Source organism: Nocardiopsis codii (assembly GCF_036327455.1).
Classification (GTDB): domain Bacteria; phylum Actinomycetota; class Actinomycetes; order Streptosporangiales; family Streptosporangiaceae; genus Nocardiopsis; species Nocardiopsis codii.
On record NZ_JAUZMY010000037.1, the window covers coordinates 1 to 55,477 of the forward strand.

General features: G+C 69.5%; 54 protein-coding genes. 23 read left to right on the plus strand and 31 right to left on the minus strand.

Annotated elements, in window-relative coordinates; all coding sequences use genetic code 11:
• Together Q8791_RS27055 and mobF (Q8791_RS27060) are read right to left on the minus strand one after the other, a co-directional pair.
• The coding region (locus Q8791_RS27055) for a DUF3159 domain-containing protein (protein ID WP_330094646.1) at positions 1-716 on the minus strand (716 nt) is incomplete at its 3' end.
• A 281-nt stretch (positions 717-997) separates the two neighbouring features.
• Positions 998-4,591, minus strand: coding sequence for a MobF family relaxase (gene mobF / locus Q8791_RS27060; protein ID WP_330094647.1), 3,594 nt, complete (start codon positions 4,589-4,591; stop codon positions 998-1,000).
• Between the two features lie 589 nt (positions 4,592-5,180).
• Between mobF (Q8791_RS27060) and Q8791_RS27065 the strand changes: the two genes are divergently transcribed.
• From Q8791_RS27065 to Q8791_RS27080, 4 genes are all read left to right on the plus strand, one after another.
• A complete protein-coding gene (locus tag Q8791_RS27065; protein WP_330094648.1) occupies positions 5,181-5,594 on the plus strand; it encodes a DUF3052 domain-containing protein in 414 nt (137 codons plus the stop codon).
• Between the two features lie 338 nt (positions 5,595-5,932).
• Positions 5,933-6,274, plus strand: coding sequence for an ArsR/SmtB family transcription factor (locus tag Q8791_RS27070; protein WP_330094649.1), 342 nt, complete (start codon positions 5,933-5,935; stop codon positions 6,272-6,274).
• Between the two features lie 3 nt (positions 6,275-6,277).
• Positions 6,278-6,784, plus strand: coding sequence for an SRPBCC family protein (locus Q8791_RS27075; protein ID WP_330094650.1), 507 nt, complete (start codon positions 6,278-6,280; stop codon positions 6,782-6,784).
• Positions 6,784-7,404 (plus strand): dihydrofolate reductase family protein, encoded by a 621-nt coding sequence (locus Q8791_RS27080; protein ID WP_330094651.1) that lies wholly within the window; start codon positions 6,784-6,786, stop codon positions 7,402-7,404. The genes Q8791_RS27075 and Q8791_RS27080 overlap by 1 nt, the downstream gene beginning before the upstream one ends.
• A 158-nt stretch (positions 7,405-7,562) precedes the next feature.
• Here the strand turns inward: Q8791_RS27080 and Q8791_RS27085 are convergent, their stop codons facing one another.
• Positions 7,563-8,522, minus strand: coding sequence for a tyrosine-type recombinase/integrase (locus tag Q8791_RS27085; RefSeq protein WP_330094652.1), 960 nt, complete (start codon positions 8,520-8,522; stop codon positions 7,563-7,565).
• A 905-nt stretch (positions 8,523-9,427) separates the two neighbouring features.
• On the opposite strand from Q8791_RS27085, the gene Q8791_RS27090 reads away from it, so the two are divergent.
• Positions 9,428-11,263: an AAA family ATPase gene (locus tag Q8791_RS27090; protein ID WP_330094653.1), complete on the plus strand. Its 1,836-nt coding sequence runs from the start codon at positions 9,428-9,430 to the stop codon at positions 11,261-11,263.
• Positions 11,264-11,578: 315 nt separating this feature from the next.
• On the opposite strand, the gene Q8791_RS27095 is transcribed toward Q8791_RS27090, so the two are convergent.
• Positions 11,579-12,448 carry an SDR family NAD(P)-dependent oxidoreductase gene (locus tag Q8791_RS27095; protein ID WP_330094654.1) on the minus strand — a complete coding sequence of 290 codons (870 nt, stop codon included), beginning with the start codon at positions 12,446-12,448 and terminating at the stop codon, positions 11,579-11,581.
• Between the two features lie 131 nt (positions 12,449-12,579).
• Between Q8791_RS27095 and Q8791_RS27100 the strand changes: the two genes are divergently transcribed.
• A complete protein-coding gene (locus Q8791_RS27100) occupies positions 12,580-13,125 on the plus strand; it encodes a TetR/AcrR family transcriptional regulator (protein ID WP_330094655.1) in 546 nt (181 codons plus the stop codon).
• Between the two features lie 319 nt (positions 13,126-13,444).
• Here Q8791_RS27100 and Q8791_RS27105 read toward each other — a convergent pair whose 3' ends face one another.
• The 4 genes from Q8791_RS27105 to Q8791_RS27120 form a co-directional block, all read right to left on the minus strand.
• Positions 13,445-13,900: a hypothetical protein gene (locus tag Q8791_RS27105; protein ID WP_330094656.1), complete on the minus strand. Its 456-nt coding sequence runs from the start codon at positions 13,898-13,900 to the stop codon at positions 13,445-13,447.
• A 325-nt stretch (positions 13,901-14,225) separates the two neighbouring features.
• Positions 14,226-14,819: a hypothetical protein gene (locus Q8791_RS27110; protein WP_330094657.1), complete on the minus strand. Its 594-nt coding sequence runs from the start codon at positions 14,817-14,819 to the stop codon at positions 14,226-14,228.
• Between the two features lie 200 nt (positions 14,820-15,019).
• Positions 15,020-15,211 carry a hypothetical protein gene (locus tag Q8791_RS27115; RefSeq protein WP_330094658.1) on the minus strand — a complete coding sequence of 64 codons (192 nt, stop codon included), beginning with the start codon at positions 15,209-15,211 and terminating at the stop codon, positions 15,020-15,022.
• 123 nt (positions 15,212-15,334) lie between these two features.
• Complete coding sequence (locus tag Q8791_RS27120) at positions 15,335-16,042, minus strand: SMP-30/gluconolactonase/LRE family protein (protein ID WP_330094659.1); 708 nt, start codon at positions 16,040-16,042, stop codon at positions 15,335-15,337.
• 757 nt (positions 16,043-16,799) lie between these two features.
• Between Q8791_RS27120 and Q8791_RS27125 the strand changes: the two genes are divergently transcribed.
• On the plus strand, positions 16,800-18,170 hold the full coding sequence (locus Q8791_RS27125) for a hypothetical protein (protein WP_330094660.1): 1,371 nt from the start codon (positions 16,800-16,802) through the stop codon (positions 18,168-18,170).
• Between the two features lie 137 nt (positions 18,171-18,307).
• On the plus strand, positions 18,308-18,733 hold the full coding sequence (locus Q8791_RS27130; RefSeq protein WP_330094661.1) for a DUF3052 domain-containing protein: 426 nt from the start codon (positions 18,308-18,310) through the stop codon (positions 18,731-18,733).
• 125 nt (positions 18,734-18,858) lie between these two features.
• Here Q8791_RS27130 and Q8791_RS27135 read toward each other — a convergent pair whose 3' ends face one another.
• Positions 18,859-19,431, minus strand: a complete 573-nt coding sequence (locus Q8791_RS27135) for a hypothetical protein (RefSeq protein WP_330094662.1) — start codon at positions 19,429-19,431, stop codon at positions 18,859-18,861.
• Between the two features lie 800 nt (positions 19,432-20,231).
• Positions 20,232-20,438, minus strand: coding sequence for a hypothetical protein (locus Q8791_RS27140; RefSeq protein WP_330094663.1), 207 nt, complete (start codon positions 20,436-20,438; stop codon positions 20,232-20,234).
• Positions 20,439-20,646: 208 nt separating this feature from the next.
• Between Q8791_RS27140 and Q8791_RS27145 the strand changes: the two genes are divergently transcribed.
• The gene (locus Q8791_RS27145; protein WP_330094664.1) at positions 20,647-22,473 is read left to right on the plus strand and encodes an SEL1-like repeat protein; all 1,827 of its coding nucleotides are present in this window, start codon (positions 20,647-20,649) and stop codon (positions 22,471-22,473) included.
• Between the two features lie 158 nt (positions 22,474-22,631).
• Positions 22,632-22,820, plus strand: a complete 189-nt coding sequence (locus tag Q8791_RS27150; protein WP_330094665.1) for a hypothetical protein — start codon at positions 22,632-22,634, stop codon at positions 22,818-22,820.
• Positions 22,821-23,088: 268 nt separating this feature from the next.
• On the opposite strand, the gene Q8791_RS27155 is transcribed toward Q8791_RS27150, so the two are convergent.
• The 16 genes from Q8791_RS27155 to Q8791_RS27230 form a co-directional block, all read right to left on the minus strand.
• Entirely contained in the window at positions 23,089-23,478 is a 390-nt protein-coding gene (locus tag Q8791_RS27155; RefSeq protein ID WP_330094666.1) for a hypothetical protein, read from the minus strand.
• Positions 23,475-24,053 carry an NUDIX hydrolase gene (locus Q8791_RS27160; protein ID WP_330094667.1) on the minus strand — a complete coding sequence of 193 codons (579 nt, stop codon included), beginning with the start codon at positions 24,051-24,053 and terminating at the stop codon, positions 23,475-23,477. The genes Q8791_RS27155 and Q8791_RS27160 overlap by 4 nt, the downstream gene beginning before the upstream one ends.
• Positions 24,054-24,197: 144 nt before the next feature.
• Positions 24,198-24,584, minus strand: a complete 387-nt coding sequence (locus Q8791_RS27165) for a hypothetical protein (RefSeq protein WP_330094668.1) — start codon at positions 24,582-24,584, stop codon at positions 24,198-24,200.
• A gap of 79 nt (positions 24,585-24,663) precedes the next feature.
• Positions 24,664-24,876 carry a hypothetical protein gene (locus Q8791_RS27170; protein WP_330094669.1) on the minus strand — a complete coding sequence of 71 codons (213 nt, stop codon included), beginning with the start codon at positions 24,874-24,876 and terminating at the stop codon, positions 24,664-24,666.
• Positions 24,867-24,995, minus strand: coding sequence for a hypothetical protein (locus Q8791_RS27175; RefSeq protein WP_330094670.1), 129 nt, complete (start codon positions 24,993-24,995; stop codon positions 24,867-24,869). Before Q8791_RS27175 ends, Q8791_RS27170 begins: the two co-directional genes overlap by 10 nt.
• Before the next feature lie 379 nt (positions 24,996-25,374).
• Positions 25,375-27,447 (minus strand): FtsK/SpoIIIE domain-containing protein, encoded by a 2,073-nt coding sequence (locus Q8791_RS27180; protein WP_330094671.1) that lies wholly within the window; start codon positions 27,445-27,447, stop codon positions 25,375-25,377.
• Positions 27,448-27,538: 91 nt separating this feature from the next.
• A complete protein-coding gene (locus Q8791_RS27185; RefSeq protein WP_330094672.1) occupies positions 27,539-27,988 on the minus strand; it encodes a hypothetical protein in 450 nt (149 codons plus the stop codon).
• Between the two features lie 55 nt (positions 27,989-28,043).
• Positions 28,044-28,223, minus strand: a complete 180-nt coding sequence (locus Q8791_RS27190; RefSeq protein WP_330094673.1) for a hypothetical protein — start codon at positions 28,221-28,223, stop codon at positions 28,044-28,046.
• A 114-nt stretch (positions 28,224-28,337) separates the two neighbouring features.
• Positions 28,338-28,532: a hypothetical protein gene (locus Q8791_RS27195; protein WP_330094674.1), complete on the minus strand. Its 195-nt coding sequence runs from the start codon at positions 28,530-28,532 to the stop codon at positions 28,338-28,340.
• Positions 28,533-28,565: 33 nt separating this feature from the next.
• Positions 28,566-28,760, minus strand: coding sequence for a hypothetical protein (locus tag Q8791_RS27200; protein WP_330094675.1), 195 nt, complete (start codon positions 28,758-28,760; stop codon positions 28,566-28,568).
• Positions 28,757-29,041 carry a hypothetical protein gene (locus Q8791_RS27205; RefSeq protein WP_330094676.1) on the minus strand — a complete coding sequence of 95 codons (285 nt, stop codon included), beginning with the start codon at positions 29,039-29,041 and terminating at the stop codon, positions 28,757-28,759. Before Q8791_RS27205 ends, Q8791_RS27200 begins: the two co-directional genes overlap by 4 nt.
• A 237-nt stretch (positions 29,042-29,278) precedes the next feature.
• On the minus strand, positions 29,279-30,415 hold the full coding sequence (locus Q8791_RS27210; protein ID WP_330094677.1) for a hypothetical protein: 1,137 nt from the start codon (positions 30,413-30,415) through the stop codon (positions 29,279-29,281).
• 84 nt (positions 30,416-30,499) lie between these two features.
• Positions 30,500-30,697 carry a hypothetical protein gene (locus Q8791_RS27215; protein ID WP_330094678.1) on the minus strand — a complete coding sequence of 66 codons (198 nt, stop codon included), beginning with the start codon at positions 30,695-30,697 and terminating at the stop codon, positions 30,500-30,502.
• A gap of 182 nt (positions 30,698-30,879) precedes the next feature.
• Entirely contained in the window at positions 30,880-31,014 is a 135-nt protein-coding gene (locus tag Q8791_RS27220; protein WP_330094679.1) for a hypothetical protein, read from the minus strand.
• Positions 31,015-31,103: 89 nt separating this feature from the next.
• Positions 31,104-31,478, minus strand: coding sequence for a hypothetical protein (locus tag Q8791_RS27225; protein ID WP_330094680.1), 375 nt, complete (start codon positions 31,476-31,478; stop codon positions 31,104-31,106).
• A gap of 27 nt (positions 31,479-31,505) precedes the next feature.
• Positions 31,506-32,108 (minus strand): hypothetical protein, encoded by a 603-nt coding sequence (locus Q8791_RS27230; RefSeq protein WP_330094681.1) that lies wholly within the window; start codon positions 32,106-32,108, stop codon positions 31,506-31,508.
• A gap of 203 nt (positions 32,109-32,311) precedes the next feature.
• Between Q8791_RS27230 and Q8791_RS27235 the strand changes: the two genes are divergently transcribed.
• The 4 genes from Q8791_RS27235 (at position 32,312) to Q8791_RS27250 (ending at position 38,156) form a co-directional block, all read left to right on the plus strand.
• On the plus strand, positions 32,312-33,052 hold the full coding sequence (locus Q8791_RS27235) for a GntR family transcriptional regulator (RefSeq protein WP_330094682.1): 741 nt from the start codon (positions 32,312-32,314) through the stop codon (positions 33,050-33,052).
• A 275-nt stretch (positions 33,053-33,327) separates the two neighbouring features.
• Positions 33,328-34,938 (plus strand): hypothetical protein, encoded by a 1,611-nt coding sequence (locus Q8791_RS27240; protein ID WP_330094683.1) that lies wholly within the window; start codon positions 33,328-33,330, stop codon positions 34,936-34,938.
• A gap of 422 nt (positions 34,939-35,360) precedes the next feature.
• Entirely contained in the window at positions 35,361-36,626 is a 1,266-nt protein-coding gene (locus Q8791_RS27245) for a hypothetical protein (protein WP_330094684.1), read from the plus strand.
• 147 nt (positions 36,627-36,773) lie between these two features.
• A complete protein-coding gene (locus Q8791_RS27250) occupies positions 36,774-38,156 on the plus strand; it encodes a replicative DNA helicase (protein ID WP_330094685.1) in 1,383 nt (460 codons plus the stop codon).
• 526 nt (positions 38,157-38,682) lie between these two features.
• Here the strand turns inward: Q8791_RS27250 and Q8791_RS27255 are convergent.
• Positions 38,683-38,817, minus strand: coding sequence for a hypothetical protein (locus Q8791_RS27255; RefSeq protein WP_330094686.1), 135 nt, complete (start codon positions 38,815-38,817; stop codon positions 38,683-38,685).
• A 341-nt stretch (positions 38,818-39,158) separates the two neighbouring features.
• Positions 39,159-39,395, minus strand: a complete 237-nt coding sequence (locus Q8791_RS27260) for a hypothetical protein (protein ID WP_330094687.1) — start codon at positions 39,393-39,395, stop codon at positions 39,159-39,161.
• An 849-nt stretch (positions 39,396-40,244) separates the two neighbouring features.
• Here Q8791_RS27260 and Q8791_RS27265 point away from each other — a divergent pair.
• From Q8791_RS27265 to Q8791_RS27275, 3 genes are all read left to right on the plus strand, one after another.
• A complete protein-coding gene (locus tag Q8791_RS27265; RefSeq protein WP_330094688.1) occupies positions 40,245-40,709 on the plus strand; it encodes a hypothetical protein in 465 nt (154 codons plus the stop codon).
• Entirely contained in the window at positions 40,706-41,143 is a 438-nt protein-coding gene (locus tag Q8791_RS27270) for a hypothetical protein (protein WP_330094689.1), read from the plus strand. The genes Q8791_RS27265 and Q8791_RS27270 overlap by 4 nt, the downstream gene beginning before the upstream one ends.
• Positions 41,144-41,287: 144 nt before the next feature.
• Positions 41,288-42,502, plus strand: a complete 1,215-nt coding sequence (locus tag Q8791_RS27275; protein WP_330094690.1) for a hypothetical protein — start codon at positions 41,288-41,290, stop codon at positions 42,500-42,502.
• A 454-nt stretch (positions 42,503-42,956) separates the two neighbouring features.
• On the opposite strand, the gene Q8791_RS27280 is transcribed toward Q8791_RS27275, so the two are convergent.
• On the minus strand, positions 42,957-44,222 hold the full coding sequence (locus Q8791_RS27280) for a competence protein CoiA family protein (protein ID WP_330094691.1): 1,266 nt from the start codon (positions 44,220-44,222) through the stop codon (positions 42,957-42,959).
• 361 nt (positions 44,223-44,583) lie between these two features.
• On the opposite strand from Q8791_RS27280, the gene Q8791_RS27285 reads away from it, so the two are divergent.
• The 5 genes from Q8791_RS27285 to mobF (Q8791_RS27305) all read left to right on the plus strand — a co-directional run bounded on the left by Q8791_RS27285 (position 44,584) and on the right by mobF (Q8791_RS27305) (position 51,901).
• Complete coding sequence (locus Q8791_RS27285; RefSeq protein ID WP_330094692.1) at positions 44,584-45,045, plus strand: hypothetical protein; 462 nt, start codon at positions 44,584-44,586, stop codon at positions 45,043-45,045.
• Between the two features lie 354 nt (positions 45,046-45,399).
• Entirely contained in the window at positions 45,400-45,558 is a 159-nt protein-coding gene (locus tag Q8791_RS27290) for a hypothetical protein (protein ID WP_330094693.1), read from the plus strand.
• A 2,097-nt stretch (positions 45,559-47,655) separates the two neighbouring features.
• On the plus strand, positions 47,656-47,808 hold the full coding sequence (locus tag Q8791_RS27295) for a hypothetical protein (RefSeq protein ID WP_330094694.1): 153 nt from the start codon (positions 47,656-47,658) through the stop codon (positions 47,806-47,808).
• A 143-nt stretch (positions 47,809-47,951) separates the two neighbouring features.
• A complete protein-coding gene (locus Q8791_RS27300) occupies positions 47,952-48,449 on the plus strand; it encodes a hypothetical protein (protein WP_330094695.1) in 498 nt (165 codons plus the stop codon).
• 296 nt (positions 48,450-48,745) lie between these two features.
• Positions 48,746-51,901: a MobF family relaxase gene (mobF, locus tag Q8791_RS27305; protein ID WP_330094696.1), complete on the plus strand. Its 3,156-nt coding sequence runs from the start codon at positions 48,746-48,748 to the stop codon at positions 51,899-51,901.
• A gap of 149 nt (positions 51,902-52,050) precedes the next feature.
• Here mobF (Q8791_RS27305) and Q8791_RS27310 read toward each other — a convergent pair whose 3' ends face one another.
• Positions 52,051-53,373, minus strand: coding sequence for a relaxase/mobilization nuclease domain-containing protein (locus tag Q8791_RS27310; RefSeq protein ID WP_330094697.1), 1,323 nt, complete (start codon positions 53,371-53,373; stop codon positions 52,051-52,053).
• Positions 53,370-53,750, minus strand: a complete 381-nt coding sequence (locus tag Q8791_RS27315) for a hypothetical protein (RefSeq protein WP_330094698.1) — start codon at positions 53,748-53,750, stop codon at positions 53,370-53,372. Before Q8791_RS27315 ends, Q8791_RS27310 begins: the two co-directional genes overlap by 4 nt.
• Positions 53,751-53,904: 154 nt before the next feature.
• Here Q8791_RS27315 and Q8791_RS27320 point away from each other — a divergent pair, with 154 nt between their 5' ends.
• Positions 53,905-55,329 (plus strand): DUF2637 domain-containing protein, encoded by a 1,425-nt coding sequence (locus tag Q8791_RS27320; protein WP_330094699.1) that lies wholly within the window; start codon positions 53,905-53,907, stop codon positions 55,327-55,329.
• The last annotated feature ends 148 nt before the right edge of the window (positions 55,330-55,477 follow it).

Sequence of the window (55,477 nt, forward strand, 5' to 3'; positions counted from 1 at the left end):
TTGGTGGAGCGGCGGAAGGCCCAGATGACGACGACGGCGGCCAGGGCGGTCAGGGGGATGCCGGTGACGGTGTCGGCGATGGCCAGGCCGGTGGTGGAGTCGGCGAGGTAGAGCCACTGGCGGACGACGAACCGGCCGGCGAACAGCGCCATGACGGCGAGGGTGGCCAGGTCGTGGATGCGCAGGGTGGGCCGGTCCTGGCGCCAGGGGTGGGTGCCCCCGTGCACCGCGTTCCAGATCACCCCGGTCAGGGGGCGTCGCACCACGAGCGAGACGAGCGTGAGGACGGCCCCGGCGAAGGACGCCCAGATCCCGATCAGGAAGAAGTCGTTGGCCGACCCGGTCATCGCCGAGACGCCCCCGGCCACGGCGACGCCGAACACGCCTCCCAGCGCGGCCATGAGCTTCTCCCCGCGCCACATCCGGAACACCGCCAGCACCGCGGCGATGGCGATCGCGGCCCCGATCGCGGCGGCCAGGGAGACGAAGGGCACCACTGCTGCGAAGACCACGACCGGAAGGGTCGTGTAGACCATCCCGGACGTTCCGCCCAGCTGGTCCAGCACCGCCTGCTTGGTACTGACCGGCTCCTCGGCCTGGGCGGCATCGTCGTGGGTGCGGTGGTCGACGGTCACGGTCATGGCGCCCTCCCGGGTGAGGAGATCGGCGCTGGGTGTGTGGGTGCGAACGCGGTCGATCAGATCGGCGGGGGCCATCTCGTTCCCTTCGTTCGTGGTCGGCTGATATCCACACAACGCTGTGCCGCTACGGCACACTCAACCCTCCGTCGCGGTGACCTGAGTCACTCTCCATGCGTGGGTGCGGAGATCTCTGGCCCCTGGAAGCCTGCGCCACGGCCTTGGTCCAGGCGGGGTTCTGGCGCCTGCCACGAGGCGTTGCTCGCGTCGGATGGGCGCCAGGTTCGCGTCCGGCTACGGGGGTCCCGGGGGCTGGCCCCCGGGTACCACCAGGCACCCGCCACGCCTTGCTGGGGCCTCTACCGGCCGTAGCCGTACCCGCGTGTGGGCTTGGGGGTGTGGGTCGGGGGCCGGTGGGAGTGGGACGGGCTCCGCGGGGGCGTGCGCGGGATGCGGGCCGCCCGTTCGTTGGCGGCCTTCTGCGACGCCAGCCAGTCCGCGCGCGCGGCCTCGATCTCCAGGGCCGGCAGCTGGTCGGTGTCCAGGGCGGCCAGTTCCGCGCGGGTCATCCCCCGGGACAGCGCGGTCGGCTCCAGTTTCTCCAGGCGCCGGCGCCTCTGTTCGGCCTGGGCGGCCTCGCGCTCCTGGCGCTCGCGGCCCGCCTTGGCCTGCTCGGATAGCTCGCGGGCCTGGGCGCGCAGGGCGCTGACCTGGGCGGAGGTCTGGTGGATCCTCTCGCGCGCCTGGTGGGCGGCGGTGCGGGCCGTGGACGGTTTCGTCCTGTCCAGCAGCAGGCGTATCCGGCCGATCTCGGCGCGCTGTTCGGCCAGGCGGTACTCCTGGCGGCGCAGGGGCAGCACCTCGTCCCTCAGGTACTTCGCGGTCTCTCTCAGAGCGGCGGCCTGGGCGGCCTGGGTCTCGTGCTCGGGCACCTGGCCGTCGGCGGGGGGCTCGTGGTCGGCGGCCGGGTCGGGGCGGGCGGGGACGACCTCGCCCAGCGGCGGGGCGGCCTCTTCGAGTTCGGCCAGGACCAGGCCTGTCTCGTCGTCGGTGAGGGTGTCGGCGTAGGCGGCGATGACCCGCGCGCACTGCTCAGCCTCGCTGCGGGCCTCTCCCCGGCGCTGGCGGACCGTGTCCGGTTCCACCTCGAGAGCGGGCAGGTACAGGTCGGTGCGCTCCCGGGCGCGCGACATGGCCGCGTACAGCCCGTGGGCGTCGGCTCCCAGGCCGTAGACATGGGCGCGGTCGCAGGTCAGGCCCTGGGCGGAGGCGATCGTGGACGCGTACCCGTGGGAGAGGTCCCCGCGTGTGATGGCCTCGGGGGTGATCCAGGCCTGTTCGAGGGTGTCGGCGCGGCGCCACTCGAAGAGCGCCCCGCGTGTAGGGTCGACCTCGCGGATCAGGCCGCGGTAGCCGTTGAGCACGTCCGGGTCGGAGCTGCTGCGGGAGCGGTAGTCGTTGGCGCGCATGCGCGCCTGGTCCCCGGCGGCCAGGGCCAGGCGCTCACCCGAGCCCAGTGTCCACGTGGTGTCGGGGCCGGTGAGCAGGCCTTCCGCGCGGGCGAACGCCCGGCCGTGGGTGTTGAGCTGTTCCACGTCGGCGTTGGTGGCGGCCAGCATGAGCACCCGCTCGACGGCGTCGTGCGCATCGCGCAGGCGGGACCGGTCTTCCCACCAGCCCGCCGCCATCTGTCCCAGGGCCGCGTCGGCGTCGACGGCGGCGCGGACCATGCCGCGCTCACCCCACATGGCCAGCGCGGACCGGCGCGCACCGGTCCGCCACGCCTCCAGCGTCTGGCGGTCGATCTCGCTGCGTTGGCGGCGGTTCTCGTGCAGCTCCGCCCCGTCGACGGCCTGGTGCACGTGGGTGAAGGACCCGCCGGCGGCCACGGACTTGAGCTGGAGGGGGTCGCCGATCATGACGAGTTTGGTGCCGGTGCGCCCGGCCTCGTCCACCAGCGCGGCCAGGTCGCGGTCGCCGACCATGGCGGCTTCGTCCAGGACCAGGACGTCGACGCCCTCCAGGCCGGGGCCGGTGGCGATGCGGCGCTGCCAGGAGGCGACCGTGCGCGAGGCGATCCCGGCCTCGGCGCGCAGGCCAGCGGCCGCGACGGCGGCGACGGCCGCCCCCTCGACCCGGAGCCCGGAGGCCTCCCACGCCGTGCGCGCGGCGGACATGATGGTGGTCTTCCCGGCCCCGGCGACGCCGAGGACGGTGTCGATGCCGTGGCCGTGCCCGATCAGGCGCCCGATCACCTGCACCTGCTCCTCGGAGAGGGCGAAGCCCTTCGCCTTCTGCCAGGCCTTGAGGACTTCGAGTGAGGTCTGGCCCTGCGCGATCGCCTTCCCGGCCCCGAGGCGGTCGGCGGCCGCCGTCATGATCACCCGCTCAGCTGCGGGAATGTCAGCGGATGTGTACCTGGAGGCGTTGCTCATGTGGACCGTCCCGGCCTCGGGCAGCACCACGGCCCGCCCGTCGGCCAGGACGTGGTCGGTCAGCATCTCCAGCATGGCCGCGGAGGGCAGGCCCACCCCGAGCGCCCCGGCCACGTGCGCGAGGATCTTCGCCCGGGTCACCACCTTCGTGTGGGCGGTCACCCCGGTCTCCGGATGCCACACCGCGGCCGCCAGCTCGTCCGGGGACTGCGGGCCCGGCTGCGGCCCGCCCGGTCCACGACCGGTCGTGGGGCCCTCCGGCCCCTGACCGAGTGCGGCGGCCACGACCAGGGCGGGATCGTGCCCGGCCTCCTGGGCGCGCTCGTGCCAGGAAGCGCGCTCCGAGGCGGGAGTGGAGGCGACCTTGGCGCGGGCGCTCGCACGCCCGGCCGCACGCCCCTGCGCCGCCGTGGCGCCCTCCCCGGCCACCGCCCGGATCTGCTGCGCCCGGCGCGAGAAGACGCTCCGCAGAGACGGCGGGACGCCGACGACGTCCCACCGGTTCGTGCGCGGATCCTGCTCGAAGCGCACCCCCAGCTCCCGGCTGAGTTTGGCGCGTTCCAGGGCCCGGTACAGCTCCCCCACGGCCGGGACGTGCCGCATCAGGTCCCGGCCCCCGGCGGCGATCGTGCGCCACTTGCCGTCCTCGCCGCGCGCGAGGTTGGCCAGCATGACGTGGGTGTGCAGGTGCGGGTCCCCCGGCTGCCCGTCGACAGGTCGGGCGGTGCGGTGCACCGTCATGGTCCCGATCAGCCCGCTGGTGTCCAGGCGTCGCGCGGTCTGGCCGTCGCCGTGGTGGCCGGCCATCGCGTACCCGGCCCATCCCTGCAGCGCGGCGACCGATTCGCGGACGGCCTCCAGGTGGATGCGCTCCATGCGCGCCGCGATGTGCTCGGGCGCCAGGCCCTGGAGCACGCTGATGCCCTTGGGGCGGTCGAAGGTGATGTCGTAGCCCATCACCCCGACCTGGACGCGCTGGTCACGGTGGGTACGGGCGTACTTCAGCTCCTGGTCCTCGAACACGTCCTCAAGGCCGATCCCGGCGGCGGCCGCGACCCTCTCCAGGTCCGCGACCGGGGCGCGGTGGTGCTCTCCGTCGCGCAGCAGAGCGCGCTCCAGACGCCCGACCCGCGCGGTCGACCACGGGTCGCCGGCCACCAGCTGCTCGACGGAAAGACCGCGATCGGCGGCCGCCGATTCCAGCGCCGCGACGAACACCTTCGCGGGAAGCATCGCCTGCGGGTGCACGGCGACCTTGGGCTTGACGAGCTGGCGGGGCGAATGCGGGTCCCGGCCCGCCAACAGGCGGCGCACCTCCTCGACGTCGGAGGCATTCTCCAGGACGGTCCCGGCCTCGATGCCGAACTCGGACCACCCGTCGCCGACACGCTCGATCGGGCGGTCGGCCCCGTCGAGCCGGTAGGAGACGGCGACGTCGGCGGCGGTGATCTCGTCCGCCCCGCACTGTTGCGCGAGGCGGTAGTCGCCCTGGGCGGCGTTGCTGATCTTCGTCGCCATGGCCACCGGCCCCGCCCCCTCCCGCACCCGTCTTTCGGCCCCGCAGGGGCCTCGTATCTCGTCAGAGATACCTGCGTACTCTCCTGTATTTCTGAGCACCCTAGCGACCCCGCTCCCCCACCACCAGCTGTTGACGAGCACGGGGATGTCAGTGGATCGAGCACCGACTTGTCAGCGAGCAACGAGCGCGAACATGTCAGTGCCCCTTTCAACTGACGGTGCGTGACCGCAGGAGGGGCGGCGGCGGACTCGACCCCGCCAGGGCCTTCCGTCGGCGTTCGCGCAGGTCAGGAGGTAGACCAATCCGGGCATTCCACGTGGTCTACCCGCCCCGCGTGGTCTACCCGCCCCGCGTGGTTCGTGCCCGTTTCGATGGGTTCTGGCCGCTGATAACCACCGGATAGCGGCGGCGAGGGCTGTGCCAGAGGGCGCACGACCAGAGCCGACCCTGACCGTGGGTCACACGCCCGTTGTTCTCGCCCCCGCCCCGGTGGTCGGGCGCGGGATGCACAAACCACCCCACGACACTCTTCGTATCTGGTTCGCTACAGCCAGGGCGCGGAGGTCGTGTCCGGGAACGGAGGCAGTGATGACCACGGCAGAAGAGTCGGTCAACCCCGCGGTCCGGTTGGGTTTCCAAGCGGGTCAGGTCGTCCAGGAACTCGGCGGCGGCCAGGACGTGGACCAGGATCTGCGTGCCGGGATCGTCTCGATCACGGGCAAGGATCTGGTGGACGAGGACTCCGACGAGGTCGCCGACATCGTCCTCCTGTGGTTCCGCGAGGAGGACGGGGAGCTCAGCGAGGCCCTGAACCAGGCCATCATTGCGCTGGAGGAGGACGGCGAGCTCTGGCTGGTCACCCCGAAGGTCGGCCGGGCCGGATACATCCAGCCCAGTGACATCGGGGAGTCCGCGACCGTCTCGGGACTGACCCAGCGCGCCTCGGTGAACGCCGGCGCCGATTGGATCGGCACTCGCTTCGCCCCGCCGCCGCGCCGGTAGGGAGCCGGACCACCCCCGCAGCGGAGCGTTGCGGGGGTTCATGTTCGGGTACTACCCACTGGCATCTCCGTGCTCGCGCCCACTGTCATGTTCGTGCTCGTCAACAAGTGGATCGGCGACCAAGTTGTCCGTGGGCATCGGTTGTGAAGATGTCAGTGCCGTCGCCGGCCTCTGGAGCTCTTGCTGGGCAGTGCGCTTCGCGCATCCCGCTCTGTCGGTCTCGGGCGCCGCGGCATCGGCAGTGCGGTCCCGTGCCCGCGCGGCCGGGATCGTACCGGGCATGACCTGCCCGAACCCTTTCACCTTGACGCATACCGATATGGGAATATGATTGCCCCATGGCACGAGCAGCGACGACGTCGGACGTCTTCAACGCGATCGCCGAGCCGCAGCGCCGGGAGATCCTGGCGCTGCTGCGGGAGGGCGAGCGGTCGGTGACCGAGGTGGCCCAGGAGTTGGGGATGACCCAGCCGGGGGCGTCCAAACACCTGCGGGTGCTCCGGGAGGTCGGGCTGGTGCGGGACCGCAGGGCGGGCAAGCAGCGCCTGTACGGCCTCCACGCCGACGGGCTGCGGCCCGTCCACGAGTGGACCGGCGGATTCGAGCAGTTCTGGAACGAGAGCTTCGACCGGCTGGACGCCTACGTACAGGACCTGAAGCAGACAGGGAGAGCGGAGTAACTGATGGACGCGACAGAACAGGGGACCCCGGGGCGGTCCGCGACAGCCGACCGCGAGATCGTCGTCTCCCGGATCATCGACGCCCCACCCGAGCTGGTGTTCGAGGCGTTCACCGACGTCCGACACCTGTCGCGGTGGTGGGGGCCGGAAGGGTTCACCACCACCACGCGGGCGTTCGAGTTCCGCGTCGGCGGGGAGTGGGACTTCGTGATGCACGGACCGGACGGGACGGACTACCAGGAGTGGATCACCTGGACCGAGCTCGCCCCGCCGGAACGGATCGCGCTGCTGCACGGTGAGACCCGCGACGACCCGAACGCCTTCGAATCGATCCTGAGGTTCGAGCCCGAGGGGGCGGCGACCCGGATCGAGATGCGCACGGTGTTCCCCACCAAGGAGCAGCGTGACGAGGCGGCCGAGAAGTACCACGCGGTCGAGGGCGGCCGGCAGACCCTGAACAACCTGGCTACCTACGTCACCGGGATCGCCCGGAAGGGAGCGCAGGGCTGATGGCGGGGAAGGTGTTCTTCAACGTGTCGATGTCGCTGGACGGCTTCATCGCGCCCGATTCCCCCGGGGAACTGATGGGGCGGCAGTGGATGGAACTGCAGCAGTGGATCTTCCCGCAGCGGTTCTTCCGGGAGAACCTGAAACTCGGCGAGGGCGGCGAGGAGGGACGCGACAACGACATCGTGCGGGAGACGTTCGAGCGCACCGGCGCGAGCGTGATGGGCAGGCGCATGTTCGACGCCGGTGAGCGGATGTGGCCTGAGGAGGCGCCGTTCCACACACCGGTCTTCGTCGTGACGCACACCGGGCGTGAGCCCTGGGAGCGGCCGGGCGGGACCACGTTCCACTTCGTCGACGAGGGCATCGAGTCCGCCCTCGACCGGGCCCGCGAGGCCGCCGGTGATCGCGACGTCCGCATCGCGGGCGGCGCAGCGACGATCCTGGAGTACGTGAATGCCGGCCTGGTCGACGAGTTCTCGATCGCGCTATCCCCCGTGCTGTTCGGCTCCGGAATCCGTCTGTTCGAGGGTGTGGACGCCGGACGTGTGGCACTGGAGCAGGTCCACTCGGAGCCCTCCCCGAGGGTGACGCATGTGACCTACGCCGTCCGGGAGCGGTGACCGTCCCGGCCACCGCTGGATCGTGCTCCGCGCCCGCCGCTGGTCCGGGAACGCCCACCCCGGCCCCCGGCGAAGCCCTCACCGCCCGCTGGTGCTCCCCCGACCCGGGGGTTGAGGAACATCGGAACAGGAATCCGCGCTAAGGCTCCCCGGCCTGTTCACCGGTCGGTGGTGAGCGCGTTCAGGGCGCGGGTCTTGTCGGCGTCAGTGGGCAGGGTGTAGCGGCGGGTGGTGTTGAGGTCGGCGTGGCCCATCAGCTCGGCGACCAGGACCACGTCGACCGGTGCGGCGGCCACCTCGCCGCGGCCCCGGACGAGGTCGGTGCCGAAGGTGTGGCGCAACACGTGCGGGCCGAAGGATTCGCCGTCGTCTGAGGGGCCGATGCCCGCCGCGGCCCCCAGGGTGGTCACCACGGTGTTGGCGGCGCGGGTGGACAGGCCGGCGCCGTCGCGGTTGCGGATGAGCGGGCCCGCGGCGGGGCGGCCGAGTTCGTCGAGCAGCTCCTCCAGGGTGGAGCGCACCTGGGCGTGCAGGGGGACGGTGCGGTCCTTGCCGCCCGACCTGCCCTTGCCGCGTACCCGCACGCTGCCCTTCCTCGCGGAGAGGCGGAGGTCGGCCACGTCCAGGGCGATGATCTCGGCGACCCGGAGGCCGGCGTAGTAGGCCAGGTGGCAGATCGCCCGGTCCCGCGCCGAGGCGTCGCGGGCCACGGTCCGCAAAAACCGCAGCAGCGTGCGCTGGTCCAGGGCGCGGGGCGCGCTCGGGCGGGGCAGGTGTTCGCGCACCACCGCGGGCCGACCCGAGCCGCGCAGGGCGAAGAAGGCGTCGACGGCGGACAGGCGGTTGTTGATGGTGGCCGCGCCCAGGTGGGTGCCCCGCTTGGTGCGGGTGTTCTTCAAGGTGCGGCGCCAGTCGCGCACCGCCCAGTCCCTGGCGGCCGGGTCGGTGAGGGGGTCGCCGTCCAGGGCGCCGGCCTCGCGGGCGTCGGCCAGCCAGGTGAGGAAGGCGGCGGTGTTGCGCCGGTACTTGTCGCGAGTGGCCGCCCCCAGGTCGGTGGCTGAGGCGAGACGTTCGGTGAAGGCGGCGAGTTCGGCCGCGAGGCCGTCGGGAAGGTCCACGGGGCGGCGGGGTCGCCCGGTCCGTGTGTTTCCAGAAGTGGAAACCGAGGGCTGCTGACGGCCAGGGGTTGTGTTTCCAGAAGTCACCACCGCAGTCTACTTCCGGAAATGCTCGTTTCCAGAAGTACAACACCCGGGGTGGGAGCCAGTCGGACTGCCCGCGTGCCGCTTGTCCCCTCAGGGACCTTTTGGCAAAGCACTCTCATGATGATCAGCAGGATGTCATCATGGTGATGACAATGTCATCATGGTGATGACGAAACTGTCATCGCAGTGATGACAATGTCATCATGGTGATGACATGGGAGGCAACATGGACCACGCCCAGTACAAGCAGGCCCGTGATCTGCTGCACGGAGGGCGGCTGAGCACACTGCACCCTGGGGGAGGGGAGGCCCACGACGCCATGTCCCTGGCGCAAGTACTCGCTTGCTGCTCGACACGCAGCTCCGGAAACAGCGTCACTCCCACCCAGGAGGAGGCATTGGCCGCCTTGGCGTTGTTGGCCGGCTTGCGGGAGTGGCTGAACGAGTCCGAGCCGCGGCTTGTGGACGCCGCCCGCGAGGCTGGGGCGACCTGGGGGGCGGTGGCCGGCGTGCTTCCTGGGGTAGCGGACCGGCGTGCAGCCCAGATGCGCCGCCGCCGCCAGCGCAACCCCTACACCGGACCGCTCCCCGACCAATCTCCGGACGCAATCCCGTAGCGGTCCTCCATCGAAGCCCGGCGCCCCATGGAATCGCCAAAAGCTCCATCAAAGCCACGTTCACCCAAAACTGATCACGATTGATTTCGGCCACCCTAGCCTCGGATAATTAAGCTGACCTTATGTGTTAATCGTGAGGTTTTCCCCTCACAGGCCACATCTCAGTGCGAGCATTGAACGTGACACGCTGAGGAGTGAGACCATGCTGGGAATTCGAATCGTTTCACTGGAGATCCACGGCCCCGAAGGGGCTCGCACGATTGACCTCGATCACAGCTTCGTGGCAGTCCATGGCCCCACAAACAGTGGAAAGACGTCGCTGGCGGACGCTATTTCCTACTGTTTGGGCCAGAAGGTAGAATGGAGGCTAGCGTTCAGTAAATACGTGACGCTCTGCGTTCTGCAGATCCGCATAGGACGGAAAGAGTACATTCTCCGGCGTCCTCTGGGTAAAAGCGGAGGAGAAATTGAGGTCCTCAACATCGGTCATGAGATTATCGCTCGGATGCCTGTGAAGGTTGCCAAAGACAACCCTGGACCGACCTTCTCTGACTGGATTCTGAGTGAGCTCGAACTCAAGGACTTGGTCGACTCCGACGAGATCCGAGCGCTGAACAGCAGGAGTACCCGCCTCACCTTCAACGAGGTCTGGCCTTATCTTTATCGGATGCAGAGCGAGATTGACCGGCAGGTGATCCTGCACGCAGGAGGACGCGACGGAGCACGCCGGACACTGTTCGAGTTGCTTTTTGGGCTCAGTGACCCCAAAGTCCGCATCTTGGAAACTCAGCTAAAAGAGACCCGGCGCGCTGCCAAAGAGCAGGAGCGCAGGCTCGTCCATATCCAGGGTTTCTTCTCGGAAGCTGGAACCTCTCCCGAAAGGGCAGCCGCAGAACAGGAGGATGCCCAAAAGCAATTGGAACGCCTCACCACCGCGTTGAAGAAGTACAGGACAGAGATCACCGAATGGGAGAAGACCCGCAGCGCACTCCAGGAACGGCGAAAAAACGCACAACGGCTGTGGCGGCAGGCTTCCGCGGCTCGGGGACAGGAGGCCCCCTCCCCTCAGTCGGGCCAGGTACACCACAACTACTCTCCCCAACAAAGGTGGAACTCAGCGTGCTGCCCCGCGTGCGGACAAGATCTCTTCCCCGGGCGCGCTAGCGCAGGGGAGTGCGTACTGTGTCTTCAACGAACTCCAAAGACTTCTTCCCCCTCCGCTCCGGTTCATAGCGCACCGCACACGGTAGTCCCAGGGCAAGCAGACGAGGAACTCAAAAGGGCATCCGCTGAACTCGGTCGGGCGCTCGACGCATTGGAACAACATGAGGCGGATGATCCGGCCCCCGCGCGTCTGGCCTTGATAGAACTGACAAGCCAGCGGTCCGCGTGCCAAGAGCGCATCTCCCAGCTCGCCGAGGGCATCGCCGAATCAGCCAAATTGCAGGAGTTGCGCGCTGGCATCAACTCAGCTAAAGAGCAGACTGAACACCTTAAGCGCGAAATCCTGACTGTTGAGGATCAAGTCCAGCAGCGCGGACAGATTCTGATGGAAATCGAGAAGCGCCTTCACGAGGAAATTGAGAAAATTTCCCCACCCTGGTTCGAAGGCTCAGTCAAAATGGATCGTCAGCGCTACCTTCCCCTAGTCGATGGCCAGACTTTCAGCCAGCTCGGCGGCGGCGTAAAGGCTGCGGTCAACGTAGCCTACAGCCTGGCACTTCTACGACACAGCACAGCACCTGGCGATGTGTACCCTCCACGACTTCCCTTCTTCTTGATCGTGGATGCGATCCGAAAGAACATCGGATCCAACGAATCAGACAAGGATTTCTCGTCTCGACTGTACCGGCGCGCCTTCACTGCCACCGACGTTTTTTCCTCCCATGAGGTAGGGCAAGTCATCGTTCTCGACAATGACGAGCCCCCGAAAGGGTACGTGCCCGGAAAACAGTTCAAGGATGTGCGACTTTCCCATGAGGAACCGCTAATTCCGGGAGTTTCCCATAAGGACACGGGCGAGGATCCTCTGTCTTAATTAATGCCATTTTCACGACGAGCTCTCGTGCGAACCCGTGTCGCACGAGAGACAATGATTTATGGCCGTCGTTTTTATACAGGCCTCCGCGCGCCGATAAGTGAACCTTATCGGCGGTGTGTCATCCCTGATTGACGGATCCGGGCACGAGGCAGCCCCCGCGCGACGTCGCGTTGCGCGGGGGCTGTCGTGACCTCGCCGTGACCTCGGGCGGGGGTCTGCCGCCAGATCCTGTAGCGATCCTCCTCGACCCGGCTACCTTGCGGCTCGCCGGGCGTTCGGGAGCACCGGGCCAAGTACGTCGGAAACCGAGACTTAGAGTGGCAGCGAGACCTTCGCGAGTTGCTCGAGCTCACGCCATAGGTCATCGGCGGAAACGGCTGCTTTCGTCAGGCGGGGGGCGAGAACTCGTTCCGGCAGTCCGCGCCTGCCGTTGGCGGGTGAGAGAAGTTCGCCGCCACTCAGGTTGGGATCGACGAGAGCGCGCACAGCCGACCACGCGGCCGCATCCTTGCCTTGCGCCCACAGCGTGAAGGGATTGCGTCGGTACGGGGTGGTCGAATCGCGCACGCCGGCGCGTTCGGGGGTGTGGGCGTCAACGCCGACGCCGGGTCGCGTGACAATGGACGCGGCGGGCAGTCCTCGGGAGCGCAGGCGGCGGTCGAGCTCGAAGGCGAAGATCTCGGTGACCGCCTTCGCGTGCGTGTATGCGCCGATGCCGGTGCGGTGCGCGCGATGCGCGTCGTCGACGTCGGCGCGCAGCAGGTCGACGAAGCTCGTCGACGTGTGTGCGATGCGGAGGTCGCCGTGGGCGGACTCTCGAGTCGCGAGCGTGGGCAATAGCGCGGCGACGAGCGCCACGTTGGCCACGACGTGCGCTCCGAGTATGGACGGCAGGCCGTCAGCGGTGCGCGCCGCCTGGTCGAAAGTCATGGGGCCGCCGTTGAGCAGAACTCCGTCAAGGCGCGGCAGGGCGGCGAGCGTCGCTCCGGCATCGGCGACCGATGCAAGCGAGGCGAGGTCGACCTCAAGTGTGTGAGTGCGCACATTCGGAACATGCGAGCGCAGGGTCGATGCGGCGGCCTCGAGCCGCGCGGTCGAGCGCGACGCCAGTACGACCTCGGCGCCAGCGGCTGCGAGCTGCTCCGCGGCGAAGTAGCCGATGCCGGAACTCGCGCCGGTCACGGCGAAGACGCGACCAGCCAGGTTAGGGAGGGCATGGGGCGCCCAGGGCAGGTCAGCTGCTCTATGTGGATGATTCATCCGTTTCACTGTAGCGCATGTGGATAGTTCATCAACTTAGCTACGCTGACGGCATGACTCCTCGTGCCGACGCCCTTCGCTCACGCGAGCGCATCCTCGAAGCCGCTCGTGCCATCCCGGTGCGCGACCTGCGCCTCAACGATCTGTCTGTAGCTGCCGGCGTTGGGGTGGGCACGGTGTACAGGCACTTCCCTACGGTGCCTGCTCTGGTCGAAGCTCTGAACGTCGATGCGCTGGCTGTTCTCCTCGATCATGCGCGCGCGGCGGCCGCGCTCGAGGATCCCGCCGATGCCTTCGCCGACTTCGTCCGCCATGCTGTCGCTCTGCTCGTCGAACGCGAAGGGCTGCAAGACCTCATCGTCCTTCCTCCCGCGTCGCCCGCGGTCGCCGCGCTCGTGGGCGAGCTGCATGTGACGTCGGCAGCCCTGCTCGCCTCCGCGCAGGTCGCAGCTGTCGTGCGCGCCGATGTCACCGTCGGCCACATCGAACGCCTTGTGTGCGGCATCGAGCACGCTGTTCGACTCGGCGAAGAGTCGGACCGCGCACTACTGATGGACGTGATGCTGGCAGGGCTGCGGCCGGGGGCAGTGGCGCCGTGACCGGCCTCGCGCAACGCTTTGCGCCGATGGCGGCCACCGGCCCGCACGCGCAACTGCTCGCGCGGCGCATCACTGCCGCGGGCCCCGAGATCGGGGGCGAACCAAGTAAGCCGGAAAGAGGTAACGGGGTTCTTCAGCGAAGCTCGGAGGCGGTCCGGCCGCACTGGTAAGAGCAGTTACCGGCGGCCAGAACCAGGCGATACCGGGGCGAAACACACCGAATCGCTAGACCACTCCACGCGGCCGGATTGGTCTACCTCTTGACCTGCGGAAACGCAGGCCCGTTGCCCCTCTCCGGCTTATCTTGTCCGCCCCCCTTCTAGCCACGGTCCGAGTCGTAACCCCACCGCGCCCGGCCGTCGTGGCCCATGAAGCACTCGGCGGGACGCCCGTCCACAGCGATGCCGAGAGCACCGACGGGAGCGCAATCCGACCCGAACTGGATACCTGTCTGGGCACTGGAATCCTCGTCGTCCCTCCCACCGGTGTCGTCTTCTTCCTCCGTTGGGGGGGCGGGTTCCTCCGGAGGTTCGGGCGGGGTGAGGGCCTCGACCTCCGCTTCCTCTTCCTCCTCTGGGGGGTCGGACGGAGTCGCGGTGTCGGCCTGTGCTGTGGGGCTCGGCTCGGGCTCTGGTGTCGGCCCGTCATTGATGCTGTTGGACGTCAGGATCGCGAGTGTGCCGAAAAGCGCCACCACGGCGGCAACGACTACGCAGCCTCCCGCAGTGATAGCACCCCAGATCCAGGCGTCTGCGATGCCACTTCGTCTGCTCATGATGTTTTCCCATGCTGATGATCGTCTCGCAGGGCAGCAGACGACGGGCGGGGAAGGCCGGTCTGAATCGGGACGGTAGCAGACCCAGCGGCCCGATATGGGGGGTGCGAACATCGGGGCTCTTCTGGCTCGCTGACCAGGCGCGGGGGAAGAACGCGAACCCCGACCCGGCTACCTTGCCCTCGCGCCGCAATCTGACCCGTCATTGCGGGTGACGTCGGCGCCGTCTATGCTCGACAGTGCTGGTCCCCGTGGGGGACCGGAAGTAGAGCCAGGCGACCTGGGGCAGACCGGGACCCTGGCTCGGCGCATGTCCGGGCCCTTTTCAGCAGCCGGTGTCGACGTCGAAGTCGTAGATCCGCTCGGCCAGGATGCTCCGGTAGCTCTCCTCGCCATGTCGGTCGGCGCGGACCGCTCCGGCCAGGACGTCGGCCACCCACAGCAGCGGCTCGACCGCGCCGGCGGTGTGCTCGATGGCGAACCGGGTTCCCTTGGGCAGCGCACGGCGGGCGCCGATGACGGCGCGGATGTCGCGCTGGTCCAGGTCGCGGGTGCGCGACTCCATGACCAGGGTGCTGACGCCGTACCCGTACAGCTCGGCCACCAGGTGTTCCAGGCAGCGGGCGCGGGCGCGCTCCTGGCGCCGCGGCGGGACGGGGGTGCCCACGGCCACGATGTGCATGCCCTCGATGGCGGCGACCCGGGTCGCGGCCCTCTTGCGCTCCTGGCGGTCCATCTCGGTCCAGTGCGTCTTGCCGGTGCGGCGGGTGCCGCGCAGGTCGAGCATGACCTGGCGGGCGTGGTCCAGGTGCGCGGGGTCGATCACGGCGGTGGCCACGACGTAGTACCCGCGCTCGCGGTCCTCCAGGAAGGACTCGTCGGCGTAGGCGACCAGGCCGCCCGGGGGGAACAAGAGCATGGCTCCAGGATTCCAGCTGGGCACGCCAAACGCAGCAGCCTGTGGATAACCCCGGATCGCCTCGTAGAACAGCTGCTCACGGCTTCGCGTGGCCGTGACCTGCGATGTATCATCGTACGCGCGTTCGAGGAGGGAAGCCCCGGACGCAAGAAGGCCCGCGCCCCTGAGGGGCGCGGGCCTTCTTCGGCATGGTTTGGAGGCTACTCGTCGTCGGTCTTCTCGCCCTTGAGCCGCTGGAGCATCTTGCCGGCCCTGGAGGGGTCCTTGCCCGCTGCCTTGACGAACCGCATCGTGCTGTCGGCGTGATCGAGCAAGCGGAACAGGTCCCCGCGCTCGACGTCGCTGTAGATGTCGGAAATCGCCTGGCGATAGGCGGTGCTGGCGTACTCCAAGCGGAAGGCGGGAGTGCTAGGAAGAACTCCTGCTCGTCGTCCTCCTCGACCCGGCTACCTTGCGGCTCGCCGGGCGTTCGGAAGCACCGGGCCATATGAGAGCGGCGGCTCCTTGTGGCCAGATCAGGCGCGGGGCAGACTCAGGATGCGGTTGTCGGCGGTGGAGCTGACCAGGAAGCGATCACCCACGGGTACGGCCACGGTCGCGGAGTTGACCTCCTCCAGGCCCTGGACCTCGGTCGAGGAGACCTCGAAGGTGTCGGGGTCGACCTCCTCGATAAGGAAGGGCCCGTCGCAGTCCTCCAACGCGGTCTCCACGCACGCCCTGGCGCCCTCCAAAGTGGTGAACCCGACCATGTACAGCTCGCCGTCGGCTCCCACGCTCATGTTGTCGGGAGCCATGTTCAGCTCGGCCTGGTCCACGACCTCCTGCTCCCGCAGGTCGTATTTGACTACCTCCCTGCCGGTGTAGACAGCGAAGTAGACGTGGCGGCCCTGGGGGTCGACCTGGATGCCGTTGGGGCCGGGCAGGTTCGTGCCCGGCAGTTCCTCGATGTCCGTCCCCGGTGTCCAGTGCAGGACGTGTCCGCCGGTGTCCTGACCGGAGAACATCGCATCGACGTCGGCCAGCACCTCCTGGGAGGCCATCACCGACACGACCAGGCCACCGTCGGGAGTGCCGGCCACGTCGTTGAGGTAGGACTCCGAGGAGGCCTGGACGCAACCGCGCCAGGTCAGCTCCCCCTCGCCGATCTCGAACATCTCCACCGACTCGCGTTCGGCGTGGTTGACCACCAGCAATCGGTCGGATCCATCGGGGAGTGCGTCCACCCCCAGACCGTGGAAGCTGAAATCACCCTCCACGTGCTCGCAACCGGGGTCACCCCAGGTGTTGTCGGCCGGTTCGGTGAAAGGCTGATTGCGTCGATCAGAAGCAGGAACGCTTGTTCACGGGTCCGAGTAACACCGTCAGCCCTCTCGCCCCTGAAATGTCGACGAGATTCAGTAACGGTTCCACCGTGTTGACGAGCACGGGGATGTCAGCGCTCCCCTTCAGCTAACGGTGCGTGACCGCAGGAGAGGCGGAGCCGGGTGCCGACGAACTCCACACCGCCAGGACCTCCCGTGGGCGTTCACGCAGGTCATGAGGTAGACCAATCCGGGCATTCCACGCGGCCTACCTGCCCCGCGTGGTTCGTGCTCGTTTCACCTGGTTCTGGCCGCCGACAAGCCCCGCATGGCGGTGGCGGGACCACGCGGGCGGGAGGGGTTGTCGCTGTGGGTCACAAGCGGTGAGCCCCTGCACGACGCCCGTTCCGGCGTGTTCCTGCTCCCGTGGTTGCCCGCCCGGAACACGCACCGGATTGCGGGGCTTGAGCCACTGCTGTCCCTGCTTGCGCTCCCGGGTTCACCCGTGTTCGCTCCCCGCGGGTTTGGCTCACCCCGTCCGGGGCCATCACCTGTGCGCCCACCACGCCGCCAGCTGCGGACCGGCTCACCCGAACCGGCCCTGTGCCGAGCCTGGGCGTGGTAGGAGCCCGGAGCGGTCTCCCTCCGCCCCGCACCCCTTTTTTTCCGAGGAGTACACGTGATCACCCAGCGGTACGGCGATCTGGAGATCGCCTTCACCACCAGCTTCACCAGGGTCTTCCCCAAGCACCCGGAAAACCCCTGGCCCGCCGTGTGGCGGCCCGACGCCCCCCAGGGCTGGTTCGTCTTCGGCGACCTGGCCGTCCACAGCGCCGAGGACCCCAACGGTCGGCGCGGTGCGGTCATCGCCCGCGACCTGAGCGGCGGTCACATCCTCAAACCGGTCACCACGCTCGAAACCATCAACACCGCGTCCTTCGGCAGCATGAAGCTGTACGACATCGTGCGGCCGACACCGCCGAGCGGCTACGCCGCCGTGGGCGACTTCTTCACCAACATCAACCCGGCGTTCTACCCGGGAGTTCCGGCACCGGACCTGGGCCGGATCGCGGTGGTGGCCAAGTCCTACCAGGGCCGCTCCTACGTGCGCGCCTCAGAGATCGCCGGCAAGATCCACACCCAGGACGCCAACAGCGTGTCCGGTGCCGTGGGCCTGTGGGAGATCGGAGCGCCGATGCTGCCCGGCGACGACCAGGGCGAGCGGCTGCTGCTGCCCCTGGGCACCTTCACCGTGGTGGGCCACACCGACAAACCCTCCCCGACCGCCTCGACCTTCACCCTGGACCTGCCCGCGGTGGTGGACAAGCTCGACGTCCCCGGCACCCCGCAGCTGACCTCCTACGCCCCGCCGCCCCAGGAACAGGTCCTGGTCGACCGCACCGTGACCGTGCCCTACTTCATGGTCACCGACCCCGGCCGCGACGAGGCGTGGAAGATCGCGAACTCCCCCTTCTACAAACTCCAGCGCAAGCGCCACTTCGGGCTCGTCAAGCACGTGGACTACCAGGGGGCGGGCGGCGGCAAGATCTCCGAGTCCGTCGAGGAGGGCGTCACCCGGGAAAAGGAGGAGACCTTCTCACGGAGCACCGGGATCAGCGTCAGCGAGACGGTGGGTGTGGAGGTCTCGGCCGGAATCTTCGGCATGGGGGCCTCGGTCTCGACCAGCACCACCACATCGCAGTCCATCGAGACCGGCTACGCCAGCCGCTACAACGTGGCCACCATGCGCTCGCGCACCGTCACCGTGGAGTACGACGTGCCCGCCGACCACGCCGGCGCGCTGTGGACCGACGAGCACGAACTCATCCCCATCCGCGGCGACGGCTCGGTGGTGGTCACCACCGGCCTGTCCTTCCCCACCAACAACTACGTCGGCCGCGCCCACCCCCCGCTGACCTCCAACCCCGTCGACATCATCCCCGGCGGGTCCGCCGGTGCGCAGAGCCTGGAGGAGGCGGACCCGCACCTGTTCCCGGCCGGGGTGGCCGAGGCCCTGCGCTCGGCCCAGGCCGAGCCCGCCCCGGCCTGAGAGGGCCCGCGGTCACGGCGGGAACGGGCAGGGGGCCTGCGTGAGCGCCCGGTGTGCGCGAACCAGCCCCAAAGACTGTATGTGTCTGATTGGCTACAAGACGGGTGCGGCGGTCGCGCCCGGGAACGGAGGCAGTGATGACCACAGCGGAAGAGACGGACAACCCTGCGGCCCGGTTGGGCTTGCAGTCCGGCCAGGTCGTCCTGGAGATCGGCGGCGACCAGGACAGCGACCAGGAACTGCGCACGGGAATCGTCTCGGTCACCGGCCAGGAGCTGGTGGACGATGATCACGCGGACGGCGCCGACGTCGTGCTGCTGTGGTTCCGCGACCAGGACGGGGACCTCGGCGAGGCACTGGTCGACGCCGCCGTCTACCTGGTCGAGGGCGGCCAGATCTGGCTGCTCACCCCCAAGACCGGCCGGGACGGGTACATCGAGGCCAGTGACATCGGCGAGGCGGCCACCAGCATGGGCCTGGCCCGGCACGGTTCCGCGAGCGTCTGTACCGACTGGACGGGCACCCGCCTGACCCAGCCGCGGACCAGGAGTTCGGTCCGGTAGGGCAGCGCGGGGCGAGGCGAGGACACCGGCCCGCCCCGGGCCAGGGCCGCGGGGCGGGCCGGTGGTCTGAGTCCGTGTCGGCAGCCGGCCGCCGAGCCCGTATACCGGTCCGCCGCTGGAGCTCGTCAGTCGCTGACGGCCAGGTCTCGGGTGTGCTTGGAGAACACGCTGGTCTGGCCCAGGGCGTCGTCGAAGGCGTCACCGTGCCGCACGGCGACGAGATTGGCGCGGTCGTGCTCGCTCTCGCTCACCCGGATGCTGCCGGTGTGCTCCCGCTGGGAGATCCAGACGTCTGCCTTGTTGACGACGTCCATCCGCAGGGAGAAGGAGATCAGCCCGGAGTGAGAGCGGTCGACGAGTTCCCGCACACCCCTGATGGCGTTGTCGAGATGGCCGCCGGCGAGGTAGTAGGCGTGGCCTTTGCGCTGGCCGAGTCGCGACCACTGTCCGTTGCCCACCCGGTACAGGAGGGGCTGGTTGCGGACGCTGGCTGACGTGACGTCGGTCTGCTGGCTGATGTCGAACTTGAACTGCACGACGTCCTCGCGAGACACCTCCTCCTTGAAGACCATGTCCTTGCCCTCCCACTGTGCGAGGGGGTAGTAGTCCGTCCCGCCTTCCTTCTGCCAGTAGAGGACGAAGGGCTGGCCTCCCTTCAGCTGGGCCTTCTTGTCGCTCGAATTCCTGAACATGACCATGGTCTGCTCCAGTCGTGGTCCCGGCCTGAGGGAGTGGGCTTGAGCGGGGACGATCCGCTACGAGGCCGCTCATTACCCTTCGTAGTATCCCATGCGCTCATTGTGATCGGTGCGGGGTCGGGCAGGCGTGACAGGTGAGAGCGGAAACAGACGGGGCTGGGCCAGGTTGGGCCGGGTGCGCGCCTCGATGAACGCCGCCCCCGCAACGGAGCCCCGGCCCCCGAGGAGCCCGGCGTGCGGTAGCCAGGCCGGGAGGGCCGCTACAGGATCTGGCGCCAGACCCCCGCCGGAGGTCACGGCGAGATCACGACATTCCCGCGCGACGGTGCGTTGCGCGGGGGCTTCATCACGCCCGGATTCGTCAGCCTGGGTTGACGCACCGCCGACATGCCCCGGAAAGCGGCGGCGAGGGCTGTGCCGGAAGGCAGTCACGGACCGGGGCGTCCGTCGCGGTGGGTCACCCCAGCGGCCAGTCGCGGGCGATGCCCGGCCGCCTGCGCCGGCGAACAGGTCTGCGGTTGCGTGCTCGCGCATCCGCTCCGGCGTGAGCGGCACCGGCAGGAATGCCAGGCCAGGGCGTCGGCCCCGTGAACAGATCGACCGCAGATAACCCCGGGTTATCTGCGGCAGCGCCGCTCCGCCGCTGTTCCGAGCAGCGGTTCTTCGAGCCAAGCGCTGGATGACCCCCGGTGGTTATCCGCGATACCGGCCCGCTGGAGCCCGTGGCGCACGATCCTGTTCCGTTGCTCCTCACGCCCCTTGTCCTGTTGCCGGGCCTTCGGGAGAACCAGGCCCGGAAGCTAAGAGCGCGGTTCTTCGTCGGACCCGCGGTGGGGGCGCAGCAGGGCCAGGACCTGTCGGGCGCGGCGGCGTCGGCGGGCATCGCGCGACCACACGGCCGGGGTGGCCACGAGTAGGACGAGCAGGAGCAGGGGCCAGGTGTCGGCGGTGCCCAGGAGGGCGACCACCAGGTCCAGGGCCGGTTCGGAAAGGGTGTATGCGGGCATCGGGGGTTCCTCCATCAGGGGTGGGCGGATCGGGATGCGATCAGCCTGAACCCGCCCTGAGGGGGTGTGGACGCGCCCGGACACCGGTGGCCAAGTCCGGCCGAACATTGACAGAACCGGGTGCCTGGAAGCCCGTGCTGGCAGGATGTCTGACAGTTCCGGACACCCGCGGACCACCCCCCGCCCCCTCTTCCGCACAGGAGCCGGTGTGCCCCGACCCTGGAAACGCCCCGACCTGCCCCCGGGCCCGCTCGGTGAGCTCAACCGCGCGCTGCACGAGCTGCACCACCGCGCCGGCTGGCCCTCCTCCCGCGAGATCCAGCGGTCCCTGGAGGACAAGGGGGTGCCCATGTCCCACACCAAGGTCCACGACACCCTCACCAAACCGGACCTGCCCGTCCAGGGTGCGGTCGAGATGATCACCGAGGTCCTGGTCGAGGCGGTCCGCGGCGCTGACGTGGAGGCCGAGGTCGCCCGGCTGCTGGGACTGTGGCGGCAGGCGGCCCTGGGTGACCGGTCCCCGGAGCAGACGGCGCCGGAAGGCCCCGCTGAGGAGGTCTCCCTCCCTGCGGGTAGGACCGGCGGAGCGCAGTGGGAGGAGCCCGCAGAAGAGGAGAAGCCGTCCCCGGCCTTCGATCGCCCTCACCAGGACGAGGGGCCCCGCGGGTCGCAGGCCCCGCCCCCCGAGGAGAGTCCGATGGACCGGCTCCGCCGTGCCCTCGAGGCCGGGGAGGACGCCGAGGCCCTGTACGAGCATGTCGAGTTGCTGCAGGACCTGGGCCAGAGTGAGGAAGTCGCGGAGGTGTGCCGCGCCTTTGCGGAGGCGGGTGATACCCGGGCCATGCTCATCCTGGCGAGCATGGACGACGACCCTGTCAAGGCCGAGCAGTGGTGGCGGCGGGCGGCCGAGGCCGGCAACGCCGATGCGATGTCACGGCTGGGCCGGTCGGCTCAGGAAGCCGGTCGCGTTCAGGAGGCCGAGCGGTGGTACCGCCAGGGGGTCGAGGCCGGCGACACCGATGCGATGACTCGGCTGGGCTCGTTGGCGGAGAGGACGGGACGGTTCCAGGAGGCCGAGCGGTGGTACCAGCGAGCTCTCAAAGCCGGGGATACCGACGTCTTGTGGTATCTGGGCTGCCTGGCCCAGGACACCGGCGACTTCCACGAAGCCGAGCAGTGGTACCGCCAGGGAGCCGAGGCCGGCGAAAAATACGCCCTGGAATACCTGGGCCGCCTGTTGGAGCAAGTCGGCCGTCTCCAGGAGGCCGAGCAGTGGTACCGCCGGGGAGCCGAGGCCGGGGACCCCGATGCCAGGGAGAGCCTGGACGAACTGGCGAGGACGGTCGTCCGTCGCGAGGAGGCCGCGAAGAAGTACCGCAAGAGTGTAGAGACCGGTGGCACCGACTACCACTTGTACAAGGGCTCTTTTGCTGAGCGGGCTGGCCTGCTCGAGGAGGCCGAGAGGTGGTACAGCCAGGGTGCCGAAGAAGGAGACGCCAGTGCTATGTGGAGCCTGGGTCTCTTGTCTGAGAAGGCTGGCCGTCTTTGGGAAGCCGAGCGATGGTACCGGCGCGCTCTCCGAGCAGGCGATGACGACGTCCTGCACTTCCTGGGCCGTTTGGCGCAGAGGACGGGCCACTTCCAGGAGGCCGAGCAGTGGTACCGCCAGAGTGCCGAAGCCGGCAAGTCGTCAAGTAAACGGGCCTTGGGCGATCTGTTAACAAGGGTGGGGCGCCTTCAAGAAGCCGAGCAGTGGTACCGCCAGGCGGCCGAGGCCGGGGACACCAGTGCCATGTGGGACCTCAGCCGCCTCTTGGAAAAAGACGGACGCTCCCAGGAAGCAGAGCAGTGGCGGCTCCGACGTGAGAGGGCTGAGGACGACGATGCTTCGAAATCCGCCCCGCCGTCCCAGCGTGAGAAGGCAACGGGGAACACGTCCGTGTCATCTCAGGCCGGAAACGGATGTGCGGTCCTGCTCTTCTTTTTGCTTGCCGCGCCCACCGCGATGATGGCCGTACAGACGATCGTGGGGTGATCACCGGCCTCCACCAGAATTGCCCCTTAGGCGCCCGGCCGCCGGGCCCCGCACGCCCAGCAGTACGGGCCGCCTCGGGGGTTCCACTCCCGACACCGCGAGCACGTGTACCGCAGGACGGTGTCTACGAGGCTGCCGACCCGGCTACCGTGACGGCCATGGCTACCCAGCACGAGCTCTCCCAGCGTCATCCCGATGTGGTCTTCACCAGCCTGCCACCCGGCGCCCACGGCAACGGGGCGATCTGGAGGGTCAGCCCGGTCGGGGCGTCGTCGCCGACCATGTGGGCGTACACCGACGAGCAGGCCGACCGCTACGCCCGGGTCGTGGCGCGCCTCTCCGGCTGAGACCCGAAAGTGCGGTGCACCGCACTTTCCCCCGACCGCCGCGAGAACACCCTGCGCTGCCCTCCCCGCCGGGGCACCGCGGTCTGGCGGCGCGGCCGTCATGGCCACCGCCGAAGACGCTGAGACGGGGTGCTGACCTGTGCGAAGGCAAAACGGCGGAGGTCCGCACTTTGCGTTCCTGCCCCCGGACACGACGAAACCCCGTCCTCCACGCAAGCGGAGGGCGGGGCTGGTTTCAGAAACGGCACCTCGACCGAGGGGCTACTTCTCAGGGCTTCAGCTGCGCGGCCAGAGCGGTCTGCAGCTCCTCCAGCACGGCGACCGCGCGGGCCATGGCGCCGGCGGGTTCTCCGTGCGCGCGGAGGTCGGCGAGCACGGCCCGGTCCGCGCGGAGCTGCCGGGTGAGCGCCCGCCGGGCGCGGGCGACGTCGGCGGTGTGCGCCCGGGTGAGCGATTCGGCGGGCAGGTGGGGGCCGCCCGCCATGTAGCCGGTGGGGGTGCGCAGGGCCCACTGCCACAGGCCCGGGTGGTCGGGATCGGGGGTGGCGCGGGCGAGCACGCCCAGGTGCGGGGGGCGGCCGCCGTCGCGGTCGACGCGCACCCACTTCCCGACCAGCAGGTCCGGGCGGGCGGGTGTGCGCAGGCAGGTCGTGCTCACTTGCGCCCTCCCAGCCAGTACTTGCCGGGGGGCTTGGTGTAGGCGGTCTCGGCCAGGTCCAGGTCGCCTCGGGTCAGCCACGGCAGACGCCCGGCCTCGTAGAGGAGTCGCAACCACACGGCCTCCAGCGAGGCGTCGGGCTGGTCGACCGGGAGGCCGCCGGCCCGGTAGTGGGCCAGCGTCGCCTGGGCCAGGGCGTCGACTTCGTGCTGGGTGTAGGCGCGGGCGCCCTGTGTTTCGCCCGGGGCAGGGATGATCTGGCCTTCGGCGGTGGCCTCGGCGACCTCCCACTGGTGTCCGGGGGTCGGTCGTGCGGGCAGGCTCGCGCACAGGTTCGGCAGGTGGCCCCGCCACAGCGTGCGGGGTGTGCCGGTGACGGTCAGCCCGACCTCTTCGCGGACTTCGGCGACCAGGGCCTGGGCGACGCTGGCGTGCTCGTCGCGGACGTGGCCGGCGACCGGGGCGGTGCCCTTGGGCCACCAGCCGCGGGTGATCATGATCAGCTGGTCGGCGGGGTCGGTGATCAGGACTCCGATCGAGGTGCCGCAGCACCGCTTCGTGGTCTGCGTGGTCATACTGGGTGTGCTCCTTCGGGAGTGGATGCGGCCCGCCCCTGGTCCTTGGTCGGAAAGGGGGCGGGCCCTCGTCGTGTGTGGACCGGGCGGTCCCCCCTGCCCACCAGACCCGGTGGGGTCTGGTGGGCAGAGGCAGCGCCCGGGTCAGCCCTGACGGCCAGCTGTGTCCAGCAGTTGGCGGGCGCGGTAGAGCGGGATGCGGGGCCGCTCGTGCGGGCTCAGCGCGTTGCCGCCCCACACCCACCCGGCGTCCCGGTCCGGGCGGTCGGGGTCCAGGCCCGTCACCTTCAGTTCGGTGACGGCCCCGTCCTCGCTCGTGCGCTGGATGAGGGTCCAGGCCAGGCCGGCGGCGTGGGCTGCGCGCAGCAGGTGATCGGCGGCCTCGGGCAGGCCCAGGTCCCAGGGCAGGCCGTCGATCGGGGTGATGAGGACCCCGCGGGCTCGGGCGCGTGCCAGGTCGGTGGCGGGGACGCGGTGGGCGTGGACGGTGCCTTCGTCGGGGCGGTCGGGGTGGTGGCCGCGGATCAACATCGTGGGCTCCTTGCGGTGGGCGGGCCCGCCCGGTGTCCCGGGCGGGCTGGGTTCAGCGATCGGTTTCGGGACGGGCGCTCTACCAGGGTTCGGCGGTCAGGCGCATCCGGTGGCCGTCCAGGGTCGCGATGAGCAGGGCGCGGTCGGGGCCGTGTGCGCCGACGTCCTCGATGTCCACGCGCACGCCGCTGGCGCGCAGGGCGGCCACGATGCGCAGCACTGTGTCGTCGCCGGGCTGGTCTGGTGCGAGGAGGTCGCGGACCTGTTCGTCGCTCAGCATGCTCAGGCGCACCAGCCGTTGTTGTGGGGCTGGGAGTCGGCGGGGTCGGAGATGTCGTAGTACTGGCCGCACTTGGGGCAGATCCGGTCGGCGACGCAGGCCGGGAGGAGCAGTCGGATGAGGGTGCGCATAGGATCAGGGCCTCTCTGTAATGGGAGAGAGACGGCCCCACCCTGTGCCTGCAAGCGGGGGTGGGGCCGTCGTCATGTGGTGGACCGGGCGGTCCCCCGGCCCCCTCCCGCGCATCGCGGAGGGGGCCGGGCCATCGCCCGGGGATTCGTCACTCAGAGTTCCTAGACGCACCGAGGCGTCTAGACGGTGTCTAGACGCACGCTCCCGCGCCTTTTCGCAGGTCGCGTGAGAAAAACCGAGCGGCGCCTCCAGAGGGCACCTAGAGCGCCTAGAGCGTCTAATCCCTTACGGAGCAGGGGTTTCGGGGCGTCTAGGAGGGCGTCTAGGCCTAGACGGTCTAGACACCCCCGAAGACACCCCCAAGACGCCCACCTTCCGTCACCGGCTGTAGCGACCAGAGGCCTCTTCCAGGGCCTCCCTCGGATATCCGCGCTCCTGCTTCTGCCCGGGCTCGGGGGTGTACCGACTGGCCCTGACCCCGAGGTCCTGCATCACCTTGTAGACGTCGACCACGTCCACACCCATGTGCTCGGCCACGTCCTCCGCTCGCACTCCGCCGCTGGCGCCCATCAGGTCCATGGCCGCGTCCAGGACCCCGGGGGCCTCAGCGCCCGCCGGCGCCTGTTCGACAACGTCGTCGTCGACGTCGCCGGTGTGCTCCCACGGCTCCCTGTCGGGCAGGGCCTTCACGGCCTTGTCCGGCATGGTCCAGGTCTGGATGAGCGTGGGCCCGTACTCGCCGAGGTAGCCGTGGCCCTTCTGGTCCAGGCCGATGTGCTGGGGCCCGTAGTCGGCGTCGTCGTCCAGGGCGACCCGGGCGTGCGTCTCGGACTTGACCCGCAGGGAGAACATCTGGTCCACGTTCGGGGCGATCTGCTGGTGCACGCCCGGCGCGGTCCCGGAGGTGACCGGGTACTGGGTGCACCAGCGCAGCACCACCCCTCGGGAGCGACCCAGGGAGGAGATGTCGATCAGACCCTTGATGGTCTTCTTGCTGGCGTTGGCCAGGACGTAGCGGCCCTCGTCGATGACGGCCATGATGCGGGGGCCGGTCCACACGCTGCCGGTCATGGCCTCAGCTCGACCGTCCATCTCCTGGCACAGCTCTTCGACCAGGTCAGCGATGTCCTCAGTGGAGGTGGCCACCCGCCCCTTGCCCTGCCAGAGCCTGCCCTCCTCGCCCTTGCCATCGATGTAGACTAGGTGGTCGCGCCCCGACAGGACGGTGCGGGCCATCAAGGGGCGCAGCGCCCAGGACTTGCCCGAGCCGCTGGCGCCGCACACCAGCATCCGGTCGTCGTCGGAGACGTCGACGGGCTGACCGGTGTCGGTGTTCACGCCCAGACCGACCCGCCCGGGGTTCCAGGTGGTGTCGATGTCCAGGTGGCGGGTGCGGACCTTGAGCAGGGCCTGGTCGCCGCGGGCCCCGTCGCGGATCTCGATGCGGATGTCGGTGGGCACCTCGAGCAGGGCGCGCACGGCGTCGACCCTCTTGGCTAGCCCGGCAGGGGTGAGCTTGCCGCTGGTGTTCACGACGGCCTCGATGCCGGTGCGGCCCGCGGTGACGGTGCCGATGGCGGCGTCAGCCAGGCCCCGTTCGGGGGCCAGGTCCCCCCACTGGTCCAGGAGGGCGAGGATCTGCGCCTCCACGGAGTCAGCGCCGACCACCCGCACCCCCCGCTGACCTGCGGGTGCCGGGGTGCCGACAGGGGCGCCCGGGGCCACCGCGGCGAGCTGACGGGCCTTGGCCTCAAGTTCGGTGGCCACGGGGACGGCGCCGAGCTCGGCACGGGCGTGCGCCCGCCCCTGAACGGCCAGCCATCCCCAGGCGGCGGGCCAGACCAGCAGCCCCACCCACGCCCCGGTGGCGGCCAGCAACACCGGGCCCACGATCACCGCGGCGGGGATCGCGACCTTGCCGACCAGGCGAGCGGTGCGGGCCCGCAGCACCCGGGCGTCAACCTCCAGCTCCGAGACCTCCCGCCGCTGGAGGCGGTCGGCGCGGCGCTTGGCCTTGACCTGGTCCTCGGGAGAGATGGCGCGGCGGGCGGCCTTGGCGGCCGAGGCGCGTTTGGCGTCGAGTTCGTCCTCGGCCTCGTCCAGCATCTGCTCGCGCAGGGCCGGGTCCATGACGTAGCCCATCGCCACGTCCCACCTGCGTGTCCAGGCCAGCAGGGCGTAGGTGTGGCCAGCCTCCAGTTGGGCCTTGAGCTTGTCGGTGATCTCGGCGGCGCTGATCCGGGCCGGGGACAGCGCCCCGTTGTGCTCGGCGGTGTCCACGACACGTCCCTGCAGGGGCGGGAGCGGCTCGCTGGCCGGCACCCCCCGCTTCTCCCGAGGGTTCCTCTCGTCGGGGTCGGCCTGCCAGGTCACCCCGAGCGGGATGTCGTCGTCGGTGGGTTGGTCGGGGACGGCGCGCAGGTGACGGCCGGTGCCCTCGTGCTGTGCCATGGTGGATGTGCTCCTTTATCGCTGAGGTGAACGGGGAGTGAGGGGCCGCCCGGCGCTGGAGTCGCCTGGCGGCCCCGCCGTATGTGTGGGGTCAGGAGCCGACCGCGCCGCCCACGACACCGGCCACGACACCGGCGCCGAAGGTGTGCACGCCGTCGATGAGGCGGGGCAGCGCCCCGGACCCCGCGCCGTGCGCCGCGATGGGGGTCACGATCAGGGCGGCGATGGCCCAGGTGTTGTAGGTGTGGTCCTTCCACAGGTCCATGACCGTGATGGCGGCCCCGGCGATGCACAGCACCCCGTAGACCACCGACAACGGCAGCGGCTCACCCAGAACCCCCGACACCCATCCAGCGATGGGGCCCACGGCCAGGTCGTCGGCCCAGCCGAGCATGGTCTGGGAGGCGGGCGAGCGGTAGAGCAGCATCGACCCGGCCAAAGCCACCACCAGGGCGATCAGCCCGGCCCCCTTCCTGCCCTTGAGCTTCTTGTTGAGCCAGAACGCGGCGCCGAACATGCAGACCGCGAGGAAGATGAACATCGGTGGTTCCTTCTGTGCAGGCCAGGACCGCTTTCCGGGTCCTGGGGGTGGGGGTTCAGCGGCGCTTGCGGGCGGTGTCCAGGGCGATGACGGCCCCGACGCAGGCCAGCGCCAGGGCGCCCAGGGTGATCACCACCGTGTCGGGGGCGCCGAGCAGCACGGCGGCGACCACGGCCAGCGCGGCAGTAAGGGCTGTGGCCAGGACGTGGGTCGGGATGGGGCGGGTGCCGGGCATGTCAGTTCTCCCTGTGGTGGGGGGTGCGGGCCAGTCGGAGGGCGGCCCAGGTCAGGGCGGTGGCCGCAGTGGCCAGGAGCAGGCAGGTGGCGGTGGTGGCCGCGGTCAGGGCGATCACGCGTCGACCTCCTCGGCCTGGTCGGCGTAGTCGACCTGGTCGCCGTGCAGGGGGTCGGCCCAGATGACCAGGGCGATCCCGGCCAGGGCCATCAGCCCCAGCGCCCAGCCGGGGACGAGGTCGTGGGCAGCGGCCGCCATGGCGGCCAGAAACACGGCGACGGTCGCCAGCGGCACGTTCAGGTACTTCATGGGCTCTCCCAAGTCGGGGTGGATGGGGTGCGTTCAGGCGGCGGGGTTCTGGGGGCGGCTAGCCAGTTCGGCCCGCAGCCGGGCGACCTCGGCGCGCTCGGCGGCCAGGGCCAGTTCGGCCTCGTGGTGGGCGTTGGCGGAGCGCACCACGGCCTCGTGCTGGGCGCAGATCAGGACAGTGCAGGTGCGGTGCAGGCGCTCGCGCACCCACGTGATGAGGGCGCTCATGCGACCTCCAGGTGGAACAGGGGCAGCTGGTCGGCGCACAGCGGGCACCAGTCGTGCCAGGCCACCCGGTGCTTCTTGGGTTCGCGGCACCTCTTGTCCGGCGGTGGGGCCGTGGCCATCTGGTGGTCCTCGCAGGCGGCCACGGCGTCGGCGTACCGGTAGTGCGGGGTCTGCACGGTGGTGGCGCACGCGCACTGCACGCGCCACACCAGTGCTTCCCCGTCGGGGGTGTCCTCGCGGCGGCCGTAGCCGACCTCGGGCCGGTGGCGGATGTAGGGCATGACGAATCTCCTTCCTGGTGGAAGTGGGTGGGCAGGGTGTACACCTGGTCGGTTCGCGTGGTGCCGGTTCACCCCCGCGAGGGGGGTGTCGCCGGTTCGCGCGTCGCCGGAGCGGTGCTGCGGCCCGCCCCAGATGAGCTCTGGGGAGGGTCGCGGCACCCGCCGGAGAGGCGGGGTGGGCACCCCCTGGGCACCTGCTTGTGACCTGCAGGTTCTCCAGGGGGCGCGGGGTGGGCGTCAGCCCTTGTCGAGGTGGCGCTTGACCGTGCGCCTGTCCAGGCCGGTCGCGACCGACAGGGCGTTGGTCGAGGGGGCCTTGCCGGTCTCCTCGATGAGCCGGTCGCGGGTCACCCAAACCAGCTCGGCGTTGCGCTCCCCCTCCTCAGCGGAGGTGCGGGCACCACCCTTGGGCAGCTCCTGTGCGGGGGTGGGCACCTGCTCGGTAGGGCCGGTGCGCAGGGTGGGCGTCTGGGCGGTGCGGGCCTGCGCGGCCATCGCCGAACCGAACCCCGCCCCGAACCCCCGTCCTGTGTCGTCCAGCTCGCTCGCGTCGTCGGGGGCGTAGGCACCCGACCCCAGGGCCAAGGCCTGGCGGCGGGGCGGGGCAAGCAGCTCCAGGCGCTCCTCCATCTCTGCCTTGCGGACTCGCAGGGCCTCGGTCGCGTCCATCTCAGCGAGTCGTTCCTCGACCTGGCGCTTGGTCTGGGCGATCTTGGCGTCACTCTCGGCCTTGGCCTTGGCGTCGTCGCGGCGGATCGTGGCCGCGGCCTCCAGCTCCGCGAACGTCGCCTCGTTCTCCAACGCCGCGAGCTTGTGGCGCTGAGCCAGCGTCAGCGAGGAGTCGTCAGCCGCGGCCTCCTGCGCGGCGTGGATGGCCGCCTTGCGGGCCGCCGCGGCTCGCGAGGAGGTCAGCCCGTGCCAGGCCGCCTTGGCGATGAGCGGCAGGACCGCGAGCATCCCCACCCCCCAGTTGCCCATCTGCCAGCCGTGGGCGGCGAGGATGGCCGCGGTGACTCCGGCCAGACCCCAACCGACCACGGTGTTCCACTGGCTGACGTGACCGGTGGCGGCCTGCCGGTGGGCCATGATCAGCATCCACACCCAGCCGCCCTCGACGACGACGCCGGCGGCGAGCCCGGCCGCGTGCACGACCAAGTCGTCGGAGGCGTGGGCAGCCAGATCCCAGACCGACCACAGGGTGAAGACGGCGGAGGCCAGGGTCATGATCGCGGGGATCAGCCAGAGCGCCGAGCCCGACTGGTTCGGCGGCTCGTTTCGGGGGTCCTCGTGGGCGGGCTCGGTCCGGGCTTGGTCCAGGTCAGGGGTGGTGGGTTCGTTCTGCGCCGCTGCGGGGTTGTGCTCGTTGGTCTGCATTTCGGGTCCTTTCAGGTGGTAGAAATCGGGGTGCGGGGTCCCTGCCGAGTTGCTTTCGGCAGGGGCCCCGTTCTCGTGCGGGGGTCAGCGGCGTCCCTCACGCCGCTTCCAGGCCAACCAGCACAGCGGCGGCCGGGGGGTCTGGGCGGCGAGCAGGTCGTCGGCGATGTCGGCGGCCGCGGCCTGGCGGGCAGCGCGCTCGACGGTGTCCTCGCCGGACAGGACGGGCGCCCACAGGTCGGGGTCGGGGGCCTCCAGCACCATGGGCTTGTTGCGGAACATCAAAGGCCCTGGATTTGTTACATCAGTACGCAGCAGCCTCTACCGACTAACCATCGACAGGGGCTGTTGTTGTGCGTCCTCCAGGGTGCTCAGCCGCTGAGCAGCCGCAGCGCCAAGGCGATCGCGGCCACCAAGTGCACCACGACCAGCAGGTCTCTCCTCAGTGGTCCGGTGCCGACGCTTCAGAAGGTGATCTCGGTGCGCACCACGTTCGGGTCGGTGAAGGGCAGCGAGTCGTACTGGGCGGTGTCCTCCTCCACCACGCCGGTGATGGTCTGGGTGCTGCCGTCGGTGCGGTAGATCGTGACCGTGGCCATGTCGAGCTCCTTCTCATGTGGGGGTGGACCGGTCGGTCCCCCCGCCCCGCCCGCAGGACGGGCAGGCGGGACAGAGGCACCGACCGGGACTAGAAGGGGACCCCGGTCATCTCCTCCAACACCCGGGCGCGGCGGGACTGCAAAGAGGCGATCTTCGCGTCCAAGAACACGAGCAGGTCCGGGGGAGCGGGCAGGGACACCGTGATCTGACCCAGCAGCGGGCCCCGGCCGAAAGCGGTGGCCCTCTTGCCCGTGACGTCGGCGTACAGGGCCCCCTCGGCCGCGTCGGGGTGCGCCTCCACCCGCACGGTCGTGGACGGGGCGAGGAAACGCTGGGCGTAGGCGCTGATCTGCGCGCGGAAGTCCAACTCGTCGTCCGCGTGCACGGTCAGCGGCTCAATGTCGGCGTCCAGGCCGATCCGGTCGCAGCTCACGAGCCGGGTGAAGCCGTCGGGGTTCCTCATGTGTCCTCTTTCCTGTGTGTGTGCTGGTCAGGCGGCGATGCGGTAGTCGGTGATGAGCTGCTGGGCGCGGGCCCGGTGGCGCTCGGAGCCCCGCTCGACGGACTTGCGCAGCAGGCCGATCAGGCCCTCGCGGACGTCGTCGGGGGTGGTCCACTTCGCGACGATGCTGTCGACGCGGTCGGCGGTGGCCTTGGCCTGGTCCCTGGGGGCTCCGATGAGGCCCGCGACAGCGGCCCACACGCGGACCTGCTCCTGTTCACGGCGGCTCTGGGGGTCCTGCTCGGTCTCGTCGGGCTCGTCGCCCGGGTGGTGCGGGGCGACCGTGGCGGGGGCGTCGGGGGCGGTGGCCTCGGGGTAGACCCGCACCTCGGAGTCGTACTTGGCCTCGGGGTTCGTGGGAGCGGGGGTCTGGGCGGTCTCGCCGGAGTCGCCCCAGAGTTCGGCAACCATCCGGTCGCGGTCCGCCATGAGCACCAGCTCACTGGCGCGGCGCCCGCCCAGACGCTCGATCGTGTGGGCGATATGCCAGTCGGTCTCGGTGGTGACGCCCTGGGTGAGCACGCGGACCACGGCGGCGCGGGTGGCGCCGGCGGCCTCCATGACGTCTGCGATCGACAGCGTCGACGGCATCACGTGCTCCTCTCTCCCCTGATGGCGGACAGGGATCACCCCTGCTCGCCGAGCCGCCCCTATGTTCGTGGGGCATGTACGTGTACTGTAGAGCATATATATACCCCGTGTATACACCCCTCTGGAGGGTGTTGTTCAGGGGAGAGGCAGGGTGTAGACCTGGGGTATCCACACAAGGCGTACACACGCCATAGGAGGCGTACATGTCGGACGACCTACAGCGGCCAGCACCGCCATACATGCAGATCGCGGACCACTTCCGCACTCTGATCAGCACCGGCACCCTCCGGCAGGGAGACCGGCTCCCGACCATCGCTCAGCTCACCGAGCGGTACAAGGTCTCCCCTGGCACGGCGGCCAAAGCCATGAGGCAGCTACGAGGAGAGGCGCTGATCGACACGCGCCAGCAGGGCAGTGTGGTGGTCGGTGGAATGCGGGCCGTTCCTGAGCCCGCCGAACGAGCGCAACGGGGAGTCACCTTCGACACTGGCGACGAAACCACAATGACTGAGGTGGGAGTGGTTCCCATGCTCCCGAGCGTGGGAGCGGCCTTGGGGATTGATGCGGACGGACTGAATCGCACCGTGGTGCGCCGAGAGGCGATCACGGCGCGGGATGGCAGCCCATACCGACTGAGCGTGACGTGGGCACATCCAGAGTTCACGGACGCCGCTCCGGAGCTCCTGGAGCCCACACCCCTGAACGTGATCATGCTGATCAGTGAGCGTTCAGATCGCACTGCCACCGCAGGCCGGGACTACTACGAGGCCAGGACCGCAGATGAGAGGGAGGCTGCTGCACTCCACATCGAGGTCGGGACTCCCGTTCTGGCAGGCACGGCCGTGTGGCGGGATGACGTCGGCCCCATCGCGTACTACGAGTACGTGGTTCCGCCACGACACGCAGTGAGCAGCGACTATTCGCTGCTTCCCTCGCGTATTTGAGCCAGAAGCCCGGCCGCACACGCGGCCGGGCTTTCCGCAAGCTCTGGTGTGACTCCAGGGCATGAGGCGTGCAGGCTGGCTAGAGTGCCAGGACAGGCAGGGAGAGATCCCCGCCCCACAAAAGACAGAAGGCCAGGAGCGCCAACTCCCGGCCTTCCACAAACAAGTCAACTGGCGGCTCATCCCCGACCAGACCTCACATTGCTAGGACCACTGTACCCAATGGGTGCCGCTGGTCCACCGAGGTCTCGGGATGGACGCCTGGAAAGGCGCACGTGTCCTCGACGACGCCGCGTGTCAGCACGCGGAAGACGTACAAGATCCACTTCTCCCCCTACATGTGGGTACGCAAAGTGCCCCTGGCCACTCCACTCCTGCACGTCGTGCTGGAGGCCCTGGCCACTGCGGTGGACCCCGACGGGTGCTACTCCTGGCTGAACTACGACTCTCTCTCCCTCCGCTCTCGTGGCGCGAGTGAGAGCGCCGTGCGCACCAGCGTTCGCACCATGGAGCAGGCCGGGCTGCTGCGCCGCATCACTGGCCAGGAGAGGTTCGACATCCTGGACGCCCACGGCGTCCGCTACACCCGGGACAAGCCCCCTCTGCTGGTAGAGATCCTCATCCCCGCCTCGGCTTACTCCGCCGAGGACCTGGCCCGGGTCAACCGGATGCGCACTGACCGTGGGCGCCCGCCGATCACGGCGGAGAGCCGCCCCGACATCACCAAGACCGCGGGGGAGCGCAAGGAGCGCAAGGACGCGGGCAAGGCGGCCCCCCAGCGGCGCACCAAGAAGGACCGGGCGGAGGAGGCGGTGGCCAAGGAGCCACTGCCCCCGATTCCCGAGGAAGAACCGGACCTGGACCTGCCCCTGGACATGGACTTCGAGGACGCACCCGATGTCTCTCAGGCGCCGGATGCCGACAGCCAGGACGGGAGCCACCGGTTTCTGAAACCGGCGGCCAGCGGTTTGAGAAACCGGCGGCCACCGGTTTCAGAAACCGGTAACCCTAGGAGCCCTTACCCCAGTGATGCTGACCCCGATTCCAGTCCGTCCGTGGGTGCTCAACCACAGGGTGGAACATCGCAGTTCCGCGGCCCGGACGGACCGGATGGAGAGGGATCAACTCAGCGGGACGACGACCAGGACGTGAACGGGGCAGACGGGGACGCTGCGCGCCCCGCACAGGCCCCCACCCCGGACTCCGCTCCGGTCACCGAGGAGCCCCCTGCCGAGGTGCCGGCCCCACAGGTGCCGCCCACAGCGGCGGAGCTGCTCGTGGACCAGCTCCTGTCCGAGACCGCACGTCTGGGCGCGGTGCCCCTGGGTGACCCCGTCGAAGACCGGCGGCGGCTCGTGGCCATGGCCCAGGCAGCCCTGGACGGGGGCATGACCCCCATGCGGCTGCGTGAGATCACCTCTGTGGGCCTGCACAACGTCCAGCGCCAATGGGCCCTGGCCACACGCCTATCGATCCCTGAGCGTTTCTCGCGCGAACACCAGGGGGCGTTCGGCGGAACGCCCATGGGCGGAGGAACTGCCGCTCCTCGCCCGCGGTGCCCATGGCACCCGAACTGCACCACCCTGGACGCCCGGGGCCGATGTGCGGAATGCGCCGAGGCCGAGCGGATGCGAGCGCTCGCGGCCGGCGAGGTGATCGAGTACAGCCTGGGCACCGACGGCGTCTGGCGCGACCACACCGGCGCCCAGGCCAGCGAGGACGACGAGTTCAAGGGGCTGAGCGAGGCCGAGATCGCGCAGATGATGGCCGACCGGGCGCGGATGAGCGCTGAACTGGCCTCCCGGCCCGACCGGGTCCACGCGGCGGCAGCCGCCGCTCGGCGGCTGCTCCAGGGACCCGCCACCGACGAACTCGTCGACGCCTGACCCGCAACCCTATTCTAGCCGCCAGACCCGGAAAGGCAGTCATGTACGACCGGATGGAAATGCTGCGACTCAGCGCCTGGCTACGCGTGGAGATCGATGAAGAGCCCTGCGGCACGAAAGATCCCCGTGATCGGGATTCCCGCGGGCCGTGCTCACCAGCCCGGACGCCGGTCACTTAGGTATCTGGCAGACCGCACCTGACCCGTGCTCCGCATAGGAGCAACGGCCTTTAAGGTCGAAGCATTGCCCCAAAGCAAAAGGCGGGATTCCCGGTTGCCCCCCGGGATTCCCGCCTCTACAGATCGAGCTGGTCGATGCCACGACCGGGACTCACAACCTGCACGCTATGACTCCATCGTACCCACTCGGGGCGCGGAGGCACACGTGAGTCCCATCGCGGTGTCGGTCTGGAAAGCAGACCCATGAGCATCGAGGCCTACGCCTACGTGCGCCGCCTCACCCTCGGCAAGAACCCCGGCCGCAAGCTGGTGCTGGCCAACCTCGCCGACACCGTGGACAACGACACCAAGTCCTGGGCCATCAAGCCCGTGGTCCTGGCCGTGGACTCCGAGATGGAGACCCGCCAAGCCCAGAACCACCTCAAGGCCCTCGCCGAGGACGGCTACATCAGTGCCCTGGATCGCTTCAACGACCAGGGCAAGCAGACCGTCAGCCGTCTGCGCCTACACGGCCCGTGGGACCTATGGGGCGGCACTGGCACTCCCTTCCCCGAGTCCGAGCAGCCCAAGAAGGACCGGCGTCTGGACACCTACACGGCCCAGGAGGTCACTGACGAGGACCGCGCCGAACTTCGGCGCCGTTTCCAGGACCTGGCCGCCCGCGAGGGTTTCTTCAGGGATGGCAAGCCCCGAGCCCGGTGGCGGCTCGGATCGCGGGCGCACTCGATCGTGTACTGGTACGGCATCGGCAACACCGTCATCCACGCCAACCGCAAGGCACGGGTCGTGGAGATCACCGACAGGGACGGCAAGCACAAGGCCCCCACCCGGGTCCGCCTCGACTACGGCAACGGTCCCACCAAGGCGTGGGTCCGAGTCGAAAACCTCACCGACCCCGCGAAAACCTCCGAGGAAAAACCCAGTTCAGATGGGGTGCAGCCCAGTGCACCCACCCCAGATTCAGGGGTGCAGCCCAGTGCACCCCTTCCTCCTCAGTACTTGTCCGCTCCTCGTCCTCAGGCGGCTCAGGACTCCACAGACGACTGCGGCCGCCCCGAGCCGGGGGACACAGCAGAAGAAGAGGAATCGCCTTCGGCTGAAACACAGCGGGGCGTGCTTCCGGTGGACCTGGTCGTGGAAGCCACCGACGCCACCCACGAGGAAGCCCAGCAACTCGTGGAGGTCCTGCGCCCCGAGGCCAAGAAGTCCCTGGGCGGACTGATTCGCCGCATGGCCGAGAAGGGCGACCTTGACCACCGGTTGTGGCTGTTGCGTCGCCAGCGTGCGCCTCAGTCCCGCGCAGGGGCCACGGGTGATGGTCGGGCGGCCCGCTGCTCGCTGCACGTCCCGAGCCGGGTCCCCTGCGGTTCCTGCCGCGGTGACCTCGCGGGTGTCGGTGCCGCCTCCCAGGCCGTGATCGACCTGTACATCTCGCTCGGTCCCGACGCGGCGACCTTGCGCCCGGACCTGGCCCGTCACCCCAAGATCGCGGCCCTGGCCGCCGTATAGGCGCACTACGCGACGCCGCCGATCAACCTGTACCAACAGCGGCGGCGACCTCAGCCACGTCCTGCACAACGAAATCGGGGCCGGACCCTCGAGCTACCAACCCCGGGTCCGGCCCCACCACCCCGTGAACGAGATGGAGATTCCAGTATGACCGACCAGCTCAACGGCGACCGCGAGGCGTTCGTGTTCGACAGCGTCGAGACCGACGCGGTCCTGTCCGACGTCAACAGCGAGATGTCGCTGCTCGGGTGCCTGCTCACGGTGGGGGAGGCCGCCGCAAACGTCTCCGCGTTCCACCAGGCCGCCGAGATCATCCGCCCGGCGGACTTCTACCGGCCCGCCAACCGCATCATCTGGGAGCGACTGGCCGCGATGGCCGACCGCGGCCTGCCCATGGAGTTGCCGACCCTGAACGCGGAGCTGCGCACCGCCGGAGACCTCGACCGCGTCCAGGGCACCCCCTACCTGCTCCACCTCAAGGAGCAGGGGCTCACACCAGCGAACGCCGCTTACTTCGCGAAGATGGTCGCCGACGTTTCCATGCGCCGGCGCATGTACCAGACCTCGATCTCGATCGGCCAGATCGCACGGACCGGCAAGGGCGACATGATGGCCCTGGTCGAGGAGGCCGACGCCCAGTGGGGGCAGGTGCACGCCACCGACACGGCCTCGGCCGACGGGGTCGAGCACTTCGGCGACGACATGGTGCCCGACCTGATCGACGACCTGGCCTCCGACGACGACCCGATGGGGGTCCCCACCGGCTACGCCGACCTGGACGCCCTCCTGAACGGGTTCCACCCCGGCGAGCTCATCGTCGTCGCGGCCCGCCCCGGCGTCGGCAAGACCACCCTGGGGTTGAACGTGGCCACGCACGCGGCCAGGAACGGCCACAAGGCCCTGTTCGTGTCGCTGGAGATGAACCGCCGGGAGCTCGGGCACCGCATCCTGTCCGCCCAGACGTCCCTGCCGTTCTTCACCATCCGCAACAAGCTGCTGACGGAGGAGGACTGGGCGCGGCTGGCCGCCCACCGCGAGGAGATCGCCTCCTGGCCCCTGGTCGTCTCCCACAACCCGGCGATCACGTTCCCTCAGGTCAAGGCGGAGATCCGGCGGCAGGCCCGCAAGGGGCTCAAGATCGCGGTGGTCGACTACCTCCAGCTCCTCCAGGACCCGGACTCCAAGTCGGCCGACAGCCGTGAGCGCGAGGTCGCCCTGATGACCCGGGGCCTGAAGGTCCTGGCTCAGCAGCTGGGGATCCCCATCGTGGTGCTGTGCCAGCTCAACCGGGACTCGGCGAAGCGGGAGGACAAGCGCCCGCACGTGCACGAGCTGCGCGAGAGCGGCGCCGTCGAGCAGGACGCGAACGTCGTGTTGCTCATCCACCGTGAGGACGTCTACGACAAGGACTCCCCGAGGTCGGGGGAGGCGGACCTGATCGTGGGCAAGAGCCGCAACGGGCCCATGACCGACGTGACCGTGGCGTTCCAGGGGCACTACAGCCGCTTCGTGGACATGGCCCACGGGTAGAGCACGTAGTCCGCCACGACCAGAAACAGAAGCGGTGGCTTCTGCTGAAGGACTTGGAGCCTGTGGCAGAGGAGGGGAAGGAAGTAACTACGGCCTGACGGCCTGTTGGAGTCGTTGTCCCGAGCCACAGGGGCCCTTCGCCGCGGTCTTGGTCCGGGCGGGGTTCTGGCGCCTGCCACGCATAGTCGTGCGCGTCGGGTGGGCGCCAGGTTCGCGTTCGGCTGCGGGGGTCCCGGGGGCTGGCCCCCGGGTACCACTGGGCGCTCGCCACGCCCCGCGAGGGGCCGCGGTGTTGGTTCCTCTGTTTTGTCGGGTAAGTCCTGCTGGTATCGGTACAGACCTCCTGAACAAGTCGTACAAAGCGTGTATCGTCGGGTGTTGACCATCTGGATATTCGAGGATCAATAGTCGGTAGGTAACTTCGGGTCTCTAGGCGTGAAAACGGGGTCTGCCACCGCTATTCCGGCCGGATGGGTAGCAGACCCCGCGTTGAGACATCGGCCCTGGCGAACCAGTAGCTATCTGGTTAGTTGGGGCCGAAGTCGTTGAGCCACCTGTTCAGCAGGTACGACACGACGGCCTTGGCGGCCCCGGACAGCAGTGCCACTGCCCACCAGGGGGTTTTGGCCTGTCCGTCGTCGTCCTTCTGTGTCTTCTTCATGGCTCGTCTCCTTCGTGAGGACCGGGGTGCCCTCGACGGGGCACCGGCGACCGACCTCGCGAGATCCGATCGTCGGTTCGGCGCTCAGAGGGAGACGCTTAGAAAGTAGCGCATTAGCTGGGGAATGGCTTAGTTCGGGGGTTTTGGATGGCTTCCTGGCTAGTAATGGATTAGGGCGTTCCAATCTCCAGGGGGATAATCAGCCTAAATCGTGGGCCTGTCGGCTGGGGCAGCCTTGTTTGGGAGGGGGCTGGCGGTCGGCCGTGGTGTTCGCACTTCGTATCTGTGGCCGGGGACGGGGTCCGCCGCACACGCGGGGGGCGTGTGCGGCGGGGGTGGGGTCAGTCCTGTGTGGTCGGCTTCAGGAGGAGTGCGAGTACGCAGATGGTGCCGCTGGCGGCTCCGCTGGCGACCAGGAGTGCTCTGGGCCAGCTTTGGTCATCTGCTAGGCACAGTGCGGTGGTGATGGCGGCGGCGGTGACGGCTGCTAGCAGGATCAGGCCTGCTCGTTGGTCGATCATGGGTGTCCTCCGGTTGGAGGAGGTGGCCTCGTGCCCTGGTGGCCGAGTGCTTTTCATCTCCGCAGGTATCTCCGGCCCTGCCCTTGGCAGGGCGAGTGTGGCTCCGGGCCTGTGCCGTCAGGACGTCGTGTGGGCCAGCGGTGGCAACGAATCCGCGCGGGGGTGGTGGTCCGCGTTGGGGTGTGAAGGGTTTGCAGGGTTTGCGTTAGGTCGGGGGGTCCAGGGGGGCTGGCCCCCTGGTTTCGCTGGCGGCCCGCTGTGGAGTGGTGTGGGTCACTGTGGTGGGGTCCTGGGGTCGACCCCTCGCCACAGGAGGTCGCCCGCCAAGGTTTTGGCCCGCGCGGGGTTCTGGCGCCTGCTACGGAGGGGGCCGGGCGTCGGGTGGGCGCCAGGTTCCCGCGTGGAACCGGGGGTCCCGGGGGCTGGCCCCCGGGTACCACCAGCCCCTCGGTCGCCCCGAAGGGGCGACTCTCCACAGCCCTCCCGTTCCTTTCTAAAGAACATTTCGCGGCCAACCCTGTTCTGAACTGCAGAAACGAAAACATGAACGTGGTCCTGGGACCACGTTCAGAACCCTGAAGGTGGCTCTGGACCCCACATTCGCCCGGACCGACCCAGGACTGGTGAGGAGGGTTCCGAGCCAGCGACTCACGACACGCCCGGCCCCGTCCGGACTACGAGTGCACGAAGGTGGTCCCAGGACCACGTTCAGAACCCGAAAGTGGCTTCTGAGCCCCCTTTTAGTGCTCACCCCGTGCACTCCAAACCGCTACGGTGTTCACCACGAGCACCACCCGCCCCCAGGCAGAAGCCCCACGACACCAAAGCGAGGCACATGTGACACCGAGCGCGGACCGGCCTCAGCCGCACGAGAAGACCACCCCCCACTCCTCCATCATTCAGCCCGTGCGCTTGCGCCGCGGCGACCGGGCCGTCACCGTCATCGAACCCCGCCAAGTCCCGGCCCAGTACGACTTCCTTGGCGGATCCTTCCGCCAGATGGCTAGTGCCCTGGGGCAGATCGCGGTGGAGTACGACCTGTCCAAGCGCCAGTGCCACCTCATCCTGATGCTGGCCGGCAAGCAGGAACGGGGCGGCCTGATCAAGATGACCCAGGCCGAGATGGCCAAGGAGATGCGCTCCAAGAACCAGCCCGAGGGCTGGGACCGCACCGACGTGTCCAAGATGCTCACCCAGCTCCGCAAAATCGGGCTGATCTATGCTGTACCTGGTAAAAGGGGGCAGTACCGGTTCCGACCGGAGGTCATCTTCCACGGCACCAGCGCCGAACAGCAGGCCGCGATCGCGGAGATGCCCGAGAGCGTGCCCGAACTGAGGTTGTCTGCGCAGGGGAGGAAGGCCCAGCCATGAGGGAACCCCACCAACAGCACGAAAGCGTGATCGACGACGTGGAGATCCACGTCAACAGGGAGGCCCTCGGGGCCCTGGCCGTCTTCGACCTCACCCAGACCGAGCTGAAGATCCTGCTCCGCCTGGTCGCGCTCATGGAGCCCGGCGGCACGGTGATGGCCACGCGCGACGACATCGCCACCTACTTCGGCATCGGCCCGACCTTCGTCAGCAAGGTCACCACGAAGCTCAAGTCCCTGGGGCTGGCCTGGCGCACCGATATCAACCGGATTCAGATCAACCCCAACTTCGCCTTCAAAGGCACCCGCGAGGCATGGATGGAAGCCGTCGAGGCCCTGCCCGAGGACGCTCCCCAGATCCTGGTCCCCGCCTACGAGGTACGGCCTCCCCGCGCGGCCAGCTTCCGCGGAAAACGCCACCTACGCGCAGTGTGAAGTGGCACCTGGAACCCTTCCAGAACCAGCCCAGCTGCGACCGCCCTGCCCTGGCCGGGCCTAGGCGGAAGAAAAACCGCAGAGCGCCACCGGGCCTCCAAGCACTGTGGAATTCTGGCTCTTCGCCTACCCCTGGAGGAGCCTGTGGCCCCCATCGAGCTCGAGGTCTACACTGACGACCCCGCCTCGGTCGCCGCCCTACGCGCGTACTGGGACTTCGACGAGGACACCCAGACTTGGGCGCAGACCGTCACCGAAGTACGCAAGCAGCATGCGTTGTCCCAACCCCAGATGACCCGCATTCTGCGCACTTGCGGAACCGTGCGGATGCTGAAGAGCCTCTGCCCCACCTGCGGTGAGTGCGCCACTGCCTCGAACCGCTCCGAGTACGCCCATCGGATGACCATGGCCAACGCCCTGTGTGAGGCGTGCCAGGCCGCGTCCCGGGCTGCCCAGGCCCAGGCAGCCAAGGAACGTTCGGCTGTGCGCCGGGCCAAGCTCGCGGAGACATTCCCCGTCTTCACACTCGAGCGCGCCCCAGTCCAGAAACTCTCCTTGTTCCAAGCCGTGGCACTGCAGGCCCTGTTCAGTGACCCCGCGCTTGAAGACGCCGGCCTGACCACCCCCACAACCGGCTGGCCCAAGGAGCGCCCCTGGGCCCCGGCCAACCTGTACGTGGACTACGAGCGGCGCGTGCTACACGCCAAGCCACCGACGCTTTTTGCCCACCCCGACTCCCACGTCGACGCATTCGACTGGGAGGAAAAGGACGAACCGAGCGGGAGCTTCTATCTGGGCAAGGTCAGCTACTACCTGCTCGGTTCACACCACCACCTGCCCGACCGGGTTCCCGGCCTCCTCAACGACCTCAACCACGTCTTTCGCGAGGGCCCCTGGCCCACCGCGTGGCTGGAGCAGTGGAAGGCGCTGTGGGATGAGCTGGTGCTCTCCTACGCCTCCGCCTACCTCGACATGAAGTTGCGCGAACACCACCTCGAGATGAAACAGGGAGACGGTACCCGCACCGCACTAGCTGACGCGCTGGCCACCTTCAGCCTCGGGCAGGTCTTCAATCTCATCTACCGGGCCACCAAGGACGCTGCTGCCTACTACCAGCGCGGAGGCGTGAACAAACGCCAAGCCGCCAACAGCACCGTGGGTCGCATCAGCAGCGGTGCCGACCGAGCCCGCGCCAACGGTTGGGAGATCAAGTCCTTCAACCTGCCCTGGAACCTGCCGCTGTCCGCTATGGGCGAGATCTTTTTCCACAAGGTCATGTGGCAGGCCGACATGATGCACCTGCCGGTGGGCGAGGTCCGGCCACCCGAGCACGCCTCGGAGGACGAACCGCAGGGCTGATCCACTGTGGCTGTCCGGCACGAAACATAGCGATGGCGGCGATGACCAGTACGGTGAGCAGGATCAGGCCTGTGCGTTCGTCGATCATGGGTGTCCTCCGGTTGGAGGAGGTGGCCTCATGCCCTGGTGGCCGAGCGCTTTTCATCTCCGCAGGTATCGCCGTCCCTGCCTGTGGCAGGGAAACTGTTGCTCCTGCTCCGGAGTCTGTGCTGACAGGACGTCGGGCACCACTGGGCCACCACGAACCCGCGCTCGCCGTGGTCCTGCGGGATTCTGGCGCGGACGGAGGCCCGCCCCAGGGCGTCCAGGGCGCGCAGGGTTCGCGTTCGGTTCGGGGGGTCCATGGGGCTTGCCCCCTGGTACCACCAGACACCCGCCGGAACTGAGCTGAAGAACTTCGCGGAGACCTCTCAGCGGAGGGTCCGCACTCATCCGACGCGGACCCCGCGGTAGATCAGGCTTCGAGGCGGTGCTCGTAGCAGTACCGACCCGCCAGGTAGGGGCGCGTGGGCGCCGAGCCACACCTACGGCACGCAACGGCCTCGGACACGCCAAGGCCGGCATCGAGCCACTGCTGAGCGGCATCCCGCCCGGTCCCGGGATCGGCATCTTGAGGGGCACGGGGGGAAGGGATCTCGCCCGCTGTCGCGGGCTCGGCCTCCGAGGGAAGCCGGTCCAAGGTCCCCACGATCACGTCACCGCGCACGACCTCGGTCACAGTGGCCCGGCGCCGCATCCCCTTCTTGGCCTTCTCGGACTTCTCCCCCTGGTGCAGACGCGAATCCCACGACTTCTGCCCGCGGACGGGCTCACCCGGTAAAGGCGCGGGCTTCTCCTCCTCCAGCTGGTACCCGGTGGCCTGCCGGTACACCTCACGATCAGCGGGGGTGATCCACCGCCGCCGAGCCCCCTTGAGGTCAGTGGGCAGCGCCACCGGGACGTACAGGCCCGAAGCGGTCTTGCCGACGAAGTCCTCGATCGCCTCGGCCACGTTCCCCCACTGGGTGTGCCAGCCCGCGCAGTAGAACACCTGCGGGTTCTGGGGACAGCGCCCGACCAGGTCCCGACACCGCACGAGCTCGAGCTTGCTCAACCCCGCGCTGACGCGCAGCGGACGCCCCAACCTGATCAGCTCCACCGGGAGCTGGTTGCTCATCGCCCAGGGCACGCGGTCGATGAGGTTGCGCGTGTCGGAGTGCGCGCTCCGGTCGGTCGTCAACCACGAGGGGATGCGCCCATCACGCAACGCGGTGTTGTTGCGCCTGGCCAGGACCGAGGTGTTGACCGCACTCACCTGGACCTCGTGGCCGATGCACTGCCCGTCGGGGCCGATGACCTCCACATCGGCACGGCCCTTGCGGTCGGCGGTGTTCGCCTCCATGCGGACACCGAACCCATGGGCCTCGGCACAGGAGGCCACACGCTCCTTGAGCGCCACGTGCTCGGGGCTCTCCGGCTTGTAGCAGGGGCCGGCATCGGACTTGTGGTGCGCCACGATGAGCCGGTCCCCGCGCCTGCGCAGGTACACGGAGGTGGAGAGGCGGTTGATCTCCACGCACCGTTGGCACTCCAGCACCCCGGTTCTGATCGGGCGCCGGCGCTCACCCGGGGCGCCGCGCAGGGCGTAGACGACCTCGACCGGCACACCGAAGTCATCGAGGTTGGGATCAAGAACGATGTTCTTCTCGGTCCAGCGGATGAGGGCAAGTTCCCTGGCCACAGAACCTCCCGGTTCCAAAAGAGGGGAAGACGTTGGAACGGTGGATCTCCACACGCAGTGGTAACACGCGGCCATGACATTTGAGTGTTTGTTCTCCGTTCTCCTCTTCGCTCGGACACTGCACGAACCCCCTCGTCAACGCCCTGAGCCTCTTGCTGGAACCGCCCACCAGCAAGGGTTCCAGGTGTCAGAATGATGTCGTTTTCGGAAATCCCTATCAGTCTTCTAGGGTGAAATCGGCCTTCTGGTGTGAATGCGGTCAAAATGCGCGAGAAAATGACAAAAAAGGATAATCGCAACTGCTGCTCCCTCTCGGCTTCCTCGAGTCGCTCCTGTGGCCGGGGCTGAGGCGGCAGCACCGATGGAGAGGGAACGCGCCGCAGTACTGGCCGACCGGCTCCTGGGCGAGAAGGACTGGCCCCAGGACGGCGACCGGGACCGGGTGATCGAGCGCATCATCCAGATGAGCGAGCAGGGGGCCAAGGAGCACGTGATTGTGAATGCGGCCAAGAGCGTGCGTGCCAAGAGCCGCCCGGTGAGCTTGTTCATGGAGGTCACCTCCAGCAAAGGCCGCTGGATTGCCGCGGCGCTGGCAGGCGCCCAGATCTACCCGGCTCCCGGGGTCGCCCCACCTCGGGAGCCGCGAGTTGAGGACGAGGAGCAACCCCAGTCCTGGGCGACCATGTGCAAGGTGCACGGTATGGCCCTGTACTCCTCCTCCCCGGACGAGATCCCCACCCGCTGCTCGCGGTGCGAGTCCGAGGGGGACTACTCCGGACGACGCAACGCCCGCCCTCGCCCCCGTCTGACGTTTGGAGGGTGAGCGTCAGCGTGGTCTCGAGATGAGGCCCCCACCTCGCTGAGGTGGGGGCCTCATCTCGACCGGTGCGCGTGTGTCCGGGGTTGGCCCTTTCATCAACGCCCCGCAGCGTGGGTGGACGCGGCAACAAGCCTCTGGAGGGCCCGTCGGTCACTCACAATCAATAGCAAGTTATAGACAAGAGTTCCTTTTCGGGATGGTTCGTTCTTTTTCGCGTGTGGTTGCGGTGTTTGCACTGACCAGGTGTGGTTCGGGCTGTGGGTGGGGGCTTCTTGGGGGGCGGGGGCGCGGGTCCGGCGGCGGGTGAGGTGCGCGCAGGGATCTGGCGATCCGCAGGAGAGAGCCGGGAGGCACCCCATGAGGGCAAGGTCCAACCGTTTCAAGGCCGCTGTTGCGGCTGGCATGGTCGCGGTGGTGCTCGCGACGGGCGCGGCGTCGTGCACGGGCAAGAGCAAGAAGACCCGGTGTGTGGCGGTCGAGCCGGTGAGCGTGAGCCGGACCGTGGCGTCGCGGTAGGGGGAGTTCGGTCGGGTGGTTTGCTGACCACCCGATAAGGGTAAAATATACAGTGAAGGGTGAGGGTGTCGCACCGCCGGGCACCCCGCCCCTCACCCCCAGCACCACCGTTGCTTGAGAACTCCACAGAGAGCCGAGAGGAGGTGAGCGCCAATGCGCGGAGCGCCGCTGAACACCGTTCTTCGGAACGGAGGGGAGGAGCCCGAGCCCGCCGGTGAGGGAGAGCACCCGTGGCCGGACACCACGATCACCCACCCCAAGGGCAAGTGAGCGCGGGGACACCGGGAACCGTCCCGGTGCCCCACCCACCGCCGGGCACCCCGCCCGCACAGAACCGAGAGGAAGTGGCCACATGAACCCCACGATCATCCTTCGCAACTCCCAGGACGGCGAGCCGGACAAGGACGGGACGATCAACACGCCCCGCCGGACGGAGACGCCGCACCCCAAGAAGCCGTGAGGCCGGGGGCACCGGGGCAGGCCCCCGGTGCCCCACCCACCGCCGGACCCGCGCCCCCGCCCCCCAAGAGGGTGAGAGCGCAGGTATCTCGTTTCTGGTGCGCGGGTATGGCGTCTGGCTCGGGATGGGGTGAGAGTCCGGTCGGGGTCCGCGGTGTGGGGGAGTTGGTGGAGGCGATTCCCGGGGCCGGGTTCGGGGATTGGGCCGGCGGTCGGGTGGTGTGCTGGCCGGGGCAACTCCTGGTTGTGGATTCAGGGAGCAAGTTATAGCTGAGGGTGACCTTTTTGGGTCGTTCTCAGTTTTTTGTGTTGTGTTGCGGTGTTTGTGCTGGTGGCGGTGGTGGGGTGGTGCGGTTCAGGGCTTCTTGGGGGGCGGGGCGCGGGCCCGGTGGGGGCTGGTGTGCGCGCAGGGATCTTCGATCCGCAACACCGAACCCCGAGAGAGGGAAATCATGCAGAAGTTCAGGGACGCCGTTCGCAAGCTGGGCACCGTGATGAAGGGGTGGTCCTGCCCCCGCTGCTCCACCTGGATCGCCGATGGCGGTTCGTGCCCGAACCCCCAGTGCAAGTGAGGATCTGAGGGTTTAGCTACCCGGCAATAGGGTAGAACATACAGTGAGGGGCCGGGGTGTTCGAAGCACCGGAGGCCACGGCCCCTCACCCCGCAGCTTGAGAACTCCACAGAGAGCCAGAGCCCAGGAGGCAGGCATGAGCCAGCAGATGAACCCGATGAAGGACCGTTGGCCCGGCGAGCAGGAGCCGCCCACCGAGGCGAAGAAGTTCACGCCGGGGCGGACCATCCCGCTCAAGAGGCCGACGCACTGAGGCCCGGAGTCCACAGGAGCCGCCCGGAGGGTGGCCCCCACCGGGCCCGCGCCCCGCCCCCCAAGAGGGTGAGAGCGCAGGTATCACACAGATCTGATGTGGGCGTGGCGTCCTGGAGGCCGGCGAGAGCGCCCAGTCGGTGGGGGCTGGGGATGTTGTGGGTGGGCTGCGCGGCCAGGGCGTGGGTGGTGTGGTGGTGGGCGGTTGCGCGTTCCCCCGCCTGGGGGCAGGCCTGGACGAGGAGGCCTCAATAGCTCCGCGGGGCGGGAGTGGGGATTCCTTGGGGCGGCAGGGAGCAGGGAGCAGGGAGCAAGGAGCAAGGAGCAAGGAGCAAGGAGCAAGGAGCAAGGAGCAAGGAGCAAGGAGCAAGTTATAGCTGAGGGTGACCTTTTTGGGTCGTTCTCAGTTTTTTGTGTTGTGTTGCGGTGTTTGTGCTGGTGGCGGTGGTGGGGTGGTGCGGTTCAGGGCTTCTTGGGGGGCGGGGCGCGGGCCCGGTGGGGGCTGGTGTGCGCGCAGGGATCTTCGATCCGCAACACCGAACCCCGAGAGAGGGAAATCATGCAGAAGTTCAGGGACGCCGTTCGCAAGCTGGGCACCGTGATGAAGGGGTGGTCCTGCCCCCGCTGCTCCACCTGGATCGCCGATGGCGGTTCGTGCCCGAACCCCCAGTGCAAGTGAGGATCTGAGGGTTTAGCTACCCGGCAATAGGGTAGAACATACAGTGAGGGGCCGGGGTGTTCGAAGCACCGGAGGCCACGGCCCCTCACCCCGCAGCTTGAGAACTCCACAGAGAGCCGAAGGGAGGTGAGCCACATGGCGAAGAAGTCGAAGGAGACCAAGGCCCCGAAGAAGGGCAAGACGTCGACGGAGAGCACCCCGCAGGGGTACACGGAGCCGACCCCCAGTAGCGTCCGCGCTGACATGGCGGAGGACAGCCGGAAGTTCCGGGCTTGGGCCCGCAGCTGAGCCCGGAGGGTGGCCCCCACCGGGCCCGCGCCCCGCCCCCCAAGAGGGTGAGAGCGCAGGTATCACACAGATTCGGTGTGGATGTGTCGTGGTTGGATGTGCGGTCTGTGCGAGTCGAGCCAGGTGATGAGGAGGCGGTGTCGGTGGCCGAGCAGGAGAGTCCCGCGGAGGAGTGGGTGACGTTGAAGGAGTGGGCGGCGCTGGTGGGGTACAGCCACGGCTACGCGGTGCATGTGATGCCGCGGGTCTATGCGGACTTCCCGGCGCCGGAGCAGCCCCGGCGGGGGGTGAGCGCCAAGGGCGGGGGCGGGGGCAGCGCCCTGTACGACCCGGTCAAGTTGGAGCCGTTCCGGCCGCGCCGGCCCGAGCCGTTGGAGCTGGATGCGGAGGACTTGGACCGCGAGGTGACGCTGGGCGGGTTCGCGAAGCTGATCGGGGTGGACGGGCGCAGCGTGTCGCAGATCAAGGACGACCGGCCGGACACGTTGCCGGACACGGTGGACGGTCAGCGTTGGTATCCGCGGGCGCGGTTTTTCGCGCGGGATCTGCTGTTGATGTGGAACAGCCGGCCCGGTCAGGGGGCGGGGTCGGACAAGCGTCGTCCGCCGCTGCCGTGGAAGGAGGAAGGGCCGGGCTCCTAAGCGCCCACGCACCCCCGCTCGTTCCCCATCCCCCTCCCCTTCCGCTCCCGCCCCCCTGGCCTTGGGCCCTGCTGTGTCCCTGGTCGGGGTCTTTGTCCAGGCGGGGGCGGCCCCGCCCCACGGGCCGCGCCCGCCTGGCCCCGAAAAAGCGGGTGTGCGGGCTGTTTTGTGGGTGATTGGTGCGAACTAAGGGGCTTTCGTGGGCGTCCTAGTCGCCGTAGGCGCGTTCCCAGCCCCTTGCTGTACCGGGTGGGTTGAGCGCGCGGGGATCTTGCTGGACCACCAGGGGGTTGCGCGTGGCGTGGGTGACGACGCTGGGCCCGGACGCTTCCCAGGTCGACTACCGGCTGCAGAGCCAGTGCGGTTGCGACCAGGCCTCCCACACCCACGGCGAGAACGAATCGCACTCCCCTGGTGATGAGGACGCCCAGGCGGCCGAGGACTACCGGCTGTACGGGGCCGCGCGTGCGGTGGAGCGGGTCGGGTCGGGATGGGCGGCGTTCGGCGAGCGGGCCGGCACCCCGCTGGGCGATGAGGCCGCGCTGGAGTCGATGCGCCAGGTGATGGCCGGGCGCGATCCGCGCACCGGTCAGCAGCTGGTGGCCCCGAAGATGGCCGTGGACCCACGGGCCAAGCTCGAGGCCGCCCCGTTGGTGGAGGCGGTGCGTGCGGTGGCCGAGGCCGCGCACATGGAGCCGGCCGCGTTGTTGGAGTCGCCGCGTCTGGCCGCCCGGTTCGCCCGCCTGGAGAAGGGGCTGGTGCGTGACGGGCAGGGGCACCGGGCGCCGGTGGCGGAGCTGGAGGCGATCGCCGAGGCCGCGGGTGTGGACCCGGGCCGGGTGTGGGATGCGGCGGACCTGGAGCGGGCGCGCGCCCATGGCGATGATCGTGTGCGGGTGGGCAACCGGGGCTATGACCTGGTGCTGAACATGCCCAAGAGCGTGTCCTTGGCCTTCGCACTGTCGGATGAGAAGACGGCTGCGGAGATCGAGGAGATCTACCTGGAGTCGGTGCGCGAGACCGTGGCCGACGTCGAGGGGTGGGTCGCCTACGGGATGAGCGGCCACCACGGTGACGGTGAGCGGGCCCAGCGGGTGGAGGCGAGCGGGTTCGCGGCCTCGATCACGCTGCACCGCTCGGCCCGGCCGGTGGAGGGGCAGATCGGTGATCCGCACATCCACGCGCACGTGATGATCCCGAACATGGTCCAGTGCGCCGATGGCAAGTGGCGGACCTTGGCGGCGGGTGGGCGTGATCTGCACCGGCATGTGGCGTTGGCGGGTGAGCTGGCCAAGGCGCGGATGCGGGAGAAGCTGACGCGCCGCTACGGGGCGGTGTGGAAGCAGGACGAGCGCACGGGTGAGTGGGAGATCGCCGGGTTCGACCCGGCGCTGCGCGGGGTGTTCAGTTCGCGGGCCCGCCAGATCAACGCCCTGGTGGGGGAGGACGCTTCCCGGGAGCACAAGCAGGCCGCGGGGCGGGTGCTGGCCGAGGCCAAGAACCCGTTGAGCGAGACCGGGTCGGCGCGTCAGGCGTGGCGGGCCCGGGCTCAGGCGTCGGGTTTTGACGTGGACGCGGTGGTCGCCGGCGCACTCCCCGGGGCAGGCGCCCCGGGGCCTGAGGTTTCCCGGCCGTCGCTGGAGGAGCTGGTCGCGAAGGTCTGGGATCCGCGGACGGGGGTGACCTCCCAGCGCAAGGTCGTCAACCGGGCGCAGGTGATGGCCGCGGTGGCGGCCGCGCTGCCGGGCGGGGTGGGCCGGCTCTCGGAGCTGGAGGTGCTCACCGACGCGGTGCTGGGATCCGGTGAGGCGGTGGCGCTGCCCACCAGCGAGGGCGCACACCTGTCGAACGCCGCCCGGGTGACCTCGAAGCGGATCGTGGATGCTGAGCGCACGATCACCGGTTCGGCGGAGCGGCGCCTGGGCCAGGGCGCGGCGGTGGTCGAGCGCACCCAGGCGGTGGCGGTGCTGCGCGCGTTCGAGGCCGAGCGCGGGTTCGCGTTGTCGGCGGAGCAGCGGCGGGTGGCCGCGCGGCTGATGGGTGCGGGCCACGGGCTGGACATGGTGCGGGGTGTGGCCGGGGCCGGTAAGACGACGCTGATGAGCGCGGTCAACACCGGGTGGGAGGCGGCCGGGTACAAGGTTGAGGGCGCCGCAGTCGCCGCGGTGGCCGCCTCCAACTTGCAGGCGGAGTCGGGGATCTCCTCGAGCACCGTGGCGACCTGGTTGCAGCGCATCGAGTCCGGGCCCGGTCTTGAGGGTGTGGACGTGCTGGTGGTGGACGAGGCCGCGATGGTCGATGACCTGTCCATGGCGGTGCTGGTGGCCGAGGCCGAGCGCACCGGCACCAAGGTCGTGGGCATCGGCGATCCCAAGCAGCTCAAGGCGATCGGGGTCGGGGGGACGTTCGCGGCGGTACACACCATCGTCAAGGGCGACACCTTGACGCAGAACCGCCGGCAGAGCGAGGCGGTGGACCAGCAGGCGCTGGCGGCGTGGCTGGAGGAGGGGCGCGAGGTCGCGCTGTCGGTGTGGGGCAGCGCGGGCCGGGTGCACGCCGCCGAGCGCGCCCACGAGGCGCACGAGGCCATCGCCCAGGCCTGGTGGGGGGATCGCCAGGGGATCGAGGACCGGTTCCAGGGCGTGGAGGACGTGCTGGTGCTCGCGGCCCGCAACGGGGACGTGGACGAGCTCAACCACCGCATCCGCTCCCTGGCCCGGGCGGGCGGCCACCTGGAGGGCGAGGAGGTCGGTTTCGTGCTGCGGGGCGGGGACCGGCTGGCGTTGGCCTCGGGGGATGTGGTGCGGGTGCGCCGCAACGACTACCGGTCCCGGCGCGGTGAGGGCGAGGACGTCCTCAACGGGTTCCGCGGGGTGGTGGCCGAGGTGGACACCCGGCGCGGGGCGCGGGTGGAGTGGCGCCGCCGTGGTCGTGTGCACAGTGCCTGGATCAGCCCTGAGGCGATCGGGCGGGGCGATCTGAGTCATGGGTATGCGATGACGATCGCGGCCGCTCAGGGGCTGACGTGTGCGCGTGTGCACGTGTACGGGATCGGGGCGGACGCGCATTCGCTGTATCCGGCGATGACGCGCTCGCGCAAGCGCGCGGATCTGTACCTGGCCTCGGAGGCGTTGGAGGATCCGAAGCTGCGGGAGCGCCTGGCGGGTGCGCGCAGCGACAAGGACGTGGTGGGTGCGTGCATCAGCGCCTACGCGCGCACGCTGGAGGTGCGCCGGGAGGGGTTGGTCATCGAGGAGTTGGACGGTGCCCAGCCCGAGCGGGCGCAGGGTGCGCCGCGTCAGCGTCCGAATGTGGGTCCCGGGCGCGGGGGTATCGATGCGCCGGTGGGTGTGGACAAGGCGCTGGGCAAGCTCGCGGCCCGCAAGGGCGCTCCTGGGCCGGTCAACCGGCGCGGGAGTGGTCCGGGGCGCAAGGGCGGGCGGGCCAAGTAGGGTCCGCCCGCCTCGGCGGGGCCGGTCAGCTCGCGGCCCGCCGCCGGGGTTTGGTGCTTGGTGGGGCGGAGCCCTAGGCCTGGGGTAGGAACTTGTCGCAGGCCAGAGGGCTAGACCCGTTTTGGGGCTGCCTTTCTCCCGTTTGAGCTTTACATCGTCAAGGTGAGGGTGTTGTCTTCGCCCGCCCCGGCTCCCGCTACCTGTACCAGGTGTTCCCGTGCCAGTTCAGCGGCCCTTTCCTGAGGGGCCCACCCCCGGTCCCGGTACCAGTGGGCGACCTGGCCAACCATCGACGTGATCTCTCGGACCGCCTCCCGGCAGGCGTCCTCGTCCCCCAGGGCCTGCGGATCAGCCGCGGCCAGGGCGCGGGCCGCTTCGCGCAGCCGGGCGGCCGCCACCGTGGCCGAGGCACGCACCGGAGGGCGCCCCGCGTGGCTCCAGTCCCGCTCGGCCGCCCCCACAGCCCCCGCCACCGAGGGCGGCGCGGTGGCCGCGGCCAGGGTGAGCGCATCGGACAGCGCCGCCACCCCCGACGCACGCGCCCCCGCACCCCAGGGCCCCCACAGCTCCCCCTGGGCGCGCACCGCCCGGGTCAGACCCGCCCAGGGCCCGCCCTCGTGGACCGGAGCCGGAACAGGGGGCGCGTCAGCGAAGCGCGAGCGCACCCGGGGCAGGGACAGGTCCGGGGCCAGGGACCCGCCGGAGAACCACACCGGCTGACCATCAGGGGCCACATCCCCGGGCAGAGCCAACGCGTACCCGGTCACGGCCCCGGCGGCGCTCTCGCGCAGGCGCAACAGCGCCCCACCCTCCCCCAGGGCGGCGAAGAACCCCTCCTCGGCGCGTGCTGTGGCCGCCGCACGGCGGGCCAGACGCTCCAGAACAGCGCGCGAGGGCCGCTCCCGGCCCTCGCGCAGGGCCTTCTCGGTCTCGCCGCGGGTGGGCGAGGGGGCGGAGGTGTTGTCGGAGGCGCTGGTGGGGCGCAACCCCAGTTCGTCCTCCAGGCGCCGGCACTCCTGGCGCAGGCGCAGGGCGTCGTTGTGGATGTCGGGGTTGGTGTCGTCCTGGCGGGCCAGGGTGGCGAGCAGGTGGATGTGGTGGCTCTGGGGGCCGTCGTGGCGTACGGCCACCCACCGGCAGGCCCGTTCATCGCCCAGGGGGGCCACCCCGCCGGCCGAGGCGAGGCGGCGCGCCACCTGCTCCCACTCGGGGTCGGTGAGGGGGCGGTCGGTGGGGGCGACGCGGATCGCGCAGTGCCACACGTGGCGGCGCACCTGGGGGCGCACGAACCGGTCCAGGCGCCGGGCCAGCACGCCCAGGTCGGCCTCGGGGGTGCGGCCGGGGTCGGGGACGCCCAGGGTGCGCCAGGCGGCGACCTGGTGGGGGTCGGTGTGCTCGTTGGCGCTTCCGGGCCCGTACAGGTACTTGAGCAGTCCGAGGGTGTCCTGGCCGCGCATCACCTTGGCGATCATGGTCGGGAGTGTTCCACAACCGCCTCGCCCGCGTCCTCGAGGATCTCCACCGCGGCCGCGGCGCGCTCGAGCAGGGCCCGGACCTGGTCGGGTGCGGGGTCGGTGAGGGTGCGCAGGTCGGCGCCCAGGTGTTCCAGGGCGATGACGGCGTCGTTGAGGGCCACCAGGATCTGGCGGGCGTCGGGTGAGGTGGCCAGGGTCTCGCGGGCCACGCCCAGGGCGGCGTGGGCGGCGAACCCGCTCAGGGTCATGGCCTGGTCCTTGGCGGCCTGGAGCAGCAGGGCGTGCTCGTCGTCGCTGAGGCTGAGCTTGACGTAGTTGTCGCGGCGGATGCCGATCCTGCGGTTGCCGCGCCGGTGCTGGGCCGTGTCCTCCACTGCCGGGCTCCTCCTCGTGGTGGGGGGGGTGTTCTCGCGTTGCCTGGTGATGATGGCCGATGCGCGGGGCGGGGGCGAACGCGGGTCGAGAACCAGGAGCCGGTCCGCAGCTTCTGACAGACTCGTCCGGTTACTGGCGATTTGGGAGAAACCGATGTCCGATGTGCTGTCCTCCTCGACCTGGTGGCTGGTGTGTGCCGCGGCGCTGGTCGTGACCGGTGTGGCGGTGTGGGGGATGCGCCGCGCGGCCTCGCGCAGACCGAGGCCGGCCCCGGGGCCGGGGCGTGCGGGGGCGGTGTCCCTGCACGGCGGCTACCTGGTGGCGACCGTGGTCATCGCGGTGGTGGCGCTGGCGCTGATCCTGGTCGCGTTCACCATGAGCTACGCGGCCCTGTACGAGGCGGCCACGTGGCTTGAGGACACTCAGCTGCACGCGCTCAACGGTGGTGACCTGCGGTTCCTGTTCCCGGTGGGTATCGACGCGGTCATCGTCTACTTCCTGGCCATGGACCTGCTCATGGAGTGGCAGGGGCGCCGGCACGCGTTGAACCGGTGGGCGGCCTACGCACTGTCGGCCATCACGATCATCCTCAACGTCTCCCAGGGGGACGGGTCCACCGCTTCCTACCTGGGGCACGCGGGCCCGCCGATCGTGATCATCCTGATCGCGGAGGGGGTGGCGGCGTGGATCCGGCACCTGGCGGGGCTCGCGCACGGCCAGGCCGCCGACCGCATCCCGGTGGGGCGCTGGGTGGCGCACCCGGTCTCGACGCTGAAGGTGGCCCGTCTGATGCTGGGGTGGGGCATCACCTCCTACCCGCGGGCGTTGGAGCACGAGCAGCGCCGGCAGCTGGCCTACGCGATGCTGCGCGAGCAGCACGGGCTCACCTGGCGCCGGCACACCCCGCGGCATCTGCGGTGGATGCTCGACAACGGGTACGAGCTCGACACCGCCTTCGCTCTGACCCGGGCGATGACCGCGTCCTCGGTGGCCATGACCGCCGAGGAGGTCACGGCCCTGGCCAACCCGGGCGGCCAGGGTGGCCACGAGGTTGGCCATGGGGTTGGCCACGCTGTCCAGGGTGGCCACGAAGGTGGCCAGCAGGAGCCGGCGCCCGCCCCCGTTCCTGGCGATGGCCAGGAGGAGGCGGACACGGTGGACACCACCGTGGCCACGCCCTCCCCCGCCCCGGACACGGCCGTGGTCGAGGTGGCCACCGGCTCCGAGGCGCACCCCCCGCAGGAGGCGCCCGCACCGGTCCCTGAGACCGTGCCCGCCCCCTACTGGACGCGGGAAGGGCCGGTGTTCCAGAGCGCCCCGCCCCAGGAACAGACCGCGGCCGAGGCGCCCCGCGAGCCGGCGGCGGCCGCCGAACCCGCGCCCGCGGTGGAGCAGGAGAGCGTGCCGGAACTGCTCTCACCTGAGCAAAAGCGCGAACGCGTGCGGGAGTTGCTGCAGACCCGCCCCGAGATCACCGACGCCGAGATCGCCGAGCGCATCCACGCCTCCCCGCGCACCGCGCGCCGCTACCGCAGCGAGCTGGCCCCGCAGCGCCCGCTGGTGGACACCCCGCACTGACCGCCCCGGACACACCCCGGCGCCGGTGCCTGAGACGGGCTCCGTGCCGGGGCCGGCGCCCGCCCGGGCGCGGTGGTGCGGAGGGTGGCCAACCCCGGCCGCACCACCCCGTGGCCACGGTGGCCAGGGCTGTGGCCACGGTGGCCAC

Excerpts from the sequence above, each read along its gene's own strand:
- mobF (WP_330094647.1), bottom strand. The coding sequence starts at position 4,591 with ATGGCGACGAAGATCAGCAACGCCGCCCAGGGCGACTACCGCCTCGCG.
- Q8791_RS27065 (WP_330094648.1), top strand. The coding sequence starts at position 5,181 with ATGACCACGGCAGAAGAGTCGGTCAACCCCGCGGTCCGGTTGGGTTTC.
- Q8791_RS27070 (WP_330094649.1), top strand. The coding sequence starts at position 5,933 with ATGGCACGAGCAGCGACGACGTCGGACGTCTTCAACGCGATCGCCGAG.
- Q8791_RS27075 (WP_330094650.1), top strand. The coding sequence starts at position 6,278 with ATGGACGCGACAGAACAGGGGACCCCGGGGCGGTCCGCGACAGCCGAC.
- Q8791_RS27080 (WP_330094651.1), top strand. The coding sequence starts at position 6,784 with ATGGCGGGGAAGGTGTTCTTCAACGTGTCGATGTCGCTGGACGGCTTC.
- Q8791_RS27090 (WP_330094653.1), top strand. The coding sequence starts at position 9,428 with ATGCTGGGAATTCGAATCGTTTCACTGGAGATCCACGGCCCCGAAGGG.
- Q8791_RS27100 (WP_330094655.1), top strand. The coding sequence starts at position 12,580 with ATGACTCCTCGTGCCGACGCCCTTCGCTCACGCGAGCGCATCCTCGAA.
- Q8791_RS27105 (WP_330094656.1), bottom strand. The coding sequence starts at position 13,900 with ATGAGCAGACGAAGTGGCATCGCAGACGCCTGGATCTGGGGTGCTATC.
- Q8791_RS27110 (WP_330094657.1), bottom strand. The coding sequence starts at position 14,819 with ATGCTCTTGTTCCCCCCGGGCGGCCTGGTCGCCTACGCCGACGAGTCC.
- Q8791_RS27130 (WP_330094661.1), top strand. The coding sequence starts at position 18,308 with ATGACCACAGCGGAAGAGACGGACAACCCTGCGGCCCGGTTGGGCTTG.
- Q8791_RS27135 (WP_330094662.1), bottom strand. The coding sequence starts at position 19,431 with ATGGTCATGTTCAGGAATTCGAGCGACAAGAAGGCCCAGCTGAAGGGA.
- Q8791_RS27140 (WP_330094663.1), bottom strand. The coding sequence starts at position 20,438 with ATGCCCGCATACACCCTTTCCGAACCGGCCCTGGACCTGGTGGTCGCC.
- Q8791_RS27150 (WP_330094665.1), top strand. The coding sequence starts at position 22,632 with ATGGCTACCCAGCACGAGCTCTCCCAGCGTCATCCCGATGTGGTCTTC.
- Q8791_RS27160 (WP_330094667.1), bottom strand. The coding sequence starts at position 24,053 with ATGACCACGCAGACCACGAAGCGGTGCTGCGGCACCTCGATCGGAGTC.
- Q8791_RS27165 (WP_330094668.1), bottom strand. The coding sequence starts at position 24,584 with ATGTTGATCCGCGGCCACCACCCCGACCGCCCCGACGAAGGCACCGTC.
- Q8791_RS27175 (WP_330094670.1), bottom strand. The coding sequence starts at position 24,995 with ATGCGCACCCTCATCCGACTGCTCCTCCCGGCCTGCGTCGCCGACCGG.
- Q8791_RS27180 (WP_330094671.1), bottom strand. The coding sequence starts at position 27,447 with ATGGCACAGCACGAGGGCACCGGCCGTCACCTGCGCGCCGTCCCCGAC.
- Q8791_RS27185 (WP_330094672.1), bottom strand. The coding sequence starts at position 27,988 with ATGTTCATCTTCCTCGCGGTCTGCATGTTCGGCGCCGCGTTCTGGCTC.
- Q8791_RS27190 (WP_330094673.1), bottom strand. The coding sequence starts at position 28,223 with ATGCCCGGCACCCGCCCCATCCCGACCCACGTCCTGGCCACAGCCCTT.
- Q8791_RS27195 (WP_330094674.1), bottom strand. The coding sequence starts at position 28,532 with ATGAAGTACCTGAACGTGCCGCTGGCGACCGTCGCCGTGTTTCTGGCC.
- Q8791_RS27200 (WP_330094675.1), bottom strand. The coding sequence starts at position 28,760 with ATGAGCGCCCTCATCACGTGGGTGCGCGAGCGCCTGCACCGCACCTGC.
- Q8791_RS27205 (WP_330094676.1), bottom strand. The coding sequence starts at position 29,041 with ATGCCCTACATCCGCCACCGGCCCGAGGTCGGCTACGGCCGCCGCGAG.
- Q8791_RS27210 (WP_330094677.1), bottom strand. The coding sequence starts at position 30,415 with ATGCAGACCAACGAGCACAACCCCGCAGCGGCGCAGAACGAACCCACC.
- Q8791_RS27215 (WP_330094678.1), bottom strand. The coding sequence starts at position 30,697 with ATGTTCCGCAACAAGCCCATGGTGCTGGAGGCCCCCGACCCCGACCTG.
- Q8791_RS27220 (WP_330094679.1), bottom strand. The coding sequence starts at position 31,014 with ATGGCCACGGTCACGATCTACCGCACCGACGGCAGCACCCAGACCATC.
- Q8791_RS27225 (WP_330094680.1), bottom strand. The coding sequence starts at position 31,478 with ATGAGGAACCCCGACGGCTTCACCCGGCTCGTGAGCTGCGACCGGATC.
- Q8791_RS27230 (WP_330094681.1), bottom strand. The coding sequence starts at position 32,108 with ATGCCGTCGACGCTGTCGATCGCAGACGTCATGGAGGCCGCCGGCGCC.
- Q8791_RS27235 (WP_330094682.1), top strand. The coding sequence starts at position 32,312 with ATGTCGGACGACCTACAGCGGCCAGCACCGCCATACATGCAGATCGCG.
- Q8791_RS27245 (WP_330094684.1), top strand. The coding sequence starts at position 35,361 with ATGAGCATCGAGGCCTACGCCTACGTGCGCCGCCTCACCCTCGGCAAG.
- Q8791_RS27250 (WP_330094685.1), top strand. The coding sequence starts at position 36,774 with ATGACCGACCAGCTCAACGGCGACCGCGAGGCGTTCGTGTTCGACAGC.
- Q8791_RS27255 (WP_330094686.1), bottom strand. The coding sequence starts at position 38,817 with ATGAAGAAGACACAGAAGGACGACGACGGACAGGCCAAAACCCCCTGG.
- Q8791_RS27260 (WP_330094687.1), bottom strand. The coding sequence starts at position 39,395 with ATGAAAAGCACTCGGCCACCAGGGCACGAGGCCACCTCCTCCAACCGG.
- Q8791_RS27270 (WP_330094689.1), top strand. The coding sequence starts at position 40,706 with ATGAGGGAACCCCACCAACAGCACGAAAGCGTGATCGACGACGTGGAG.
- Q8791_RS27285 (WP_330094692.1), top strand. The coding sequence starts at position 44,584 with ATGGAGAGGGAACGCGCCGCAGTACTGGCCGACCGGCTCCTGGGCGAG.
- Q8791_RS27290 (WP_330094693.1), top strand. The coding sequence starts at position 45,400 with ATGAGGGCAAGGTCCAACCGTTTCAAGGCCGCTGTTGCGGCTGGCATG.
- Q8791_RS27295 (WP_330094694.1), top strand. The coding sequence starts at position 47,656 with ATGGCGAAGAAGTCGAAGGAGACCAAGGCCCCGAAGAAGGGCAAGACG.
- Q8791_RS27310 (WP_330094697.1), bottom strand. The coding sequence starts at position 53,373 with ATGATCGCCAAGGTGATGCGCGGCCAGGACACCCTCGGACTGCTCAAG.
- Q8791_RS27320 (WP_330094699.1), top strand. The coding sequence starts at position 53,905 with ATGTCCGATGTGCTGTCCTCCTCGACCTGGTGGCTGGTGTGTGCCGCG.